General features: G+C 38.8%; 46 protein-coding genes, 1 tRNA gene and 1 rRNA gene (2 of these 48 cut by a window edge). 8 read left to right on the forward strand and 40 right to left on the reverse strand.

The annotated features are described in order from the left end of the window. Positions 1–690, reverse strand: a 16S ribosomal RNA gene (locus ACTVIM_RS14200); it reaches 869 nt to the left of the window's first position. A gap of 643 nt (positions 691–1333) precedes the next feature. On the opposite strand from ACTVIM_RS14200, the gene ACTVIM_RS14205 reads away from it, so the two are divergent. After that, positions 1334–2152, forward strand: coding sequence for a protein-glutamine gamma-glutamyltransferase (locus tag ACTVIM_RS14205; protein ID WP_033020382.1), 819 nt, complete (start codon positions 1334–1336; stop codon positions 2150–2152). On the opposite strand, the gene ACTVIM_RS14210 is transcribed toward ACTVIM_RS14205, so the two are convergent. Next, positions 2123–3031 (reverse strand): DMT family transporter, encoded by a 909-nt coding sequence (locus ACTVIM_RS14210; RefSeq protein WP_033020381.1) that lies wholly within the window; start codon positions 3029–3031, stop codon positions 2123–2125. The two genes, ACTVIM_RS14205 and ACTVIM_RS14210, sit on opposite strands and share 30 nt — an antisense overlap. Positions 3032–3089: 58 nt before the next feature. Between ACTVIM_RS14210 and ACTVIM_RS14215 the strand changes: the two genes are divergently transcribed. Then, positions 3090–3767 (forward strand): MgtC/SapB family protein, encoded by a 678-nt coding sequence (locus ACTVIM_RS14215; protein WP_445612962.1) that lies wholly within the window; start codon positions 3090–3092, stop codon positions 3765–3767. Here the strand turns inward: ACTVIM_RS14215 and ACTVIM_RS14220 are convergent. From ACTVIM_RS14220 to ACTVIM_RS14240, 5 genes are all read right to left on the reverse strand, one after another. Next, a complete protein-coding gene (locus tag ACTVIM_RS14220; RefSeq protein ID WP_445612963.1) occupies positions 3679–5490 on the reverse strand; it encodes a recombinase family protein in 1812 nt (603 codons plus the stop codon). The genes ACTVIM_RS14215 and ACTVIM_RS14220 overlap by 89 nt on opposite strands. A gap of 82 nt (positions 5491–5572) precedes the next feature. Next, positions 5573–5782: a hypothetical protein gene (locus ACTVIM_RS14225; RefSeq protein WP_033020377.1), complete on the reverse strand. Its 210-nt coding sequence runs from the start codon at positions 5780–5782 to the stop codon at positions 5573–5575. A 338-nt stretch (positions 5783–6120) separates the two neighbouring features. Beyond that, on the reverse strand, positions 6121–6708 hold the full coding sequence (locus tag ACTVIM_RS14230; RefSeq protein WP_445612964.1) for a hypothetical protein: 588 nt from the start codon (positions 6706–6708) through the stop codon (positions 6121–6123). A 207-nt stretch (positions 6709–6915) separates the two neighbouring features. Further along, entirely contained in the window at positions 6916–7650 is a 735-nt protein-coding gene (locus ACTVIM_RS14235) for a hypothetical protein (RefSeq protein ID WP_445612965.1), read from the reverse strand. Positions 7651–7768: 118 nt separating this feature from the next. After that, positions 7769–8455, reverse strand: coding sequence for a hypothetical protein (locus tag ACTVIM_RS14240; protein WP_445612966.1), 687 nt, complete (start codon positions 8453–8455; stop codon positions 7769–7771). A 383-nt stretch (positions 8456–8838) separates the two neighbouring features. On the opposite strand from ACTVIM_RS14240, the gene ACTVIM_RS14245 reads away from it, so the two are divergent. Further along, a complete protein-coding gene (locus ACTVIM_RS14245; protein ID WP_445612967.1) occupies positions 8839–9465 on the forward strand; it encodes a hypothetical protein in 627 nt (208 codons plus the stop codon). Positions 9466–10043: 578 nt separating this feature from the next. On the opposite strand, the gene ACTVIM_RS14250 is transcribed toward ACTVIM_RS14245, so the two are convergent. The 10 genes from ACTVIM_RS14250 to ACTVIM_RS14295 form a co-directional block, all read right to left on the reverse strand. Next, complete coding sequence (locus tag ACTVIM_RS14250; RefSeq protein ID WP_033026119.1) at positions 10044–10340, reverse strand: hypothetical protein; 297 nt, start codon at positions 10338–10340, stop codon at positions 10044–10046. A gap of 145 nt (positions 10341–10485) precedes the next feature. After that, positions 10486–10971 (reverse strand): hypothetical protein, encoded by a 486-nt coding sequence (locus tag ACTVIM_RS14255; protein WP_445612968.1) that lies wholly within the window; start codon positions 10969–10971, stop codon positions 10486–10488. Between the two features lie 11 nt (positions 10972–10982). Further along, positions 10983–11312 (reverse strand): hypothetical protein, encoded by a 330-nt coding sequence (locus tag ACTVIM_RS14260; protein ID WP_445612969.1) that lies wholly within the window; start codon positions 11310–11312, stop codon positions 10983–10985. A 292-nt stretch (positions 11313–11604) separates the two neighbouring features. Continuing rightward, a complete protein-coding gene (locus tag ACTVIM_RS14265; RefSeq protein WP_033026122.1) occupies positions 11605–12210 on the reverse strand; it encodes a recombinase family protein in 606 nt (201 codons plus the stop codon). 273 nt (positions 12211–12483) lie between these two features. Continuing rightward, positions 12484–13284, reverse strand: a complete 801-nt coding sequence (locus ACTVIM_RS14270) for a hypothetical protein (protein WP_089113851.1) — start codon at positions 13282–13284, stop codon at positions 12484–12486. 146 nt (positions 13285–13430) lie between these two features. After that, the gene (locus tag ACTVIM_RS14275; RefSeq protein ID WP_445612970.1) at positions 13431–14426 is read right to left on the reverse strand and encodes a hypothetical protein; all 996 of its coding nucleotides are present in this window, start codon (positions 14424–14426) and stop codon (positions 13431–13433) included. A gap of 251 nt (positions 14427–14677) precedes the next feature. Further along, positions 14678–19576: a leucine-rich repeat protein gene (locus tag ACTVIM_RS14280; protein WP_445612971.1), complete on the reverse strand. Its 4899-nt coding sequence runs from the start codon at positions 19574–19576 to the stop codon at positions 14678–14680. 668 nt (positions 19577–20244) lie between these two features. Next, positions 20245–20997 carry an IS21-like element helper ATPase IstB gene (istB, locus tag ACTVIM_RS14285; protein ID WP_445612972.1) on the reverse strand — a complete coding sequence of 251 codons (753 nt, stop codon included), beginning with the start codon at positions 20995–20997 and terminating at the stop codon, positions 20245–20247. Continuing rightward, positions 20994–22499, reverse strand: a complete 1506-nt coding sequence (gene istA, locus ACTVIM_RS14290) for an IS21 family transposase (protein ID WP_445612379.1) — start codon at positions 22497–22499, stop codon at positions 20994–20996. Before istA ends, istB begins: the two co-directional genes overlap by 4 nt. Before the next feature lie 426 nt (positions 22500–22925). Next, positions 22926–23861, reverse strand: coding sequence for a hypothetical protein (locus tag ACTVIM_RS14295; RefSeq protein WP_445612973.1), 936 nt, complete (start codon positions 23859–23861; stop codon positions 22926–22928). 194 nt (positions 23862–24055) lie between these two features. Between ACTVIM_RS14295 and ACTVIM_RS14300 the strand changes: the two genes are divergently transcribed. Continuing rightward, positions 24056–25243 carry an IS701 family transposase gene (locus tag ACTVIM_RS14300; RefSeq protein WP_445612376.1) on the forward strand — a complete coding sequence of 396 codons (1188 nt, stop codon included), beginning with the start codon at positions 24056–24058 and terminating at the stop codon, positions 25241–25243. 52 nt (positions 25244–25295) lie between these two features. Here ACTVIM_RS14300 and ACTVIM_RS14305 read toward each other — a convergent pair whose 3' ends face one another. The 14 genes from ACTVIM_RS14305 to ACTVIM_RS14370 form a co-directional block, all read right to left on the reverse strand. Beyond that, positions 25296–26426, reverse strand: coding sequence for a CAP domain-containing protein (locus ACTVIM_RS14305; RefSeq protein ID WP_445612974.1), 1131 nt, complete (start codon positions 26424–26426; stop codon positions 25296–25298). Between the two features lie 265 nt (positions 26427–26691). After that, positions 26692–27171 carry a gamma-glutamylcyclotransferase family protein gene (locus ACTVIM_RS14310; RefSeq protein WP_064213516.1) on the reverse strand — a complete coding sequence of 160 codons (480 nt, stop codon included), beginning with the start codon at positions 27169–27171 and terminating at the stop codon, positions 26692–26694. A gap of 108 nt (positions 27172–27279) precedes the next feature. Continuing rightward, positions 27280–28236 carry an amidoligase family protein gene (locus tag ACTVIM_RS14315; RefSeq protein ID WP_445612975.1) on the reverse strand — a complete coding sequence of 319 codons (957 nt, stop codon included), beginning with the start codon at positions 28234–28236 and terminating at the stop codon, positions 27280–27282. A gap of 816 nt (positions 28237–29052) precedes the next feature. Further along, positions 29053–29904 (reverse strand): hypothetical protein, encoded by an 852-nt coding sequence (locus ACTVIM_RS14320; RefSeq protein ID WP_445612976.1) that lies wholly within the window; start codon positions 29902–29904, stop codon positions 29053–29055. A 38-nt stretch (positions 29905–29942) separates the two neighbouring features. Beyond that, the gene (locus ACTVIM_RS14325) at positions 29943–30548 is read right to left on the reverse strand and encodes a hypothetical protein (RefSeq protein WP_445612977.1); all 606 of its coding nucleotides are present in this window, start codon (positions 30546–30548) and stop codon (positions 29943–29945) included. 644 nt (positions 30549–31192) lie between these two features. Next, a complete protein-coding gene (locus ACTVIM_RS14330; RefSeq protein ID WP_445612978.1) occupies positions 31193–31807 on the reverse strand; it encodes a hypothetical protein in 615 nt (204 codons plus the stop codon). Positions 31808–31813: 6 nt separating this feature from the next. After that, on the reverse strand, positions 31814–32224 hold the full coding sequence (locus ACTVIM_RS14335; RefSeq protein ID WP_445612979.1) for a hypothetical protein: 411 nt from the start codon (positions 32222–32224) through the stop codon (positions 31814–31816). 846 nt (positions 32225–33070) lie between these two features. Beyond that, the gene (locus ACTVIM_RS14340; RefSeq protein WP_445612980.1) at positions 33071–33739 is read right to left on the reverse strand and encodes a hypothetical protein; all 669 of its coding nucleotides are present in this window, start codon (positions 33737–33739) and stop codon (positions 33071–33073) included. Between the two features lie 16 nt (positions 33740–33755). Further along, the gene (locus ACTVIM_RS14345) at positions 33756–34478 is read right to left on the reverse strand and encodes a hypothetical protein (RefSeq protein WP_445612981.1); all 723 of its coding nucleotides are present in this window, start codon (positions 34476–34478) and stop codon (positions 33756–33758) included. Continuing rightward, on the reverse strand, positions 34478–35239 hold the full coding sequence (locus ACTVIM_RS14350) for a hypothetical protein (RefSeq protein ID WP_445612982.1): 762 nt from the start codon (positions 35237–35239) through the stop codon (positions 34478–34480). Before ACTVIM_RS14350 ends, ACTVIM_RS14345 begins: the two co-directional genes overlap by 1 nt. Positions 35240–36430: 1191 nt before the next feature. Further along, positions 36431–36700, reverse strand: coding sequence for a hypothetical protein (locus ACTVIM_RS14355; protein ID WP_033026138.1), 270 nt, complete (start codon positions 36698–36700; stop codon positions 36431–36433). Positions 36701–37023: 323 nt separating this feature from the next. Next, complete coding sequence (locus ACTVIM_RS14360; RefSeq protein WP_445612983.1) at positions 37024–37776, reverse strand: hypothetical protein; 753 nt, start codon at positions 37774–37776, stop codon at positions 37024–37026. Between the two features lie 29 nt (positions 37777–37805). After that, positions 37806–38465 (reverse strand): hypothetical protein, encoded by a 660-nt coding sequence (locus ACTVIM_RS14365; protein ID WP_445612984.1) that lies wholly within the window; start codon positions 38463–38465, stop codon positions 37806–37808. Positions 38466–38484: 19 nt separating this feature from the next. Next, the gene (locus ACTVIM_RS14370; RefSeq protein ID WP_042382392.1) at positions 38485–39015 is read right to left on the reverse strand and encodes a recombinase family protein; all 531 of its coding nucleotides are present in this window, start codon (positions 39013–39015) and stop codon (positions 38485–38487) included. 694 nt (positions 39016–39709) lie between these two features. Between ACTVIM_RS14370 and ACTVIM_RS14375 the strand changes: the two genes are divergently transcribed. Further along, positions 39710–39964 (forward strand): helix-turn-helix domain-containing protein, encoded by a 255-nt coding sequence (locus tag ACTVIM_RS14375; RefSeq protein ID WP_108430427.1) that lies wholly within the window; start codon positions 39710–39712, stop codon positions 39962–39964. Beyond that, the gene (locus ACTVIM_RS14380; protein ID WP_011231374.1) at positions 39961–40833 is read left to right on the forward strand and encodes an IS3 family transposase; all 873 of its coding nucleotides are present in this window, start codon (positions 39961–39963) and stop codon (positions 40831–40833) included. Before ACTVIM_RS14375 ends, ACTVIM_RS14380 begins: the two co-directional genes overlap by 4 nt. 409 nt (positions 40834–41242) lie before the next feature. Here the strand turns inward: ACTVIM_RS14380 and ACTVIM_RS14385 are convergent, their stop codons facing one another. The 3 genes from ACTVIM_RS14385 to ACTVIM_RS14395 form a co-directional block, all read right to left on the reverse strand. Next, complete coding sequence (locus ACTVIM_RS14385) at positions 41243–41524, reverse strand: AbrB/MazE/SpoVT family DNA-binding domain-containing protein (RefSeq protein WP_445612985.1); 282 nt, start codon at positions 41522–41524, stop codon at positions 41243–41245. A gap of 335 nt (positions 41525–41859) precedes the next feature. After that, positions 41860–42795, reverse strand: a complete 936-nt coding sequence (locus ACTVIM_RS14390; protein WP_445612986.1) for a DNA adenine methylase — start codon at positions 42793–42795, stop codon at positions 41860–41862. A 4-nt stretch (positions 42796–42799) separates the two neighbouring features. Next, a complete protein-coding gene (locus ACTVIM_RS14395; RefSeq protein ID WP_089113834.1) occupies positions 42800–43576 on the reverse strand; it encodes a hypothetical protein in 777 nt (258 codons plus the stop codon). 1322 nt (positions 43577–44898) lie between these two features. On the opposite strand from ACTVIM_RS14395, the gene ACTVIM_RS14400 reads away from it, so the two are divergent. Next, complete coding sequence (locus ACTVIM_RS14400) at positions 44899–46335, forward strand: DDE-type integrase/transposase/recombinase (protein ID WP_445612449.1); 1437 nt, start codon at positions 44899–44901, stop codon at positions 46333–46335. A gap of 569 nt (positions 46336–46904) precedes the next feature. Here ACTVIM_RS14400 and ACTVIM_RS14405 read toward each other — a convergent pair. From ACTVIM_RS14405 to ACTVIM_RS14420, 4 genes are all read right to left on the reverse strand, one after another. Then, positions 46905–52097 carry a hypothetical protein gene (locus tag ACTVIM_RS14405; protein ID WP_445612987.1) on the reverse strand — a complete coding sequence of 1731 codons (5193 nt, stop codon included), beginning with the start codon at positions 52095–52097 and terminating at the stop codon, positions 46905–46907. A gap of 196 nt (positions 52098–52293) precedes the next feature. After that, positions 52294–53757, reverse strand: coding sequence for a copper amine oxidase N-terminal domain-containing protein (locus tag ACTVIM_RS14410; protein WP_445612988.1), 1464 nt, complete (start codon positions 53755–53757; stop codon positions 52294–52296). A 513-nt stretch (positions 53758–54270) separates the two neighbouring features. Next, complete coding sequence (locus ACTVIM_RS14415; protein ID WP_445612989.1) at positions 54271–54873, reverse strand: lecithin retinol acyltransferase family protein; 603 nt, start codon at positions 54871–54873, stop codon at positions 54271–54273. 162 nt (positions 54874–55035) lie between these two features. Continuing rightward, positions 55036–55107: transfer RNA gene (locus ACTVIM_RS14420), tRNA-Ala, on the reverse strand. Between the two features lie 907 nt (positions 55108–56014). Between ACTVIM_RS14420 and ACTVIM_RS14425 the strand changes: the two genes are divergently transcribed. Beyond that, complete coding sequence (locus tag ACTVIM_RS14425) at positions 56015–56926, forward strand: thermonuclease family protein (RefSeq protein WP_445612990.1); 912 nt, start codon at positions 56015–56017, stop codon at positions 56924–56926. 261 nt (positions 56927–57187) lie between these two features. On the opposite strand, the gene ACTVIM_RS14430 is transcribed toward ACTVIM_RS14425, so the two are convergent. Together ACTVIM_RS14430 and ACTVIM_RS14435 are read right to left on the reverse strand one after the other, a co-directional pair. Further along, on the reverse strand, positions 57188–57442 hold the full coding sequence (locus tag ACTVIM_RS14430; RefSeq protein WP_033019311.1) for a hypothetical protein: 255 nt from the start codon (positions 57440–57442) through the stop codon (positions 57188–57190). 84 nt (positions 57443–57526) lie between these two features. Further along, on the reverse strand, positions 57527–57671 hold the end of the coding sequence (locus tag ACTVIM_RS14435) for a GNAT family N-acetyltransferase (protein WP_081897253.1). It continues 356 nt past the right edge of the window; 145 of the gene's 501 nt are visible here — the last part of the coding sequence; its start codon lies beyond the right edge, outside the window; it ends in the stop codon at positions 57527–57529.

Here is a 57671-nt window from a genome sequence, read left to right on the forward strand (position 1 = left end):
GGAATTCCGCTCCCCTCTCCTGCACTCAAGCTCCCCAGTTTCCAATGACCCTCCACGGTTGAGCCGTGGGCTTTCACATCAGACTTAAGGAGCCGCCTGCGCGCGCTTTACGCCCAATAATTCCGGACAACGCTCGCCCCCTACGTATTACCGCGGCTGCTGGCACGTAGTTAGCCGGGGCTTTCTCGTGAGGTACCGTCACCGCGCCGCCTTGTTCAAACGGCGCTCCTTCGTCCCTCACAACAGAGCTTTACGACCCGAAGGCCTTCTTCGCTCACGCGGCGTCGCTCCGTCAGGCTTTCGCCCATTGCGGAAGATTCCCTACTGCTGCCTCCCGTAGGAGTCTGGGCCGTGTCTCAGTCCCAGTGTGGCCGGTCACCCTCTCAGGCCGGCTACGCATCGTCGCCTTGGTGAGCCGTTACCTCACCAACTAGCTAATGCGCCGCGGGCCCATCCGCAAGTGACAGCCAAAGGCCGCCTTTCAACCAAAGACCATGCGGTCTTCGGTGTTATCCGGTATTAGCTCCGGTTTCCCGGAGTTATCCCGGTCTTGCGGGCAGGTTGCCCACGTGTTACTCACCCGTCCGCCGCTGACCCAACCAGAGCAAGCTCCGATTCGGTCCGCTCGACTTGCATGTATTAGGCACGCCGCCAGCGTTCGTCCTGAGCCAGGATCAAACTCTCCAAAAGAAAGTGGATTGGCTTTGTGAGCTTCAGCGCCGACACCAAACGTGCCAAGCAGCCTCCGCTTTTCGTATTGTCTAGCTTCGGCCGCTATCGGCTCGCGACGCTCCGGTCCTGCTGCGGCGGCGATAGCCTCCTCGCAGGCCCTCCAGCGCGTTTCGCCGATAGGCAAGCGGCCTCTGCTTTTCGTTGCGCTTCGTTTCGTTCAGTTTTCAAGGAACGAGATGAACAGCTGCAACCACAAATTTGTTGCGATAATCAACGTTGTGTAAGCAGCCTCTTTATATTAGCATCACATCTTTTTGTTGTCAACTGCTTTTCGCTGTTTTACCATTTCGAAATTACACAGTTGATCAGCGACGCTATTTAATATATCATCTTCACCCACAAAATGCAATACCTTTTTTTCTTTTTTGAAATACTTTTTTCTCCGCCAAGTTCCCCATGCAAAAACATAGTTGCTCATTCTTGTTTAAAGAATGATCTGTTTACCGCCGTGAATTGACACTCCCCAAAGTTCAAATTTTGACATAAACGCCTTTCTTGTTTCAATACACTGACATATCGCGTCATGATCACAGTGTCCTATGCATATATTTTTCCGATAGGGTTGAGGTACCACCATATTACCAAAGGAGGTCTTTTCCTTATGATCCGCATTTTGTCGTCACCGGCTAGCATCGGTGTTACCGATTCCTTGTCCCTTCCGCCCGCTGAACAGCGAATCGCTGATGCGCTTGTTTCTTCCCCCGTCCTCTATACGTACCCGAATGAACAGCAGCTTCGCTTTGAAATTGCATTGCGCGCCCGCATTGTTCAAGCAGCCGTGGATTTAGCAAAAAGCCGAGCGCGGTTTGCGATCTTCCGCTTTTCCCGCTGCAACAGCCAATTTTGGGAACGAGATGAGCGGGGTGGGTTTCAGCTGCGGCCGGGCGTTCCTCCTTCAAAAGCGATTGGCGACATTTTCATCAACAGCGAACTGTACGCTTTTGAATGCGCGACAGCCATCGTGATCGTCTTTTACAAAGCGGTGCTCGACACCATTGACACATCCGCGTTTGATCGCCTGTTTGACCGCTTGCTTCTGTATGATTGGCATACGGATCGAGACCTTGGTATTCAAACGAAAAAGAGCAAACATTTTCTTCCCGGAGACTGCCTTTACTTCAAAAATCCAGAATTCGATCCAGCGACACCGCAATGGCAGGGAGAGAACACGATTTACTTAGGAGACGGTTTGTTTTACGGACACGGCATCGGCATTCAAACAGAAGACGGTATCATTGCCGCTCTAAATCGAAAACGAAAACGAGGGGCAACCAAATCGGCTTATCTTCTTTCTGAAATTACGCAGGTCAACTTCGCTTATTTATCCCAGTTTTCCCGACCGCTGGACGGATTCCGCTTTCCGCTCCGCTCGTCGTTTATCGCTGGGACGCTAGGGTCGGCCGCCTTCTTGCGCCGTTAGCGTCCCTTTTTCGTTTTTCTCCCACAAATACAGCCCGATTCCTGTTAAAATAAAAATACCGCCGATCCACTGCAAAGGGCGGATGGATTCACCAAACAGCCAGTAAGCCAAAACGGAAGCTCCGACAGGCTCAAACAAGATGGCCATTGATACCGTTGAAGCGCTCACCCACTTGACCGCCCAGTTCATCACCGAATGGCCAAACAATGTCGGGATAATGGCCAAACCGAGGAAACAAAACCAATCTCTCGGTGGGTATGCCGTTAAGGAAAAACCGGATAGGACGGCATACGCATACAATGTGGCAGCACTGATGCCGTAGACAAGATAAGTATATGTCATCAACGACAGCCGTTGGCGCAGCTCTTGACCAAACAGCCAATAAGCCGTCACCATTGCGCAGGCCGACAGCGCCAACACATCTCCATAAAGCGCCGCACCGCTGATGCGAAAATCGCCCCAGCTGATGAGAAGGCTTCCGACAATGGCCAAAACAGCGCTCCCGACCGCGCCGCTGGTCAGCCGTTCGCGAAAAAAGAGCGCACCTCCGGCGAAGGCAAACAGCGGCTGCAACGTCACGAGCACGACTGAGCTGGCAACAGATGTATAGTCAAGCGATTCAAACCAAAGAATAAAATGAAATGCCAACAGCACGCCCGAACAAACCGAAAACAGCCCATCACGCCGGGAGATGTGCTTGAGTTCGGTAATGCGGCGAAAAAAGAACGGTGTCATGATGATGACAGCGAAAAACAGCCGATAAAAGGCGATGACCGCGGACGGCGCCTGCGACCACTTGACAAACACAGCGGACGTTGAGACGGCGAGCGCTCCAACCAACAAGGCCGCATAGGCTTGGGTATGGCTTGGCGGTTTCACGATTCCATCTCCTTGCCAACCATTTTCCTACATTATATCATGAACGGGGGGAGAACGAATGATGTTTGATCCATTCCTTAAATTAGGGATTTCGGCCATTCTTGGCATGATCATCGGACTGGAACGGGAGTTGAAGCGAAAACCAGTCGGTTTGAAAACGTGTTTGGTCATTTCGATTTCAAGCTGCCTATTGACGATCGTTTCGATCGAATCGGCGTATGTCTTCCCGCTTAAAGAGCATATCACAATGGATCCGCTTCGCTTGGCCGCACAAATCGTATCAGGCGTCGGTTTTTTAGGAGCGGGCGTTATTTTACGCCGTGGCAACGACAGCATTACTGGATTGACAACAGCCGCCATTATCTGGGGGGCGGCAGGAATTGGCGTGGCAGTCGGCGCCGGTTTCTATTGGGAATCGGCCTTTGGTGTCGCTCTGCTCATTGTTAGCGTTGAACTGATTCCATTTTTAATCAACTTTTTCGGACCGAAGCAGCTGCGTGAAAAAGAAGTAATGCTGCAAATCACCGTTGCCGATGAAAAAAACATTGCCAAAGTGATCGAGCATTTAAAGCAACAAGAAATCAATATTAAAACGATGCGCATCAAAGACGTCGAGGAGAATGAACATTTGTTGAAGCTGCGTGCTGTCATCGATCAAAAGCGGTCAACTGCCGAACTGTATTACGCCATTCGCTCCATCGAAGACATTGTCCACGTCGATATCGAAAGCGGTTGATAAAAAAAGATTGCAAACCACCCGTCATCTGGATATAATAGAGCATGGACAATTCATCCATGTTCGTTTGGGGCATTAGCTCAGTTGGGAGGGCATCATTGTTAGAATGACTGCCCTCATTTACTAAAAATCGGTTCAAAGAGATTTTAAAAGTGATTTCTACCCGGTCTCTAAAAACAACGATTTTGTCAATTACTGTACTTAACATCATTTTCTTTTTTTCCACCGATGCCTTTTCAAATACTTCTCTCCATACAGGAATGTATCTCTGCAATTCCTCCATTTCAGACAGTTCTACCTTCTTGGATTCTAAATCTAATTTTGCTTTATTGATTGATTCTTCCAACTCCCTTAACTCATTTTCTTTCTGATTAATAAGGTCATTAACAACTTTTGCATCAAAGAAACTTTCCCCCATGATTATTTTGAGTGCTTCATCTCTTAATTTCACTAACGCAGAATTCACTTTGTCAAATTCGCTTTGGAGCTTTTTTAACGTTTTAACCTCTTTATCAGTATTGTGTTGCTTAAACTCTTGAATCTTACTAGTAAGGTCGATTGTTTCAAGTTGGTCTAAATAATCGTAAAGTTCATCAAGAACCACACCTTCAATCTTTTTCGGAGAATACAATGTCTGTCCATCGCAATCTACTTTTTTCTGTGCTTTACCCGAACATCTGTATTTAGCCTCACGCTTTACATATTCTGTTCCATCTTTACGAACATATTTCTTTTTATTATATGTTGTACAAAGTGGACTTCCACAATGTCCACATCTTACTAACCCCACAAGTAACAAAGAGCTTTTCGTAGTCGTAATAATACTTTCTTCTCCCCTATTTTTTACATTTTCAGGATTTCTCTTCTCACGTATACTCTGCACTTTATTCCACTTTTCCTCATCAATAATTACTAGTTCCTCTAATTTCTCTTTAGATACCACTTCTTTTTCAGTACCCCTTGCATAAACCATGTAGCCTTTATACATTGGGTTCCTTAATACATTATTAACCGCTCCGGAAGTCCATTTTTTCCCTGTTTTTGATGGGATACCTTTTTCGTTTAGATATTGAGCTATCCTGCTTTGACCATATCCCTCCTCAAGAACAAGATCGTACATTTTTTTAACAATCTCAGCTTCTTCCTCATCAATTACAACCTTAAGTAATTCTTTTCCTTTTTTATTGAAAACCCCCGAATTAACCGTCTTGTAGCCGTAAGGCACTAGACCCCCTCTATAAATACCATCTTCCACCATTTGCGAATGCTTCTCGTTTACTCGTATTGACGTTTTTCTACTCTCTCCACTTGATTGCCAGAATCGAATATAATTAATAAGCCTATCAGCATGATCTTCTAGCTTTTGTTGTCCTTCTTTGACTGACCACACCTCTATTCCATTATTAATAAACCATTCAACTATGAAAGGAGTCTCATCATCTCTCCTACCCAGACGGTCAAACATAAATACTAAAAGAACATCAAACAAACCTTTTTCGGCATCTTCTTTTGCACGTTGAATAGCATCCCTTTTACTTGCGGATACCTTAAATCCAGAAACCCCTTTTTCGATATATTCTTCTACCAATTCCCAATTACCCTGCTTCTCGATGAAAGACCTGCAAGCATTTCGCTGCATAGGAATATCATCACCATCGAGCTGTCCTTTTGTCGATACCCTGTAAAGCGTAGCAACTCTTTTCTTCACACCATCCATTACCATTCAAATACCACCCTTAACTTTATATTTCATTTTATAGTTGTTAGTTACACTACCTTTGTGTTAACTCGCTACCTAGACCATGTCAATTGTTTGATTCTGTTTTCTGCCTTATATATTCTTGGGTTAACATTTCCAATAACTCTCTTTCCGCATTGACATTACTTTCTATGAACTTTACCACAACCCACATTCCATGCTTCTCATTAAATCTTTTAACACCGATGACTTCATCGTTTTCGATGATTGGTAAATACTTTTGACCATCAATAACAACAGCTTCTAAAGTGGACATGTGACCTTCACCCCATACCGAGAATTAGGGATTGACCCCATGCCCGTATAAAAAATCTCTTGAAACAGATCCTGAAATTTAGGCTAAAAGCAGACGTTTTTAAAATATTTGTACCTTTTGTTTTCAGATGTCCTTAAAAGGTATTAATTACCCCTAACTAGAGTCAATATGTTCCAGAAAGTACTTAATGTTTCTTAGTTACTCAGTAAAAAGGCAAAAAAAAATAGCACCTAATCCTCCAGCTAACCTGTATAAGGTCAGTCTACCAATGCTTAGATGCTGATTTTTTAATTAGTATGAACCCACGATTTTTTTAAGTACCCCTTCATAAATCTAAGCTATTCTACTCTTATCAAATCTCCCTGAACCCTACTAACAGAGATTTCATCGAACATAGCAACATTTGTTTCCTCGTTTAACGTATATGCAGAGAGATAACCCTGCTTTGCCATGAAGATTGTATGCTCTACATATTCCTTTATCACTACCTCGCGAGGATTATCCATTAAATCTGGATCGATGTAAATCGCTTCTTCAAAGATATTCTTTGGAACATACAAATAACTCTTAATTGGCACTACCTGCTCGAATGTGTTTACTTCAAATTCGCTCTGAATATCCGGCTTTTTCCCTAACATGATGCATGAAAACAATACATGGTAAACCATCAACCCGTTTTGATCTAATTCATCTATTATTTCTTTGTCTCTGTCTGTTACCCCTTCTTGGATTATCATTGTCGGTCTTAAACTGTTGGTGACCAGTATCTCCCCATTCTTAAAAGCATCTATAATACTTTCCTTGACACCTAGTGTCTTCATTATCTGCTCTGCTAACCTCAAACTCCTTGATGTGTAAGGTACTATTTTCGATACATCCCCCTTATTCCATAACCTCGAATCTCTCTTTCCAATCCTTTTTGGCATCCCTAAAACCTCCCTTAATTCGGTTCCTAACTAATAAAAACCTGCTTTATGCAGGTTTTTAATCGGTCAACTAGTTATAAGCTAGCTCGCGAGTTTACTCTTAAAATTCGCTTATCTCTAGCGTTTTGAAAAATTTTTCGGGTATTTTTTGATGAAATGCCTTTTTAAGAGCAAATACCCCCTTTTATAAGCGATGAACCACCGCTGCTAACGACCATAACTCCTTACAAATTCCTCTATTTTCTGCCGGTTTACTTTACCTTTATCAAAATCATATACTTTCCATACATCTATCGAAACCGCACCACTGTCGACTACCTCTAATCGAGAAAAATACCTTTTTAAACCTTTTTCATACTCTGTGCGAGATAGCGATTGAGTTCCTAACTTGTACTTTTCAGGCTCTGCCTCGCATCCATCGCATACATTAAATGGATTTGGTCCAGATGCGTAACTGATCTGATTCGTGTAAATCGTGTCGCCTTCTAACTTTATTTCAAACAATCCACTGCTCCAACTATCTAGACCACTTGTGCCGTCTTCTCCGATAAATATGTAATGACCATTACCCCGATATAACGCTATGTTCGAATCCTGTACCGAAAACGCCCACATTCCAATATGAAAACGAGTCTTGCTCTCAATAGGTGCGCCCGATATACCTGCACCTTTATGCTTTAAATGTACTACCCTGCCGTCTCTTACCGTTATCGCTACATTGATCGGAGATGTTAAACGACCTACCGAACCGCCTAAAAGCTCTGGAATCCCATTCATATCTAAATCGATTAATACTAACTCGTCATTCGGATCGAGAAATGTATCTCTGGATTCGAAGGTACGCTCCAAATATTTCACATAAATACTCTGCCAACTTTCTTGAAGGTGAAGAAACAACACCAGTGGCATTATCAAAAGCAATATAAGAAAAGACTTTTTCATTTTTACCCCCCCCTCCCTTTAAGACGTGTCTATGTTACCATTTTAAGGGTACGGACAAATAAAAAGAAAACCGTTCTGAAATAGAACAGTTTTCTTTTGAACATAACTACTATGAGTCTTACTTTAAACCCTCCACAAAATCCTCTAGAAAATTCCTTAGAACACAATCGATATAAAAATCTACATCATGATCCTTACTAACAGCAACATCGAGTGCCATTGCCATACTTTGATGATTGTATAAAATAGGTGAGAATTTTACAGATAATTTATAATCGAAAAAGCTACTAATCGAATTATATACCCGTGAAAAAAATTCTACATCTGCAAATTCCCACATAGGAATCTTCACAATAGGAGCCGATTCCTGATGAAATAATATAAGCATTTTTATTCTATGTTCTGCTACACCGATTACACCGTTATTTTCAAACATTTCGATTAAAGATTTTTCGTAACCCATACAAATATCATGAATCTTACCCCTTATATAAGAATCTTTTAAAGAATCGGTTTTAACTGATAAACCAATAAATATATGTTTTACTGAAGAATTTTCACTTTTTAATAATACTGGGTCTACTATTATTTTTACTCCTTCCAATTCTTTTGAGTCTTTAAGTTTAAAACCCTTTATGGGTTGATTGAAGTAACTCCTAATTAATTTAGCATAATTGTCAATCTTAAATTCGGAATTAATTACTTTTTCATACTCAGCACCACTTAAAACACTCTTGTTAGGATTAAAAAAAATATAATATACATTTGTATGAAGTTCCGATTTAATTTTTCTAGTTTTCGCCATTTTAATTACCCCTTTACTTTTTATTTATTAACCTTACACACTTATTTCTCATCTCTTGATTTATGTCTTGGATTTTTCCTATTTTCTTTAAAAAATTAAAATTGTCTTGAAAAATTTTTTATGTGCCCCCTATCCAGCACCTATATTGACCATTAAATGCTGCACATCCCCTGTAATGTCATAGAAAAAATCTCGAAGAACCCCCTTAACGATTTACACTCTTCCTGTTCGGAAGGTTACACTCTACGAACAAACTGTTACCTATCTCCCCTAAACAGTTCAATATACACCCTCTCAAAGTAGAAAAGTACCAAATTTTCAGGAATACCTCATACCCGATTGTCATATCTATTATCGAAGTTATGAATTATGGGGGTGATATCATGAGTGAAAAGGAATTATTTGAAGTTGAGATTGAAACGATTAATAAGTGCTTTGAACAACTGGTCGACACTTTTAATAACTTCTTTCAAGGTGTCGAGATTGATGAAACCCACACTGAAAGTTTCAAAGAAGTTCAAGACCAAATGAAGCAATTTGCTGATGACATTAGTACTGTCCAAAAACAATGGGTAGATTATCAACTCTATCTCATCGATACTGCTAATTCAATGATTCTAGATGTACCTATCGTCAATCGAACTCATTTAATGGTTGATCATCAAGAAGGTATAGTGCGTATCCTTACAGAGTATAAAATCGATGCTACTATTACAGACATTTTACCTATCCATCTGTTCCGTGATATCATTCTTTGTACCGTTGAACAATTTGCAAGTGGTAGACGAAACATCAAAGTTTCTGATATCACAAAATTAATGGAAGATGAAATTAAAAGCAGAAGTGGATATGATGAGGCTCCTCGTGTGTTGGTTTATCGGGTATTTAATGTGTTGAAACATCATGATATACTAATCCCTTCTAGCACAGTTAGGTTTGGACATAATCTCAATAAATCCGTAGCTGAAGTCAAAGAATGGTTGGATCATGTATTAAGTCAAAATCGTTAAATGCATAAAAACCGTTAGGTGCTGCATCTAACGGTTCTTTTTCATGCGTACTTGTGAGGGTGCGCGGTTTGCTCGTTTTTATAATGAGGGATAAGGTGAGATGAAGTGTTGTGAAGTGTGTGGGCGAAACCATTTCTAATGTAAGTGAAATGCTCATAAAATGCCTCATTGCTCGAATTGAGGTGATCTAACCGAAATTTGTATATCATGTCTGTCTTTGCTCTGTTTTTTCTTCTATGCCTTTGCTTCTTCCTCTCCTGTTTATTATGAATAAACTCAATTTTTAGATGCTGAAATTGTTTTTTATTGCCCATTTTTTAAAAATTTCTTTTGTTATCTAAAGCTGTTTTCATATATTGTATGAAAGTATCCTGCAAGGAAAAAAATTTATCTTAAACGGAAAAAAATTTTCTTTCAAAATAATTACCCCACAGCTTGGTCGCTAGACGAACTCTGACTGCTTACCAAAAGCTAAAAATATACCTAATCTGATATACAACGAACATTATTTAAAAAGGTAACCTACCTTTTCTTTTTCAGGTTACCTTTTAACTCTTACCCATCACCGCATTATAGAGTTATCTTTCAATTTGGTTACTTAATTGAACTTTTCTTACTTCTAGTTCCCTCTTGCGTTCCTGTAAGACCTGTTCTACTGTTAAGTCTCTAATCTGGAGAGAGAAACCTTTTTGCCTTTTAGGTCTTCGAGTTGCTTGAATGTCGTAAAGCTTGTACTCTCGACCTTGCTCTGGGTAAACAACGAAGGCAACGTGCTCCTCGGTTGGTACAAGACCCATTCGCTTTAATTTGTTTTGGGTAAATAAGTGGTCGGGTACTTCCTCTGGCAGGTAACGCTTTAAATTGTCTTTAGTCATATTAACCTCCGTTAACTTATCAAAAAATTACACCTGTTATTTACAGCAGACCTATGAATAACTACATATAAAAAGTTAACTCTTAAAAAAATTAAAAGGTAACCTGCTTGCCTTTCAGGTTACCTTTATAACCCCTCCTTTTCTCTCACCGTACTACTACCCTTAAATAACTGCCCAGCTCAACAGGAGGTACATCACACTTCATATAATCATGATACAAGCCTATGTCATTTAAACGAGCACTCATATAATGCTTTATCATTATGGCATCCCGTTTTACACTACTCGGTCCTTTATAAACCGGCTGATTAAAAACATCTGTTTTTGTGTAAAACTCTAATGCATAATGAGCATCCTTTAGCACCTGATAAATATTCATATTATAGCCACGTATCCTTATTGAATCCAACACTTTGTGTAAATCCGATTTCCGCTTTACACAATTATTTAAACAAATTATCAAATGACCATCTGTATCTATAAAAACACGTTCCTTTTGTGACCTATTTGACAAGTCTACTCCCGGTAAAAATTCTCCATACGTACCTATTAACGTCTTGATGTGCAACTTGCTGTACTTATCAAATACAACTGCCACTAGTAAATGATCAGGTCTCTGAATATAAACCATATCTAATCACCTCATTCATTTTGATAAAGCCGCTCCTCAAACCTAAATATTGGACATTGGTGACAAAAGTATATCTGCAATAACGAATCAGGAGGGATTAAAAAGCGACAACATACCGAACCGCATAACACCAACAAATCACATAATTCTTGGTAGTATTCGCTATTCTTGAAATTTATGATATCCTGTTCATTTCTTAATTTTTTTATTTGATACTTTAACTCATTGAGGTTATAAGGCTCATAAAGACCTCTCTTTACCCCAATTCTTAGAAGGCATTCTAACCTGTCTAAAACTTTCAGATATTCTTCTCTTAAATACGCAACCTGCTCTTTACTCAACATCATCACTCCTCGAAATTACCTTTTTCACGCTAAGGCTCACCACCTTTCTTGATGAAACCTAAAACTTTATTTCCCTGCTCTAAAAACCCTTTCTTTTAAAACTAACTATTTCTACTGATTATTACTTTTTTCTAATCTCATCTCTTAAAATCAACAGCTTGTCTACCCAATTAACTGTTTTATTTTTACAACTTAACAAAAAAGACAGCATAAGACACTCGATCCACGAATGCTATACTGTCGTTTTTATTATTTTTTGCATAAAAAAAATAAGACCCCAAACAGAGCCTTATAATGATGCCTCGTATTCCTTTACCTTTTTATAAAAAGTCGGCTTCTTCATGTTTACTAAATTCATGAACTCAACTGCTTTGATTTCACCTTTTTTCCATTTTTTATATAACTCATCCCATTCTTTAGGAAGTTCTAACTTTGGTCTTCCCATATGTTTACCCCTAGCTTTAGCCGCTGCTATACCTTCGGCTTGACGCTGTAAAAGAGTTTCACGTTCTTGTTGAGCTAAAGTCGTATATACCTCGATTAATATAGAATTGACCATATCTAAAACCCATTCTTGACCTTCTGGATAATCCTGCATTGTTGTAGGCATATCTAAAATTTTTACCCGAATCCCGTTACGTTTAAAATACTCTAGATACTCTTTGATTTGCGCTTTATTGCGACCTAGCCGATCAATCGATTTAATATACAACGTATCGCCAGACCGCATTGCTTTTAACATATTTTGAAACCCTTCACGTTCCATGTCTTTCCCACTAGCCTTATCGCTATAGATATACTTTTCATCGGTAACATACTTTTTTAACGCATCATATTGTCGATCTAAATTTTGCTCTTTAGAAGAAACCCGAATATAACCGAACGAGATATTCATTAGACGATACCACCTTTATTTGGAAAGTTATTTTTGGTTGTCTAATGATACCGTGATTGTTTATAAAGGTCAATTGGTTTTCATACGTTTATAAAGTTTAATTTTCTTAATAAATAGACGCGAAATAGATGCGAAATAGTACAGTAAGAAAAGGGGTACCTTTATAGACTATTACGATAACAAATTCCTATACTTCTTAACCATTTGTTACCATTTGAGACAAAAAAGAAAAGGCTTTTAAAAGCCTCCAAATAAAACCTAATTTTTACATTTTTACTCTTCCTCTTTTTTAGCCACATTTAAGTTTAACTTTTCTTTAAGTGCTAACGCTACCAGTGTCGGTGCAGGAGGTAATTTCCCACCAGATATTTTTCGATACTTTTCAGTGTTCTTTAGCAATGCTCCAAATTTATCTGCATACTGTGGCTTGATTACCCAACTACCATCTGGCATATATACATCGATATCTACCATCCCTGCTTTTATCGACCTCCTACCGTATTTCTTATTGTAGTTAATTGTCGGAGTCGGAAGCTTCGCATCGCCTCTATAAAATGCAGGAGATTTTACAGAAAGATGTACCCCATCAGAATTCCCATATTCATCACAACAGAATCCTCCATACTCATCCCTTATGATTAAAAACATAAATTCATAAAGTGTAAGATAAAATAGCTCACCTGCTTTGACTTCCCGATATGTAATATCCTTTTCAGGATCAATACCCGTGTCTTTGTTCTTTAAAACGTCTATAACAGGTACCATGATATCTTCATCCGATATTAGTGCTACTCCCACAGGTGTCGAGGAATCCTTTATCTCATCCCCCACCTTGCGAGAAGATTTTTTCGATGATAACCCAAGTAAATACTGAAAATGCAAAGTGTGAGATTTACTACTTATTAACGCCCGTTCTTCTTCACTCATTTGATTGATGATTTCTAACCCTTTATTTAATAACGCTTCATTTGCTTTCGTTTTCTTACCAACTGGTTTTTTAGAACCCTTGTCCACACTATTATACATAGTCGTATTACTACGAAAATTATTACTTGAATTTTTCAACAATGACATAAAGTAATAACCTCCATACCATTATTTATCTATAAAATAGACTATTTTTCTTATTTAAACAACACCACATTGGTTATGTTTATCCATTTTTGATGAGTTTTTTTCTATAAATAAAAAAGGCTTAAAAAAGCCCCCAATTACCGCCATTATTTACTTTTTACAAAGATTGGCTTTAACGCCTCCCATATACTGCTGCCTATTTTTCTAACGACCTCTACAATTATATTCAAACTCTCCAATACCATCTCTTTTGCTGATAAATCTGGATTTACCGAGTATGTGTAAAACACCGCAACTAGAGTGGTTAATACTAAAGAAACAATGATAAATTTTAAAATCCCTCCAAAGAAACCAAATATGTTGAATAAAAACGCATATACCGCCTTAAAGATTGCCCTTATTGGCAATAAGATAAATGTCTGCGTTACCCAATTTACTGCTTTCCCTGCCCGATCTGCTGCCGTTACTTTATCTACCTCTACTATCTTCTCTTTTACTGGTAACGTCTGCTCTTTATACGCTTCCTCTAAACTATCTATATCACTCAATAACAAATTCTGATCACTTACTTGCTCTGCCTCCACTTTAGGTAATTCTAAACTATCCGTTTCTATAATATTTGACTTTATGATGTTCTTATCCGATATCCTTATCTCTTTTAACTTTTTAGCATAATCCTCTAAAGTTAAATTAAAATTAATGTCATCTGCAACCTCTAATGGTTCATTATCTACCGATTCCTCCTCTGCTTCTACAAAAGATAAACCCGGTGTAAATGAGGAATCATTTTCTTCTTTGATTTCTCCTTTTTTGTCTCCCTCGATCTCCTCTGGCAATATCGGCTCTACACTTTCAGACTCCGAAAAATCTTTCTCTGCTGCACCATTATTTGTGTTAACTTCGACTTTCTCTGATTCGACATTATTCGCGCTTCCCTCTTTACCCCTCTCAGCACTAAATATCTTGTTAGGGTCAATATTTATACCAAGCCCCAAGTTTAACAAACCTTCGTTCCCTATATTGAAAAAATCAAAGTTTAAATTATCATCTTCACTCGAATCAACTGTACCTGCAAGTTGCTCCTTCTGCTGAACTCGCTCGTCCTCTGTACGATTATCCAATGTTAGTGTTTCTCCTACCATTGCTTTATCCTCCTTTCCTGTAACTTATATAAAATCTCTTGTTTACACTCCAAAAATTCATCTAATTATAGTGCATTTTGAAAATTTTTCTTACCCGATTGTTCAACTCATATAACCGCTTAAAATTTAAACCCTTTTATTTCAGAAACCATTATTTTATAAGCCCTTAACAAATTAACTCCTGATTTTTGCAAATGACTCCCACACAAAAAGAAAATACCTCACTTATTGAGGTATTTTCCTTATTACCATTATTCCTCTGTTGGTTTAAATACAAGATAGTTCTTACCTTCTTCTAATTCTACTCTAACCTTCATATCGTTATACTTGACCATTAACTCCAACTTTCTAAATCTCTCTGGATTTCTAAATACTACCTTTAATGTTTCAGCTTTCATTCCAGATAGGTCTATTACTGTTTCTGGTCTAGCTTTTACTCTTAACTTCGCTACAACCATACCATCTTCATTATATACCTTGACATTTTTACGTCTTAAATAACCTAATAATATGATGAAAGGAATCGCTGAAACTATCGGGATGATCGGTAAATCTTTTGATGGCTTACCTTTAGGTTTATCTTGTGATTTATCTTTTGGTTCATCCTTTGGTTTTTCTTTCGGTTCATTTTGTGGCTTATCTTTTGGTCCGTCCTTTGGCTCTTCTTTAGGTTTAATCGGTTCGATTACAAAGTCAATTCGTTGTGTATTCACTGTTTCGTTTAACTCAATTGACTTCCGCACCTCATTAGATACTTGAACTACTTCTTTTATCCCTGAATTAACATCGTTTACATCTTTATAAGCTATAACCTCTATTTTTGCTATTTCTTCTAATGTGTACGGATTTTTTAGGATTACTGTGTGCTTACCTAATTCCACATTTTCAAATCTATACTCACCTTTTTCATTTGTATAGGTGACTCTTGGTTTAGAGTGTAATTCAACCATTACCCCTTCAATCGGATTACCTTCACTATCGATAACTACGCCAAATACTGTTCCATATGCTTTTTTCACTTCATACCTGAATTTTACTACTATTTCCTTACCACTATCCGTCACTCTTACTAACGTTAATGAAGGTCCTGTTACCTCATAACCTTCAATTTTAGGTGCTCTCACCTCGTTATAACCATAACTTAAATTCGTTAATTCTTTTTGCATTAATACCTTGCCTGTTTTATTATCTACTGCGATTACTGTTACCTTATCACGCTTTTGTATCTTTACCACTGGCTTCGGATCTATCTTCAATTCTGGCTGTGGTACTGGTTTTGGTTCTGGTTGTGGCGTTGGTGTTGGCTCTGGCTTTGGTTCTGGCTGTGGTTCTGGCTTTGGTTCTGGCTGTGGTTCTGGCTGTGGTTCTGGCTTCGGTTCTGGTTGTGGTTCTGGCTTCGGTTCTGGTTGTGGTTCTGGCTTCGGTTCTGGTTGTGGTTCTGGCTTCGGTTCTGGTTGTGGTTCTGGCTTCGGTTCTGGTTGTGGTTCTGGCTTCGGTTCTGGTTGTGGTTGTGGTGTTGGCTCCGGTTGTGATGCCTCTTTCTCATATAAGAAAATAATTTCCTTAAAGAAATCCGTCATTGTAATAATAACTGTTTTAACTGCTTCACCAACTATTTTATAATCTCCTATCTTTTCTTCTGCCGTATACGTGTACTCACCTACAGGTACGTTCTTAATTTCTTCATCTTCTTTAATCTTTTCCATCGTCAACATGTCTAAAAACTTTACAATGATATGACCTATTAATGGTTTTACTAAAGGTACACTTTCAAAATGAGCCTCTACCGTTTTATTGCTGTCCATATATAATGGTAAGTAATCACCATTTACTTCAACTCCATCCACTACCCACTTTACAAACCGATAACCTAATTTTGGTGCAGGTGTTAAAGATAAACTCGTACCCCCTTCATATGTTCCTTCATCACCTGAACCATACGTCTGCCTTGACATTGTAAACTCGTTTAATACATTTACTTCGCCTTCACCCACTATATTTACTGATAACTTGTATTGCTCTAGCGGTACAAAATGAGCTACTGCCGTTTTATTACTATCCATTGTTATAGTAATGCTAGGTGAGAAAAACTCTGTTCCGTTTACTACCCATTTATCAAATCGATAACCAAAATTCGGTGATGCGTACAAATTTACTTTGCTTCCATTATCGTAATTATATATTCCCACATAAGGTGATACATACCCCTGACCTTCCATATTAACTGTTAAAGTCCATTTAGCAACAGGTTTATAGTAAAATACCACTGCTGCATCTGGACTGCCATGACCTAACACTGGAACTGAATACGTTCCTAGATAAATATTACCTTCATACACATCTACATCGGTATAAACATAGAAAGGATCATTACTTTCTCTGACTACAACTAAATCTCCACTTGCTGAATCATAAGATAATACAGCACCATCCGTTTTATATGGACTATTAGGAAGATTTGAATAACTGTCATGCGTTACAAAAGAAAATTTTCGGCTACTATTCTGTATACCTGTAAAACCATCCCTACTTTTTATACCTAGAACTGGTTTGATCACTGAAGTAAATGCTTTACCTATACCACTAAATTCCTTTTCCAAATCATCATCTAAAATGTAACCTGCAAGATTCTTCGCTTTATATTTCCTAGTCTCGAAATTCCCTACATCATTAACGATATCGTAACTGATTAACTCATTAGTACCCCGAACTCTGTACTCTACTTTAACTGATGACGATTGAATAAAATTAAATGAATACTGTGGTCTGTAATCATTACCATAAAGTCTTTGCACGTACTTAGAAGGTATTACTGACGTGATATTTTGAATAAAATTATGGTCTACCTTAATTGCATACACTTTGTCTGGGTCGAAAACTGAAGTATTTAAGCTAGTTAGATAATTGTTCGATACATCTAAAAACCCTATAAATTCTGCGTTTAAACCATCAACATTTTGCAACTTATTATTAGAAAGGTCTATTTTTGATTCCACTCTCTTTAAATTACTTAAAGGAGAAATATCCGTTAATAAGTTGTTTTGAAGATTTAATGCCGCATCTGAATACAAGCTTGCCGCTCCATGAGCTGTTTCCCTAGTCACATATTTTAAATTCCTTAAACCCTTTATATCCTTTAGCTTGTTATCGTTTAAAAATAATGTTCGAACAGAAGTTATTTTATATAAAGGATCTACATCTTCGAGTAAATTACCCGAAAAATCAAAGTTAACTGGCTTACCACTATACTTAACTGCTACATCACCAAATATCTCCATACCTTTTAAGCTTCTGATACCTCGATTACTAGCATTGAAATTTAAAGCACCATTCAGTTTAATTCTTGCGTCAAGCTCTGCCATACTAAATGTGGAATCTGATTTACCTTGCCAACTTGGTAAAGCACTCATCCACTCCGCAAAGTACTTTGCTAAATTCTCATCAGGAAATACTTCATTTATTTTAAGTCGTTGGTCTGGCTCAGGAACAGGTGTTATATCTATAAACGTGTATCCACGGTAATTAGCTACCTCCTCCACCATTGTTCCTGCATACCCATATACTTTTAAATCACGAGGGTTCGTTTGATTTCCCTCTACTGCCCAATAATCAAAATAGACACCAATTAAACCATTCGATGTTTTTTCCCATGAACCATTCACTGTTATTGATGTTAATTTGTTAGAACCAAATGCATAAGAACCAATTGAATTTACCCCTTTTGGAAGATTTACTGATGTTAAGTTATTACCGTAAAACGCAAAATCCTTAATTTGCTTTAAAGATTGACCAAATGTCACTGAAGTCAACTCGTTCCCTACAAAAGCAGACTCTCCAATTACAACAATCCCATCAGGAATAACGAATTCTGTAAAATCGTTATTCATAAATGCACCAGTTGGAATTTCTGTGATTGCATTCGATAATGTTACTTTTGTTAATTTGTTATCCGCAAAAACATACTGACCAATTGATTTAACTGAATCAGGTATTACTACTTCTGTTAAATTGTTATACCCAAACGCCCTCTCTCCAATTGTTTCTACTTTTTCTCCGATTATTACTGAAGTTAATAGGTTAGAACTAAAAACATACTCTCCAATGAACGTAACATTGTCTGGTATTCTAACATTAACAAGATTATTTGCCCGAAAAGCATGAGCCTCAATAGTAACTACACTCTCAGGTATGTCTATACTCGTTAAATTGTTATGAGAAAATAAACCTTCACTAATAGTTGTAAGACCAACTGGTAGTTTCGCAACTTCAACGTGATTATCAGCAAACGCATATTTTCCAATATCCGTTACACTGTCAGGTATATCAATACTCGTAAGATTGTTAACAGAAAAAGCATGATCACCTATCACTTTTACTGAACTAGGTAAATTTATAGAATCTATATTATTCTGAGAAAACGCCCTTAAACCTATATACTCTACACTACTCCCAATAGTTACAGAAGTTAAATCATTATCAAAAAACGCCCAATCACCTATCCGAGTTACACTCCCCGGTATGACTACCGAGGTCAACTCATTACCCATAAACGCTTGATCACCTATCAGTTTTACACTCTCTGGTATAACTACCGATCTTATCCCACGGTTTAGAAAAGCATTTTCAGCAATCTCTACTACCGAATAACCATCTATCGTACTCGGAATAACTACATCTTTATCCGTTCCTATATACCTGAAAATAGTTACCTCGTTATTTTCCACAAAATACTCGTAATCATTATTGCTATTGTATGACATTTCTGATGCATTCTCATTTGGTGCAGATTGCTCTGCATTGGTATCTGATTCTGTTATCGCTCCTCCTGTGGCTCCGTCTGTTACTTCTCCTGCTATTGCTTCTTCTGTGGTTCCTCCTGTTGATTCTCCTGTTGGTCCTGCTGTTCCTCCTGTTCCTTCTGTGCTTCCTTTATTCGGCGTTTCCGTATTTGTTACCCCCGACGCTTCTCCTGTTCCTGTAGTAGTTTCCTCATTCTGATTTTCTGGATTTTCCTCTCCTTCATTAATTTCTTGATTCGCTTGGCTTTCTTCATTATTTACTATCCCCTCGCTTTCTGTTATTTCAATATTTGATTCATCTACACCCTCTGCAAATACCCCTATTGGCAATGAGTTAACTAATAAACCCATTACCAACATGCACGATATGAACTGTCTGCTGCTCTTCCTCAACTTTACCATCTCTTTCAACTCCCTTCTTTTTAAAAAGGTGAAATTTTTATTTCCTGGTACTTATAAACTTTCTCTCTCTGCTTGTCTTGAATTTCTACAATCTCTGGACATCTTTTAAATTTTTTCTTACTCCAAGAACTGTCCGTTTTTCTTAAATACTTTTGAAAATAAAAATAATAAAAGCAGTACCCTTTATGGCACTGCCGTGACATGATTATCACACTTACCTAGAAACCTTATTATCTTCCTACACATGTAAAATTTCTACCTTGAAAATTCTTACACCACAAAATAATCATGAACGAACTTTTAACTCCTAGAAAAAATAACCGATCAGAAACCCGATGATGAAAGATACTGCGAAAATGACTAAACTTACTTGAATGATCAACCTGTAATCCAAATCTCGAAACATAGTTTAGAACCCACCTTTCGATAATCCTACAGGTTAATCTAATTCTTTTTATTGCCGTTTTTAATCGTTCTCTATTTTTATTATTTTTCCCAGTAAAAAACCGCCTTTCTCTTAAAAGAAAGACGGTCTGTTTTTAATTATTATGTTTTTTGCAAGCAAAAAGTGCAGAGAATTGCAAGAAAAAATACATAGGCTTGCCGGCTCAATGAATTTACCTTTCAACCGAGTGAGAAGGGAGCGACTGAACGGCAGAAAGCGCATGCCGCAAGCGGTAGCTCTCACCCGTAAACGCGAGAATGTGGGCGTGATGGACCAAACGATCCACCAGCGCTGCCGTCAGGCGGTTGTCCCCAAACACTCGATTCCACTGTCCAAACTCTAAATTCGATGTCACGATGACACTTTTTCGTTCATAACAATCGGCAATGATGTGAAACAGCAGTTCCGACCCCTGCTTTTGGAAAGGTACATAGCCGAGTTCGTCCAAAATCAACAGCTCGCATGTGTCGATTTGCCGTTTGAGCCGTCCGAGGGTGCCGTCTTTTAACGCCTCTTCGAGCTGGGCGACAAGATCGGCGACACGGAAAAACCGAACTTCATGGCCCCGTTCACACGCTTTTAATCCTAATGCGGTGGCGAGATGGGTTTTTCCTGTTCCCGGCGAACCTAAAAGCAGGACGTTCTGTTTTTGCTCCAAAAAGCGAAGGTCGCAAAGTTCTTCCTTCGAGGTCGTGGTCGGCCAATGAATCTGATCCGACCATTCGTAATCTTTGAGCCATTTCAACTCCCGGAACTTCGCCTTCTTGATCAATCGAGCCTGTTTTGCTTTCTGACGGAACGACAGCTCCAACGCCAACACATCACGCAAAAACTGTTCCTTGGTCTCGTAGGCCACCTCCTCGAATCGATCCGCGATGTACGCCAAATGCAGGGCTTTACAAATCTCTTTTACATCCATCTTCATGCCCGGCTTCCCCCTTCCCTTGACGGACAAAGACGTTGATCATACACATGTAAATCGGTTTCATAGTCGACGAAAACGGAAGGGGTATAGGCTTCTTCCCATTTCGCGGGATACTCCGAACGCTTCGCCTCCATCAACACCCCGATCTCATGGGGCGCCAAATCCCACCGTTGATACTTGTCAAGCCACTGAGCGATCTCATAGACGGTGTACCGGTCCAGCAGCTTCTGCACCCCTCGAATGCGTGATGCCGTCTGTTTCGGTTGTTCCATGAAGTATTTCCTAATGGCCTCCGGTAAGTAAACTCGAAACCGCGAATACTCCACCACCCGGGGCTTTTGCGCCCATTCCGCCAAAATGTCCTTCCAAGGGAGCTCCCGTTGCTTTTTCGTGTACGGCCTTGGCGCTTCCAGGTACACCTCCCCTTCTTGGGACAAAACCATGAAACGATCCCATTCCTTTTTGACAAGGACACGGTTGGGGACCGGGATCCCATGAACCACAAACGCCTCCCCATCCACCGTTACTTCCCCGTATTTATTGACATTGGCGTGGTGGAAGGAGAAGATCGGGAGATCTCTCTCCGGCAGGACAAGCAACTCCTTTTGTTCTTCCTGCCATAATTCCTCAATGGTTCTCCCTTTTTCATAGTGGGGGCGGGCTCGATCTTCGATCATCTTGCGATGCAGCCACTCCGTCAGTTCTTCATCCCCCTCGATCAACGGAGCAGGGACAAAGCAGTGTTGCCGAGTATAGTAAACTTTCCGTTCGACATTCCCTTTTTCGTGTCCGCTATACGGATTGCATGCCTGTACGTCAAACCCATAATGAAGCCGGAATCGCTCAAATGCTTCAGTATATTGACGTTCGCCTCCTTTTCGAATCGAAACCACCGCCGCCGCCAAATTGTCGATGCGCAGTTTTCTCGGGACGCCTCCGGCCTGTCGAAAGAGCTGAGTGAGCCCGTGAAGAAAACATTCGCTGTTTTCCGCCGGCAATGGATACGCATACGCGGCGTTGCTGTACGGAAAGCTCAAAATCAGAATTGATCGGTCTTCCTCTTTTCCCTCCTTCGTCACAACGGACATGGTGCCGAAATCCACCTGCGCTTCCCCCGGAGGGTGTTCCAGCCTCTCGTAACGTTGTTCCTTCTCCAGCTTAAGCTGAGGTCTTCGTTTTTGAACGTAGGCGCAAACCGTTCGATAAGACCCTTTAAAGCCATGTTCCTGCTTTAATTGTTCGTACATCTTCTTGCTTGTCCGCCGTTGTTTTCTTGGCAGTTTGGCGTCCTCCTCCAGCCAGTCATCAATGATTTGACCGTATCCTTCTTCCTCCATCATTCCCCGTTTTCTCTTTATTTTTTGTCTGACCGAAATGTCTCCATCCGCATATTTCTTGACTGTTCTCCAGTTAAATCCCGTCCTGCGGACAATTTCGGAAAGCGATAACCCTTTCTTTTCACGCAAATGTTTGATATGATGAATTTCAGGCATTGCTAGCATCCTTTCTTTACCTCCACTGTTTTGTTCTTCACAACCTTAACAGTAGAGGGAATTTTAGGAGCTGGCAAGCCTTTTTTTTATGCCATGAAGCTCTGCACTTTTTTGTTGCAGAACTCTGTACTTTCATTTTGCACTAAACATTATTATTCCGATTTTACAAACATCCCTAACTCTAACCCACCAAAGAAAAATAAACAGGCTATTAAAACTATTAACGTTAATATAACTGCGAAAGTAATCCTGTTATACAACCTTACTTTTGGAGTCCTAAAATCATTCGCGCGCATGTTATTACACCTCCTTTTATTTTATATTTGATGTCTACTATGATTTAGCTCACGAATACACTCTTAAAATCGTCTGTTATGTATCGACATAAAAAAGATGATGCTATTTAATAACATCATCTCAAAACTAAAAATATATTTATTTTTTAGCCTTTATAAATGTACCATCTTTATTATAAATATCCCCATTTGTAGGTTGAACTAATACATACCCATCTTTAGATAAAGGTTTCGTCATATCTACCAATCTCAATGATTTAATTTCATACCAATTATCCTTAATTTGTATAAATGCATCTGCGTGATGATTGCCTGCAAGTATCATTGTATTGTAACCTAATGCATCAAAAAATGCAGAATATACTTGGGCATCTGAATCACAATCAGATACTTTATTAACTAAAGCATCATATGCTGATTCAGGTTTACCAGTTCTAGGATCACTAGTATTACCTATCCAACCAGCCGCTACCATGCGAACTTTATATATTTTCTTTATTTCTTCTTTACTTACCTTTTTATCAACTAAATCTTTTAACGCTTGTTCAGCTTGAAACATACCCCTATAATCTAATGAACCTACTTTATAGTTTTCTTTTCTATCACCATTTAAATACATATCATAATACTTCGCAAATCTACCACCAACCCAAGGCTCTTTATCTACTCTCTTTAACTCATTTCTTACAATCTCCATTACTTTGTTATATTCAGCTTGATTCTTTACCCCATATGTGTGTCTTCCATAATCTACTGTGATACCGTTTACGACCTGCTTTTTATTGTTTTGAAGGTACGTGTCATAATTTTTCAAGAACACTACAATGTGTGCTCTTAATAGATTTTCTTTTACTTCAAAGGATTCATACGTTTTAGGGTATTTACCATTTTTGTCTGGATAACCATTTGTTATCTTTGCATCATACATGAATTTTACTGCATCTTTTTCCGTTACCACTTTCTTATAATGTGCTGACGCTAAAATTCGAGCCATTGTCCCGCGTGAAATCGGTTTGTACGCATCTGCACGATTTTTAAAATTCGCTTTTGTAGGCAACTTATATTTTTCCGCCATTTGATACACAACCGATAAATCAAATTTCGGGTCTTTTGGTTTTGTATTTTTCAACTCATCAGGATATAAATAACGGACTGTAGATGAGCAAATTTGCTAACATAAATTGACAGCTAAACAAAAAAGGAGACATGAACCCAGCTCCTTGAGTAAAATAGATGTGCTCAAACTACCCACAAGGAGGTTCATGTCTCATGAATAGATTAGCACATCATCAAGGAATCCACAAGTTTTTCATGACGCTGGGATTGGCGCTTTATTTCTCGAAACCGGTCATCAAGCATCTCGTTCATATTGTGGATGCCTTGACTACCAAGGGATTTTCGGGAACATTGACCGATGTCCATCACTGGAGTTTTCATCCCAATCATCGAACCACGCTCAGCCATTTTTTCACGAAAAGCCCTTGGGATGAAGAGACGTTGCTTCGCAAACTCCAGCAATGGATCCTTCATCGCATCCAGCGAATCGCCAAACAGGAGAATCAACCCCTTTTTGTTTCGATTGATGATACGATTTGCCAAAAAACGAAGCCTTCGTCACGGGCTGCCCGCGCCATTCAAGGGTGTGATTGGCACTACTCGCACAAAGATCATCAATCCGTTTGGGGGCATTCGCTCGTTTGGCTGATGGTGCATACTTTCTCGCAAGCGTTCCCGTTCGCCTTTCGTCTGTATGACAAGACGGCGGGAAGAAGCAAGATCGACCTAGCGATCGAGATGCTTTCCTCGCTCAAGGGGAAACGGGCTCAGCCGGTGTATGTGCTCATGGATTCGTGGTATCCGTCCCAAGCGCTCATCGAAGCCTGCCTGAAACAAGGATTCCATGTCATCGCCATGCTCAAGACGAACCGGATTCTCTATCCGAAAGGTATCGCCATCCAAGCGAAGAAGTTCGCCCGCTATATCGAGCCCAACGACACCCACCTCGTCACGGTGGGGAAGGAGCGTTACCGCGTGTATCGCTACGAGGGAGCGATCCATGGCCTCGATGACGCGGTGGTGCTGCTGGCTTGGAAGGCGGATGAACCGATGACGCCAGATCATCTCCATGTCGTCTTGAGCACCGACCGGGAGCTAGGCGATGAAGAGATCTTGCGTTATTATGCCCAGCGCTGGACGATCGAATGCTTTTTCCGGCAGGCCAAAGACCAGCTGAAGCTCGATGGGTACCGTGTTCGTCACATTCGGGCGGTGAAACGGTATTGGGCCGTGGTGCTGTTCGCCTGCGTATACAGCATCGCCGAATCTCAGCAAGACCTCTCTTCCGGCCTGGAGCTTCTTCGGTCTCGGAAAGGGCACAGCGTCGTCGAGTTCATCTACGATGCCGCGAAGCAAGATATTCCCATTGATGTGATCAAAAAACAGCTCCATGTCGCCTAAGGGGTCCCCTGTTTGTCTCTTAGGGCATGGAAATTATTGTAATGAAAAATGCTCATCTACAGTAACGGAATAAAATCGTTAAAAACTGACCTTCTGTCAATGTGTCCATCGGTTTTAACAAGTTTTCTACTTTCCCTGTTTTCGGATTTTCCACATTCATATACCCCGTGATATACCCCTTATCTATAGCCCATAACATTGCTTCTGACCAATATTGACCGTCTTTGTAATCAGCATACACCACTTTCGGTTTCGGTGGAGTTTGTTTTGGTGGAGTTGTTGGTGTTGAAGTACCACTTCCTGTTGTGAAAGACCATGTTTTAGTTTTAACAGTATCATCCATTAAATCAGTATAAGTAAATTTTACGGTATATTTTTCATTTTTTAACAACGGGCTTTTAGGAAATAAGAAGTAAGTAAAACTTAAAGCATCTTCCTTGAAAAATACAGGAACTTCTTTTCCTTTACTATCAAACAATTTTCCAACAACATTATCAGGAACAACATTCGATGAAGATGGAGAGAAAGAAATAACATACCCCGATTTTTCTACTTTAAACTCTTCTAAAGGATTAGGTCTTTCCTTTTTACCTATAAATTCTAAACCGACATTAGTTTGTCCATCATAAGGATATATAGACTCCTCTGGATTTGTACCAAACTCTAGAAAATAATAAGTTAAAACCACAATATTATCTACAATAGCAACACCTACACTGGATAATTGAGGGTCTATTAAACATGTTCTATGCAAAGGTGCATCCATTAATAAATCTATACCTTTATTGATAGACGAAACATTATAAGCTATACCTTCCGAAGAATTAGATGCTAATGTTTGTGAACCACCTACAGATTTTATTCTATCTCCTACATTTTTACCAGTGTAACCTGTCTTTCCTACTGTTTCACTGTGACCGTCTACCCCTGATGAAAAAGAGATATTATTTGCATCTAAATACTTTGCATGATTCTCCGCCGCTTTAATCAAAAAGGGATTCAATGTTACAGGTTTTAAACCAATCTTTTTACGAATATCATTTATATAATTTAACGCCTCTTGTTGCTCTTTCGTAAACTCATACCCTGCTGCTTCTACTTTGGTAGGCTCGGATGAAAATGTCGGTAATACCCCTCCTAACGCTAACGAAAACGCTAAACCTAATGATACAACTTTTTTCATCTTTTTACCTCCCATTCGATTTGTCATCAAATATTCGGCTAAAAACTCAATCACTATATAACTGCTCCTTCAACCATTGAAAAATTAAGTGGTTTATTTGATGTCTACATCAAAATTATACTATTTTTTTCTAGGGTTAGACCATAACAATTTAGTGTATTTTACCTATAATTCTAAATAAATCTAAAATCATAAAATAACTAGTATCGTTAAATTAACTCAAGTTTTTGTACATTAAGAACCCCCTCTATACGAGGGGGTGTTCTTATATTTCAATACCAGTTTGGATCGCTGCCACTGCTAATGGGTAAGGGTCTATACCGTTTGCCCTGTACCCCTCTAATATCGTGTCATAATACTTTGCACTCGGTGCTTGCACTGACCTTACAGCTGTATTCATAATATACACTAACGCTTTTATCTCTATGTTATCGCTCTTATCCCCAACTACTATTGTATTGTCATTTATGTTTTCTAACTTTACCTTTATCTCTTCTTTTCGATATAATCCCCTCGCTACTCCCTCATAACGGTCTAAACGCTTTTCATCTTCCTCCGTAATCGCCCACACTACCACAGGAACCTCTTTACCCTTAGCTGGAACTATGTTCGCATAATACCTAAACTCAAGTTCGTAATTTTCTATCTTGCCAGTCCCCACTACTACACTATTCGGACATCTGTTTGCCATTTGAACTAGATTCATATTTGAACCGTAAGCTGCATATAATCTATACTTACTCATGTTTAAACACCTCTTTAGCAATATTTTTATTTATTTACACTCGTACTAATTCATCTTTTCATCAATAAAATCTGTATAAATTTAATTTTTAAAGCCTCCCTTATCCCATTAGAAGATATGGCTGTAATCCTCTACCATCTCATTGGTTACTTTATTCTTGTATGCCGAATTGCCTTCTATGTGCTTTAATAAGTGATACCTCATTGTCTTAAATTCATCTCCTATCCCACCCATTTTTAATAACCAGACTCGAAATGTGTATTTAGGATTGTTTGTTACCGTTACCTTATAACTTGCTTTTTTCTGATTTAATGACTGTGCTACGATTAATAACACTAATTGTATAAACGCCTTGATTTTACCTGCATGCAATGTTCCATTAAAAATACGAAATTCCACCGCATTGTATTTACCCCTCAATAAATTATGAAGATTTAATACTTGATATCTCGAATGGTGATATCTATTGTTCCTAGCATCTCTACTTGTCGATGCATCGCCATACCATATGTCAGCAAACTCTTCTAACGTTTTAGGCTTAACTTTGTTTAACTTACGAATGAAATCTTCTGTCAAATCACTGCAATACCTTTTCCTTATGTGATTTACTCTTAATGCTGCACTTAATAAATTTTGCTTCGAATATATGATGTTGCATAAGATTCTTAAACTGTTTGCCGTAAACTTGTCTGAACCAACATGAATATGTAGTCCTGTACTCTCATTTACTTTTGCTTGACCACGCTCCCTTAAATCTCTGATTAAACACTGCAACAACTCTATATCGCTGTAATTCAATATCGGACTCACTAACTCACATTTGTATTCATCTGTACCAATATCTACTTTTCTACCTATCAACATTTCTGGTGTTATTGAAGAATCCCTGACTATTTTCCATACTCGATCACAATTGTCGCGAATCTCATACACATCATAAGTACCCCCTCTATATTTGGGAATCGTATCAAAAAATTCTGCCACTAAATTTGCTGCTATCCTCCTCGTCACCCTCGTAAACTCTACCTCCACCCCAAAAGTTAACGACCTCGGATTCACTACCATCTAATCAAAACCTCCACCTAGTTTTATTGCTCAACTTATATAAACTAGGTCTCGGTTTTACTCTTAAAATTGACTCTTCTCATACCTTTTTGAAAAATTTTTGAGGAGTTTTTCAGGATTGTCGAGGTTGGAGTTTACCTGTTGATTAAAATAATCAAATTATGCAGGGTGCTCGGTTTGCTCGGTTTGTTCTGGCTGTTCTTCATGAAACCTAGTTGAACTAAATCAGGTGCTCGAAACATTCGATTAAAGAATGAAAAGTATAATGAATATCATTTGTCTTCTGTAGTTGATTACGTTTCGATTGTTTATTTCTGTCTGTGTTCGCTCAACTTTGCTTTAATCATGGTCTTTCTCTCACTTTATATGAACAATTTCAACTTCCTTCTCTTGAACTTGATTTTTCTCTTGAATTTGTTTTTATTTGTCTTGCAAAAATTTCTTACCCCATAAACGAATACATCTAAATAAAGAACTATCTGCTGTTACTTCCTGTTTCTGATCAGCTACCTCTTATTTTTGCTGATTTATAAACCACACACCTAAAATTTATCACCATTAAAAAATTAACTCCTAAATTTATTTACTGTTTTTATGAACAAAAAAAAAAAGTCCCCATAAAAGGGGATTTTTAGCTGTTCAATTATACTACCTGAATCCGTGACAGAAGTGTATCAAAAATGCTGGGAAACCCAATCGTGTCGAGACTTCGACTCCATTTCGAATGTTCACCTATTAGGTGAAGAACCCCGAGTGCAATATTTTGTTGATTGATCCAGTTTTCTTGGCAGCTTTGAACGCGTCTTTATCACGGATTCAGGATACTACTCCTTCACCTAAACTTAATAACCAAGCAATTAAGTTACCCAACTCACCCATTACTAGATATAATAAACAAATCGATAAAATAATATAAGTTAAAGCTCTTCTCTTAAAATAAGTAAGATATGCATTCTTATAACGACCTGTATTATCCGCCAAAGAACTTTCTACTTCCTTAATTACTGCTTCAGCATCAGATGAAATAAACTTCACTCTTCCACTCTTCTCTGAACGATTATCAAGTATTGCTTCTCGCGCAATAGGTAACCCAATAAACACTAAATCTATTACCGTAGAACCAATTAGTAAAATTGAAATAATTACTGCACCTATACCAAAGATTACCTGTATTACAGGTATAATAGGCTTTACCCATCTCATTGCCGTATATACATCAGCTTTCGCAGTATCCATAAGCAATGGAACTAACAATTTGGATACTTCCTCATTGGCTGTCGACATGGTGTTTATTATATTTTGTTGTGTCTGTAGAGAAACCGGAGAATTTTGTAACGCATCCACGAAAATACCTAAAGCCTTTTTACGTGACTTGTCTGTGGCATCATCAAAATTTTTGCTGTTAAACTTAATTACCCCATTTGCTTCATCATAAACCAGTATCCTTTTATCAGAACTTTCATTCCCTGATGTTAACTTAAATTCAACTTTTAAATACTCCCCATCTGTTCCCATTTTTGACCAAACTTTTTTCATACCTGCTTTATCCGAAGGAGGGATTTCTATATATTTTACTTCATCCATACCGTTCGCAAACGCACTTATCGAACCTAAACATAACGAGAACAATAAAACTAACATCATTATAAAAGGTGCTCTTTTCTTCATTATTTTCACCTCTTATAGTCTTATTTTAAAACTAATTTCTAAATTCCACTTAACCTTGTAAGTATCCAACTTCCCAATTTCATACCTAAATCTGTGAAGATTGTCGTACTTAATAACACTACACATACCCCGAACATGAATAAAAAGTACACACGCTTCTTTAGATAATTTATAATCATTACTTTAGGTTTATCAGGCTCTCGCTGGATACCTCCCATCATCCCTGCTCCATAACCCGTCATACCCATGACATCACTCTGCGGTGCTGCTATGACTTGTGGCTGAGAACTATTCTGAGCACCTACTACTGCTAATGCTTCATCCGATATCCATCTACCGATCGAAGAACTGTTGCTAGGATTTAATAAATTTCTTAACGGTGGAACCGCAATGTATAAAAGGTCAAGACCAGTAATGAAAAACATTCCTAATGATGCAACCCCTAATATTAACGCTACTATTAAATTTACTAACTCTACTATCGGTGACATGTACATCGATGCGGTGTCGGCTGCTTCCTTATCTACTCCTACACCATCAAATAATGTTTCTATAACTGCAGTTTCCTCTTGTTTAGAATCCTCTATCCCGTTAAAAGATTCTGCATGTGCACCACTAGCAAACATCACTACTAGGAAAAGCAATAACAAACCTAATACAGCAAATCTCTTTTCTCATTGCTATACATCTCCTTTTTTATTTTTTTTTGTATGAAAAACTTTGCAATACCCGTTTCGTTTTAAAAAGCCACCTCGCAGTACGGAAAGAGAGAAAGTTTACTGCGAGGTGATAAATGTGTTTAAAGGAGGTGATGAACGAATATGAAAGGATTTAACAACTTTCACTTACTATAAGTTCACTCTCCCATCAGATGTTGAAATTCATTAAATCTCTTTACTTTTTTAAAATTTTTCTGTCATCTTTATAAGTGAATAATGAGATGCACAAATGATTGTGTTAGAGGATTTATCGGGAAAAATAAAAAAGTGTAGTACCCCACACTTAACATGGGGGCTACACTCCATTTATTCGATCTGTACCAGTAAAATCGTTATTTTTAATACTTAATCCGAATTTATCAACGAAATAAAAAAGTGTTCTTTTGATAAACTCTCTTCAACCTTAGTAGGGTGTTTGGTCTGTTCGGTAAATTTAATTATGTAGTTTTAATGGAACCTAAAATTTATCACCTTTGATTTTTTAACTCGCCTTTTTATTCCGTTTTTCTAAACAAATAAAAAGAGAGGTCTTTAAAACCTCTCCTTTTTATTAACAATTAGCGATTATTTTATTTATACCGGTAAATTAAAGTGGAACCTCTTCTTTTCATATCTGCCCTAATTTTCTTTTCCCAATGTGCCTTCTTCCTTTCGGCTAAATCTCTAATAGCATAATACAAAACTTTTAAGGATTCAAACTCTGGTCTATTTTTAAACGGTCCAGCTAACATAGCCACTATACGAGCAGCAGCGAATACGTCTTCATGTGACCAACCTCTAAAATAATTATCTAAATATTTCGGACTCCTATTTGGTAACTTCTCTGCAAGTTCTAATATTCCTTCAATATCATCCACTGTTAATAAACCTGAATTACTAGCTATAAGTTTAAAATATTCTTTATCCCAATCGACTCCCTCTGATAAATCTCTACCATCATCGTAAAGAGTACGAACAGGGATCTTATTACCAGTCGCCATCGCTCTTAAAACCCTTACCTTTCTTATATCAAGGTCACCATCAGGTGTTACAAAACCGTTCTCTTTCATGAAGTTTACTATTAACTCCGCATCTTCCGGATAATTATAACGCATTGAGTCAGAACTTACACGCATTCCTAACGCATGCATGTAACTTCTAACATCTGGAAAGGCTAAACAAATTCTCTTCGTATTTATACCCATAATAAGTTACCCCCTAATAGTTTCTTTTTCCTTTACTTTGCGCTGTCTCTTAACTTCTAAACCTTTTACATACACACCGTCATGCTTTAACGTGTAAATGTATTCTACATTAATATGATAGCGTTCCCATAAACCATCTGCTCCATACAACTTTGCAACACTTACTATGTCTGCATTTAATACCTGAAAACTATTAACTACCATCTCTACAGGTATCGACAAACCCGTACGCTGTGCAAAATGACGGTTAGCTTCAATTCGATTATTTATTAACTCTTGATACACTTGCTCAATCGATTTGTTACCAGTAAAAACTTTCTTTAACTCAATACCCAAACCTGCTGGATACCCGTCACAACTTACGAAAAAACCTTTCCCCTCACAACGACCATCAATGACAATTGCTCTAGTACTCATGAATACAACCTCCACTCTTTATTTTTTTTTGATTTAATAAGATTGATGCTTATTAAATCTTACCTAATATAAAAAATGTCTGTGTTACACTCTTGAAAATAAAATTTATCTGCCACAATCTAACCTTCTAACCTACGGTAAAATTCATCTTCAAATGAATTGAATGACACCTTATAACCTAACTGTCGCTCTACCAAACGCCATTCTTCCTTCAATCTCGCTTTTCTGCTCGCAATCTGTCTCTTGCTTAACTCTCCATCACAAGAGAGATTCTCTGGTTGCATCGCATAGTAAATCCTGCTGAACGCTTCGAAAAAATACGGTGGTAACAATGCGTAATCCTTCTTCGGTAATGGTTTTAGTTTCTTCTCGAATTGCACCTCCTCTCCTTTTAGTGTTTTGCTGTTGGTCTGGACTTGACAATGAACTTTCATCGTCTTTCTAATGTCCTATCTACTATGTTTAAAATCCATCAAATTATCTTGAAATTGACTCTTCTCAAAGCATATTTTGAAATTTTTCATACACAAAATGAAAAATGTCTCCGCCAATCCTCTCTAAAAGCGAACTTTATTTGAGGTGAAAAATAAAAAGATGTCATACCCCATAGTCAGAGAGAGATACGACACCTTTAATTGATTGTTTAATACCTAATCATGCTGCATCCTAAAAGCAAATCACACATTTTAAACAAAATAACCTAATTACTAACTTCTTTACGATCCTTTATAAGTTGATTTATTACGAAGTAACTAACGAATTTTTTATACTTTATTGTCTTCAACACCATTAAATACTCTAGAACCGTATCCTAAACTCCTGTTTTCTTTTACTTGTCCATATCCATTAATAAGCTAATCTGATTTGTATTGTAGTACATTTATGATCTACAATTTCTACTGATCCACCACGAAGAATCGTGTCAAAAAATTTATCTGGCTCCTCAAAGAAATACATGTTTAGGTTGGCTGATTTCATGTATCTCGATGGTAACTTTATGTTCATGTTTACTTCTACATATACTAAACTCCAAGAATCATCTGGTTTTATTAACGCTATTAACGCTCGATTACTTATCCCATCACTCAAAAACTTCATCTGTATTAAACTACCAATCACCCTTAATAATGAAACCTCATCTACCTCTCTCATTAGCTTTACTGCAAAGATGCCAAAACCACCAAGTACCCCTACATTAGTAAAATACCTTATCTCTCTTGTCCACTCGCAACATAAACGATTGCCAACTTGCGTCTTAAAGTACAAGGCTCCGACCGTTACAGATGATAACTCTTCCATCGATAGTTTAGACTTAATCATTCTGCCTAAATGCTCATCTGGATACGGTCGAAGTATCGAACTAACAACAGAATAAGCAATAGATGCCCAATTTTCTTCTCTATACGGTGACTTCGATTTGCTTATCAATTCTTCAAAGCTCAAAGGTTTTAAATTACCCCTGATAACATGAATATCTTGAGGCGGTCTATACGTCTCTATCGTATTTAAGAACATACGGTATCACCACCCGTTAAATGAATAGATTCTGCTGATCTAATTCTTTGAACACTCTTGCTACCTGTGATTCGATAGATAGCTTATAACCATCTACCTCTGCAAACTCACCATTCAAAAATCTAGTTATTAATTCTTTTTCCGCCTCATACTTCTTATCTTCACTATTTAAAATGTAAAGCAAGTGCGCTAATTTCGTTTTGTCTGCCTTTTCAAACATGCTGCTGACCATAAAATGAGATAAATTACCCAAAAGGATTAACTCCTCCTCACACTCTGTTAGTAACATGAACTTATGTTTTTCAGGATGTGGCAGAAACTTGGCAATCCCTGGTATAAAGAAATCTAAATTCTGATGATCATGTCCCGTGTTTACCCTAAACTGAACCATCGCAGAATCTACTTCCCCGCGCAAAATAAGATCAACCGTATCCTTTCCAATTTTCTCTAATAATTTCTTGTTTGCGTAACTTACAAAAACCTCTACTGCATTAATCGAACTTATATTAAATTCTTTTTTTGTCCTCTCATAATTAAATTTTGTTTTAATTAAGAAACGCATTTTCTCCTTTGCTTGACTTTGCTTTAACCAAGCAAGAGATTTTACATAACTTACAATCTCCATTAACGCATTCAATTTCCGCAATTCTAACTCCCTTGTCTCTTCATCAATGTCGTTTTTATTTAAGTTAGATTGCGTTACCTTAACAGCTTCTTCAATCATCTTTAAAGTCTTCATTACCCCTCTCTCCTTTCACTACTTTTATCCAAAGTTTCTAAATCAGATTCAATAGCAAGAAGAACTATATCGAACTCAATCTGACTGCTGTTATATAAACGAAATGCCTCTTTTGTAGTCGAAAATGCCTCGTCATCATGCTCTAAAATCCCACGTAGTATTACCCTCTTTACCTCGTCTTCTTGCCCATATTTAGCACTCGTTCTATCATGGTTCGCTTGAAAGATTAAAAACTTCTCCTCTGGAGATAAATCTACTTTTGCTGTCAAATCTGATAAGATGTCTATTAGATACATTGGGTTCCTTAAACCGAAAGCACCCCCTCCATGCTTTTGAGTACAAAATGCTAACAAATCCACTAAATATGACCTTTTAATGTTCCTAAGACCAGAACTGATACGGAACTGCTCCATTGCCCCTTTCAATTCCTCATGAGAACTACTATTTACAATCGAATCAATAGTGCTCTCTCCTACTTTCCTTTCTATTTCAGCATTAAACCTGTTATTAGAAGCCCTTACTGCATCTTTAGACATGTTTAAAGGTTCCTTTAACCTACCTGCCCATAAATTGTATTTCTTCGTTAAATCATCGCTAGGCTCATGCCAGAGCAAATAATTTTCGATGTAATAAAATACTTCTGTTAACGCTTTTAGCTTGCTCAATTCTAGTTCTCTTACCTCTTCACTTAATTCACTCGAATTAAGCCTGCCTTGCACCTTTTTTAACGCTGCACCTAATTTCTTCCATAACATCATCATCTGCACCAACTCCTTTCTTAGCAAATTACAAAACTCTAAATAGCTAAATAATTTAATCCCATTAAAACAACTAAAATAATACTTCTTTTCACCTCTTTTATAGGAATTGATGGAATTTAGGAAAAATAAGTGACTTATTCTTCGGATTTGATTTGTTTTTACTCCTGCAAAAATTCCGTAAACCTAGTGATAAGCAAATTTAAGAAAAAATGAAAGATAGACCAAACCTTTTCCTCAACAAAATCCTCAGAATTAAATCCTAAGTACTGTATTTTATCTGCACCGCATACTCTTGAAATTCGAACCTTCTCCATTCAAAATTCAAATTATTTCTTAATCGAATATTTAAGACTGCTGCTAATAATTAAGCGCAGTCTTATACAAGCCTAAATATCGAAAGAAATTATGTATTTGTGCTTATAAAATGAATTAAGTAAAGCTAAATCAACGTTTTTAAACGTTTACGTTCCATCTCAACTCCATACGGTTATGAAAAGTTAGAATAGATGAGAAAATCCACTAAAATCAAAAGACTGTTCAAGCATTTTCTATTAAAAGGGGATAATTTAGCATAATAGAGGTTTTTTTATATTTTTAGGGGAACTCTCGCTTTTTGAAGGATTATCGGTGACATAGACGCACTCTCGTTTTATAAAAATGTCTGGAGTTTTATAAAATTCGTCTCCTCCCTGTTCAGTTTTTTATAAAAATGTCGCATCTTATATAAAACTTGTTCCCTCCTTGTTCGGTTTTTTATAAAAATCTCTCCACTTTTATAAAATTTGTCACTCGACTGTTCAGTTTTTTATAAAAATGTCTTCCCTTTTATAAAACTTACTCTCTCCCAGTTCGGTTTTTTATAAAAATCTCTTCCTTTTTATAAAACCTACTCTCCCACAGTTCGATTTTTTATAAAAATGTCTGAACCGTTATAAAACATTCTGCTCGGCTGTTCGATTTTTTATAAAAATATCCGGCTTTTTATAATTCGTTTGACTGCCTCACGGTCCCTGAAACAAAAATAACTCTGCCAGTAAAAAGTCGTACCCCCATAGCGAGGGGGAATCGCTTACTATTTACCAGTAGAGCTATCACGTACTTTTATATACACTTTGTGGAGTTTTTACTGAAAGTCGATTTTTATTAACCAAATTTATACTTTTTATCATACAAAATCTGTACTTTTAAACATCAATATTCACTCGGCAACATGAACGTATAGTATTTCATACCATCTTGTTCTTCATACACCGCCCAAACAACTTCATCAAACAAAACCTTTTCTATCACCATTAGCAACCTTCCGTTCCCATCTTCTACTATTGTCAAATCACCTTCTGTTCTTTTAAACACTAAAAAATCTTCCCTGCCCATGAAGTTTCGAATTACAAGCGATATTACTAAATCCCAATCGTAACATCCTAACTCTTTTATACCAACCGTTTGAAAGATTTTTACCAAGACGACCCCTCCTCCCTTAAAGTGTTTGATATGTTACCTCGTTAATGACACCAAAGCAACTTTTATTACGAAAAAATGACTTTTTACTTTCTAAACGAGATAAAATATACGACTGCCGATCCTTAACTGTCAAAATTTTTAATCCATACCCCAAACAATAAAGCGAGGTTCCAGATTTACCAATCTGCACCTCGCTTTGCGTTCACCGCTACTCGATTTACCCAATTACTAAATTTACCCATAATATACTCCCTTAACTAATTACTTTTTACACTTAACCATCAGAATACCTTTTACACAACCACTTCTTGTCTACTTAACCTTTAACTAGCTTTTACCTTTTTAGCTTTATTTGCTAAATGACCTACACCAAGCGATGATAAAGTCTCCTGAATCTTTTGCTTAATTAGCTTACGAAAGATAGTTGCATGTTCTTTATTTTCATCCTTGTGTACTATTTCTAAGTTCTCAGGTCGATTATCATCATTGTCTAGATTTCTATGATTAATTTCATAATCAGAATACTCACCCAAAGCTAACTCTATCGCATATTGCCCGAAATATAACGCTGCTATAATTTGATGGTTTTTATAAGCAATTTTTCTATATCTTAAATTGTTTTTAGGATATAAAATCCCTTTAAAGGACTTGTCACTTAAAGTCTGCTTATTTTCCATTAACCACTTTCCAGAAGATGTTAAAAATCTCTTACCGTCATAAACCATCTTCTCTTCACCAGTGAGATATTTTGTTAAAAAGATTCTATCGCCCTTTACCCCATATTTGTAAACTTTATTGTTATAATGATACACTTCACCCGTTTTCCGATTCACAAAGATGCTATACTCATCTAATGTAGTATGATGGATGCCATCAAATACCTTTACCTTGTTTTTACGCATCACACCTGCTCCTATTTGCTTGTCATCCCAATAAGGCTTTATCTCTACATCATTACTATCCTCATCAACAATAGGAACCCACTTTTTCCAATGTTTTTCTACTTCTTCATCAGTAAACGAAACATCTACGACATACAATTCACCTGTTTTGGCACAAATAACCTGATATTTCATTTCTATGCACTCCTCTCTAATTTTTTGTGCTACGCCCAACAACGATTTTCGTAATGAGCCATTAAAACTTCTAACTGTGACTCGGATAACTTACGGTCTTGTTCCCACATTACCATTACAATCTCTTTGATTTTATCTTTTAGACCTAATGCCTTTACTAAAGTTTCATTTTCTAGAATTGCCTTTAATAAATCACCAAAATTAAACTCATCTTTCAGTTTTGCTAAACGGTTTATAGCTGCTTTGTTATTCATTAACGCTTGTCTGATTACATTGCGAATATTTACACCTTTTTCTATTGCAATTAATTCCTCTAACTCTTCAAACTCTCTTACAGCTCTATCCATATCAAGGTCTATATCGTCTATTAAACTATCAACATCTAACCCCAATTTTTCATCAGCTATATACTCTAGACTAATTCCTTTATAACCACTTTCAAGTTCCTCTTCACCAATCAGTAAACAGATTTCTTTTTTCCTAGATAACATCATTTTTGTATTACGCTCACAACTGTAAGCAAAGGCTCCTAAACTGTTTTCCTCAGGTAAATTACCCCTACGAGTATTTAATTGACGAAGATAAAATACACCTGCCCATTCACGCTCTCTACTAGTTGTCGGTGTTCCTACTTCTAACATCACCTCAAACATCTCTTGGCTCGTAGGGTTTATCGAAAATGTTAACATTTCTCTCTACCTCCAATCTTTAATCAAATATTTTCACATAGTTATAAAACGTATGTTGCTGAATTCTTAACTCCTCAGCTATCTCTCTAACCGTCTTTTCCCCTGCTTTATACTTTAAGAAAGCTTCGTAAAACCCCTCTGGATAACCACTGCTAGGTCTGCCTGTTCTTTTCGACTTGCGGAAACGTTCCTCTTCTACCAACTTATCATTGAATTTCATTGCCTTTTCTAAAATCTCCAACCCCTCTTTAGAAGTAAATGACTCTTCATCATACGTCTTATTTAAAATCTCCAACTCAACGCCTTTCTTTCTTAAAGACTTTACAAACTCGCAAACCTCATATAACGAATTGCAAATATTACCTAAACTACTGATGACTAATGTGTCGCCACTTCTTAATTGACCCATCATCTTTTCATACTGCTTTAAATCCGTGAATCCATTCGGTGCTACCAAGTCGACATACAATTTATCTGGTAACGCTACACCTTCAAAGTTTAATAACTCTTGATACTTTTTAGCCCTGATATAACCTACTCGCTTGCCCATTGTTATGAACCCCCTCACTTTTAAAATCCAACTGCTGCTCCTAACCCAATTAGCATACTGCACATCGCCATTAAGCTGATACACGATGCGATCCTCGATACTCGCGAAGAATCTGAATCAAAAAAAGTATGCAATAACGGTATTGCTACGAATATTGACACCGCTGTTATGAAATAGAACATTGCCGATAGGAAATTTGCCATTGCTAACAGCCTCCTATTCTTTTTTTAATTTTTTACTCTTTTAGTATTTATTACCTATACGTTGTTTGAAGTATAGCATGACGTTACAAACGTAGGCAATACTTTTGTAAAAGTTTTTATTAATTTTATAGAAATTTTTTTATCCCCTTAAAACCCTTGATAATACTGACTTTTAAAGGCGACCCCCTAAACCAAACGAGAGCCATTTTTTGACCGATTTTGAGCGAGAAAATTTCATTCGAAGGGTTGAATAGCCCCCAAACACTAAAAAACGATTTTGGGCGATTTTTGAACCAGAGGTTTTATTTTTTAAAAGAGTTGAAATAAAAATACCCCTACAAGCGATGATATTATCCCTCTAGTGTAGACAGTTGGGAAAATGCCCATACTGTCAGTAAAAACACTGGAGGGATTTGTTTATGTTCGAGACCAAGCAAACACCGAAAGGGAAGACCACTTATTCCGTGGAGTTTAAATGGAGGGCTGTCCAGATGTACATCGAAGAAGGATGGGGATATAAGCGGATATGCCAAGAGTTAGGGATTCCCTGCACGAAAACGATCAGACTTTGGGTAAAACGTTACCATGAACATGGTCTAAAAGGGCTCGAAGAACGGCGCGGGACATCCAAGTCTCCATTCAAGGGAAGGCCTCGAAAAAAAGAGTGCAGTTTAGAGGAAGAGAATCGAAGACTGAAAGCAGAGAATGATTATTTAAAAAAGTTACGAGAGCTGGCAAGGAGGTGAAACCGAAAGAGCGGTTCTCGATCATTCAGGAGTTATCCAACACCTATCCGATTGCCTGGCTATGCCAACTGGCCGGTGTGTCAAGAAGTGGATACTATCGATGGATGAACCAGCAGGGAATCGTCACAGAGAAGCAAAAGGAAAATGAACAAATCAAACAAATGATCCTCGAATGCCATCAAAAGGTCAATGGGATCTATGGATACTACCGCGTGAAAGCATGGATAAAACGAAATTATGGGAAGACCGTGAATCATAAGCGAGTGTACCGACTGATGAAAGAGTTGGGGGTTCAGGCCAAAATCCGTCGAAAAAAGCCGAAGTATAAAGCGGGAAAGGAGAATATCGTAGCGTCGAACGTGTTAAACCGTGATTTTGTGGCCACTGCAGCCAACCAAAAATGGGTGACGGATATTACCTATGTGCCATTTCAAGGAACCTATTTGTATCTGTCTGCTATTAAAGATCTGTACAACAATGAAATCATTGCGTATCGCATCAGTCGTTCGAATGACTTAAAATTGGTGATCGAAACTGTCAAGGATGCCATCAAAAAACGGGATGCGCGAGGAGTCCTTCTCCATAGCGATCAAGGCTCCCAGTACACATCCCGCCAGTACCATCAACTGCTGAAGGCTCATCATATCATTCCTAGTATGTCCAGAAGAGGAAACTGTTTAGACAATGCCTGCATGGAAAATTTTTTCGGGCATTTGAAATCGGAAATGGTGGACCTTCCCACCTTTGAAACGGAAGAGGAAATGATCGAGGCGATCGATCAGTACATGTATTTTTATAATTATGAACGGTGCCAGAAAAAACTAGACTACCTCAGCCCAGTGGAATACCGAATTGCCCAAGCAGCCTAGCAGACGAACGGCTGAGAATGTCTCCTTCTTCAGCTTGCCAACGATGAAGTGGAATGAAGGAGACGTTGTCAAGTGCTTTCCTTGACAACGTTTCCTCATTCCACTATCCTAACAAGCAGCTGAAGAAGGTGGGTATTTTTCACACTGTCTACTTGACAGGGATATGTTCACGATTGTAAGGGGGCTTTTGAACGAGATTTTTTCATTTTAAGGGGTTGATACCGGAATACGACTAAAAACGATTGTAGGCGATTTTTGAAAGAAATAATGATAAAAAACTTGGACTTAAAACTGATTAAAAAGCCAAAAGATGCATCTATCTTTCTTTTACTCTCAAATTTCTCTCATTGTCGCTACTAGAATACAGAAATAATAATAATAAAAAAAGTCCCTTCCGAACGGTAGGGATTTAATTCAATGCTAATAATTGCTCCATCTCTTTTAACAATTTCTCTGCACCCTCACGACTTAAAATGATTTTACCGTCTGCCAACTTGAAATTGTCATTAGATACTTCTCCCGTTACCATGCAAGCCATGTCTGGTTTGTATTTTTGTAGAACGATACAATCTTCGTCTAAAAAGATTTCCAACGAATCTTTGATGTTAATATCAAGTGTACGACGTAATTCCATAGGTATTACAATACGACCAAGCTGATCTAATTTACGAACAATACCTGTTGCTTTCATTTACACACCTCCAATTTATCTTATTTTTGAAATAAATTTTACAATTTTCTTGATAAACAAACAATATTTATATTTTGATAAACAAACAATATTTATATTTTATGGAAAATAGTTATCAGATGTTTCGCCCTAGTTTGTGGTGCGTAGGTTTTTAAATTCCGCCCTTGGGCATAGTTGTTCCAGAACCCCCACAACAAAAACACGATGCTTTACTTGTTTTTACTAGTTTGAACGTCTCTACTCTTCCCTTTTTATCATAAGTCGACTATTATCTGCATATTTCGACAAACAAAAGAAGGGACACTGTTCTTCTACACAGTACCCCCACACTACACCTATTCAACGAACTCCTCCTCTACCAAATATGAAGATACCTCGAAATTGCACCAGATGTACTCCTTCTCCTTTTTACCTTTGCCAGAACTCGGTACAAGTACCTCACCCATGAAATACCGATGGAACCCATTCGCTTCAAGTCGCTCATAGATAGCATTTTTATAACCGCTTATAATAACCTTGTTCTTAGTGGTAAGTACCATATCAACTAACTTCTCATGGTCAGCGACCGTGAATTTATCGATGTAGCCTGTCGTTTCTTTTGTCTCTTTTGGCTCTTCTGGCTCTTTCATCTTTTTTCTCCTTCTTGTCTTTTTTCCTTCACCTTTTTCATCTGTCGTGATATATGGAGGATCTAGATACACTAACACATCTGATCGATCCTTATACATGTTGAAGGGTACCTGATAATCTCCACAAATCAACTGTACTTCACTGTAGACCTCGTCTAAAAAATAGAACTTCTCCAAAGACTTGATCGGAATACCCCTATCTGCTTTTTCTTTACAAAACGTCTGCCTGTCTGCCGCCCTACTGTACTGCGCTACAATATATGTCAATGCTCCTGAACGAATAAAATCCGTGTTCTTATCTCTCCTCTCGTCATTCGCCTTGTTAAACGAATCCTCATCATTATACTCATCTGCCAATATCACTATGTGATTGATTAACTCGTCAATGGTGTACGCATTCTGCAAACAACGAAAGAAGTTTACTACACCTAAATCTATCTCATTCGCAATCTTGAACTCTAGCTCTTTCACAATGTCAAGGTGCAAAAATAATCTGTTTCCACCTGCAAAAAGGTCACTGATGCCGACTATCCCAAACTCTTCATGTGCAAATTCAATAATTCTGCAAATACGATCAATGATTTGAGATTTCCCTCCCAATGTTGGGAGGGGATCTACTATTTTTCTACCGTAAAGAACCATGTCATTACCCCCTAGGCAAGAAATTGAACTGATATGCCGAAATCTCTACCTTCTCTGCTACTGTGATGTTCTTACTCAATCTCGGTCTGTCTTTACCACCAATGTCGTCTAGATCTCCCTCGATTACACCTCTCTTTATAAGCTCCTCAATGATTTCTCTATACAACTTGTCATCTTTAACACCAATCCAATTTCTCAATATCCCTGCTCGAATCGCTACTGGATGGCGATAACCTTTATAATTCTTTTTGTGGTCTAATATCGCACCATAACTGTCCTCACTGTCAAATTCATCACTCGTCTTAGTAGGGAATCGCCAAGCATTGTTTTCTATCTCCCTCTCAATCTTTGATATAATCTCGTCTATATTAACCCAATATGGTAAAGGACTTGCTGCTTTCTTAAATTCGTACATGTCTTCCACTTCTTCGATAGGTACCCCATCTTCATCGATTACATCGGATATGAATAAACTTACCGCAACTAAATAACTCTGTTCGATTTTACCTATACGCCCAAGCTTCCGCAAATTGTCTTGCATTAAACGCTTGTCCTCCAAATCTTCTTTCATGATCACTACCGATTGCACGATGTTCTTCGGGTTCTTTGCCTTGCTTGTGAATCTTACAGCATAATAATAGTTACCATCTTCTGAACTCTGTCCCCATAACAAGTCTATCTCCCAATTTTTGTTAAATTCTTCCGATACACGTTTTGACACATAAGTCGATGGTAAGATTAAACCTTTACCTTGATTTGCGTTAATTACACATTTTACCATATTTTTTTACCCCCAACGTATAGATTTTTTAAGTTTTAACACTTACATTGGGCATCTCTTGAAAAAAGTCTTGATTTTCATCTCTATACCTGAAGAAAATAAAAATATCTTAAAAAATTTTTTCTATTTGTTACGAATATTTTCTATGTCTTGCACCATTTTTGCTATGTACTGCATTCTGCTTTCTTTGTCTTGCATTTCAAATTTCTATGTCCTGCTCTTCATGTTATAGTCCTGTGACCGACTTTTAAAATGACTTCATCTCAATGCCATTGATTAATCATCTAACAATCTGCATGGGTAGGGTGCGCGGTTTGCTCGGTTTGCTCGGTTTGAACCTATTGTCTGGGATTGATCGAATTGATGTGTTATTTGGGATTTAATGAAGTTGCTCGATGCGGAAATGTGCTCAAAATGGTCGTTGTCGAGTAATCGCTCGAAATGACTTGGGTTGAAAAATGTGCGAATAAAACACACATGAGAGTTTCGCACTCATGTGTGAACGAAATTTATCATCAACACAAACACAAAATGCTCAAATTGACCTTAGTTCAAGATTGCTCGAATTGATTTGAGTTTGTGTTTTTGATTGATTGTTCTGTTGTTTGGTTTGGTCTCGTTTTTGAGCAGACTTTCTCTACTTATTATGTTTTCGCTCGAAGTACAACTGTTAAATTTATTTTTTCTCTGGTCTTATGTAGAGATTTTTAAAATGACTTATGAGGGTTCATATGAACTTGTGATGAAAATTTTAAAATTTGTTTTAAACCTTTAAAAATTTATCAGAAGCAGGATTTTTTATGTCCCAAACCCCCTTTCATTAAAATTAAGAAACTCAAAATTACTAGTTTTATTTCCTAGAGCCGGTAAAATATCTACCAAACAAAAAGAAGGTGACGTTTTTATCGTCACCTCCTCCCTAAAAACTTATTCTATTAAATCCCGTGAAAACTGCTTGTACTTCTTTACTATTGTATGAACTTCTGATACGTTAGAAAACAACTCAACATGAATACTGTCAAGTACATTCGCTACTCTATACACTACCACGTCTACAGGCAAATCACGCTGTTTGAACCAATTATCAATTTCTTCAAACATTTGTTCCAGTAACTTAAATTGTTCTTGACTAAAATCCCAAGGGTCTAAATCATAGAAATACCCCTCACTCTCATTCAGGTATTGTCAAAAGTTTATCCTCCACACTCACGGTTTTCCCTTGAGTTTCAACGGTTGAACGAAAAAAAGCTTGCCACCCCCATTGTTTTCGGCCATCATTGAGGTAACGACACCCAACAGCCAAAACAAAGGAGTGACAAGCTTTGTTACCTCAATTATTAGCCTATTTGCTCGAAATTATCAAGACCCAATATCAAATCATTGTGTATTTAATGGGTGTGATATTGGGGAAATCCTTGCATCTCGAGGACTGGGACGAACCCATCCAAAAGCCGTACCGGAAACTTCAGGTCGATGACCTTCCGATCATCGATGTGCCGGAAACCCTTGATTACCGGAAGCTGTTGGCAGACTATGAAGCCCAGCACAGACGTCCTTTACGGCCCATCCAGCGCCGCGCGAATGCGAAACACCGTGTGCCGGATTCGTTGACCTGCCCTCGCTGCCAGGCTCCCTCTTCTTACCTGTACGCCAATAACGGCGGAAAAGGGCAATACCAATGCAAAGTGTGCCAATGCCGGTTCAACCACCGAAATCGGTTCACCAAGCAAGCGGTCTTTCGTTGTCCGCACTGCAAAAAGACGTTGGAAAAAATCAAGGAGCGCAAGGAATACAACATCTATAAGTGCAAGAACAACGATTGCCCGTTTTACCAGGCCAACCTTCGCCGGATGACGAAGAAAGAGCGCCAACAGTTTCAACAGAATCCTCAAGCCTTCAAGGTGCGGTATTTGTTTCGGGAGTTCTTGTTTGACTTTCTCCCGTTGGCTTCCTCGTCGCTCATCAAGCCGAAGGTCGATTTGTCCCGGCTGGCTGCGTCGCCGCACGTGTTGGGGCTCGTGTTGACGTACTACGTCAACTTTGGGATGTCCTCGAGGGAAACCGCCGCCGCCCTGAAGGACATCCATGGCGTCTCGATCTCTCATCAGACGGTGCTCAACTACGCCAACAGCGTCGCGCTTTGGATCAAGCCCTTTGTCGACCGATTTCCGTATGAGCTGTCCGGTTCGTTCTGTGGGGACGAGACATATATTCGTGTGAAGGGCCGTTGGCATTACCTATTCTTTATGTTCGACGCGGTGAAAAAGATCGTGCTGTCCTATCGCGTCTCGCCCAACCGGGACACGCTCTCGGCCATCAAGGCGATCAATGATGTCCTCAGGAAGCTGCCGTCCCTTCCAGACGACTTGTCGTTCGTCGTGGATGGCAACCCGATTTACCTGTTGGCGCAACACTTCTTTGCCCAGCACGGGATTTCGTTTGACGTCCGCCAGGTAATCGGCCTGACCAACGAAGATCCGGTCTCGGAAGAATTTCGCCCTCTCAAGCAGATCATCGAGCGATTCAACCGGACCTTTAAAGGCAACTACCGCCCGACCCATGGGTTTGGCGCCGAGGAAGGCTCGGTGTCCTTTGTGACGCTGTTTGTGGCGTATTTTAACTTTCTGCGCCCGCATAGCGCGCTCGAAGGCCGGGTGCCGGTCGTCATCCCGGAGCTCGCCGAGCTGCCGCATATGCCGGCCCGGTGGACGAAGCTGATCGCCATGGCTCAGGACTTCCTTCAAAACGAGGCAGCCTAACTTTTTTGTCCTCCAGAGCCCGTTGAACAGAACTCCTGCCGGATTCGGCGAAGCGAACCCTTGACCAACCGAACACCGCCAAAGGTAAAATTCGGTAAAGGCAAGGGCGGCTTTCCTATTGCCTTCTTTTTTGTCCCCGTCGCCCTTGACGACTCTTCCGCACCTTTGGCGGGTGTTGGTCAAGGGCGAATCCGGCTCTCTGCATGCCCCACGATGCTCAATGGGATGGTCTGTGTGGAGTTTTCATAGAACTTTTGACGCTACCCTCATTCACTTCAGGAACTACCTCCGCTACCCAAGGGAATCGCTTTATTAATACTTCCCTCGATAATTCAGCCATTTTACCACCTCGCTCCATTAGATATTAAATTTATTCCGTTCTACTTTAACTCTGAATAATTAGTTAATAAAGAAAAAAGATGCCGTTTTTCGGCATCTTTTCATAACTTTAATTATGGTACTTTTAACAAGCTAGTGCATTGCATGACTTATAGCATCAACAATGAAATTCGCTATATACACTATATTCTTGAGCTATCAAAGGTAATTTTTTCAACTATTAAAACTGATTACTGAAATGTGTCAAGAACACTCACGTTACCTACTACGAAAGACTTCTCATGCTTTCCGCCAAAAGGTTTAACTTGAGATGAATCGTATTCCATGAACGAATCTATTAATCTAAATGTTAATTTCGTGTAACCAATGTATCCTTTGCTAAAGAACTCGTTTTTATTGATCGGTGTTTCTAAATTAGGAACCTGCATAGGAACTTTATCAGTGTATAAATATGAAGGCAACTCGAACGAGTTAGTGTATTCTCTTACTACGAGAATTATAGTGTCCTCCGCATACCATCCCTTACCTGTTGCAAGATCCTTCGTACCACGAACCGCGTTTATCAAATCTGCCACTTTTTGCTCCGTTAATTTGGCACCTGTACCATTTTCAAATGTGTTGAAAATGTTTTGACCTACTGGTGTTGAAATATGCATTTTCGCTAGTGCCTCTTTTAAACCTTGTGGCAAACTGTTTAAATCATAATTGCCGTCAACTGCTACCAATTTACCCCCTCGAACAAGCAATGTGTGCTCTACAACATTACGGGATTTCTGTTTCAACTTAATCGCTTTTTTCTTACCACCATACTCAACACCGTTGATTTTTAACTTACCTTCTGCATTGAGTGTTACTTCCCAAGTTCCATCCGATTTCTTCGTTGCATAACGACTCAAGAACTCTTCGTTTATCTTATCAGTCGAATAAGTTGTTGACGGATTCCATGCGTTTTTGAGCGATGTTGCCCCGATGTCTAATGCAAATGTTTTTAACTCTAACTGACCTTTTGTTTGGAAGTTTGTAGTGATTGCTGAACCTTTATAAAGAACACCCTTGCCATTAGCTCCTAATCTACTTGCAAGAGCTTTTGCATTCGCATCTGTTGCTACCGACATACCGGTTACAGAAGGTTTGATGTCTACATTCACGAATTGTGCTACATTGTAGTGAACTGGTTGTACTTGTCTCATTTTATCTCCTGCTACAAATGTTACTGATGTGTTCCCGTTAACATCATCATATACCATCGGAATCTCTGGATTGATGTTTAGTACTTGCTTATCTTGTTTCACTTCCGTATATTTACCATTCACTGAAGTTACAACATCTTTAAACTTTTTAGGTGCTTGATTAGCTTTCGGAATGTGTCTTTTGAAATTAACTGTCACATCATAATCAGCTGTCTTTGCACTACTTGTTGCTTGTCCACTCCACGTATAAGGAACATAATAACCTGATGAAATTAATTTGCCATCCTTATCGTAAGTAGATGGCACCCATCTATAACGTGTCTCGCTATAACCATAAGATGCATAAGGGCTTCTTACCCCATATTTAAACATATAATTCTTCACTACCAATGGTTTGTTTTCTACTACACCTTTATCTGTTACACCAATCCGACCATCAAATAAACTATACGGATTTACCCAAGATGCTAATTTTACATTGCCAACAGAACTGTTATCTTTTACTGCTAATAAATCACCTGCTAAATTAAATGCTGCCACCGTGTCATAAGCCGATAAATATTTAATTGTTGTGTCATTAAATAATTTTGCCTTGCTGTAAGCCCATTTCACATTGCTTAAATCTGGATCAATTAAACTAAAGTTTACATCACCAGTAGGAGATAAAACGGGATTTATAAACGTCTCAGAAGGTAACGTTAATGAGAAAATCGCTTTTGCTACACTATTTTTCGAAATATCCTCGAAATACTTCGATAATCTCCACTCTGGTACATCATGACTCGATGCCGATACGTTTGTATCTTCAACTGCTTTTACATATAGCGTTAATCGCGCATTTGAAAATACATCTTTACCTTTCTCTTTAACACCTTCGTATTTGTTCTCTACTGATGAGATATTATCACCATCTCCACCAAGATATGCGTGTAGATAAACTGGTTCTGGTGTGTCCCAACCAAGCATGATTTCCCAAGTGTTTGGATTATTCAATGAGATGTATCCATCTTCACCTTTAGATGCCTTTGTTAAAGTAGATTTATTGATATTTTCATTGTCACGTTTATCTACTAACGTGAATTTTGCTTTTTCTTCTTGAAGAATTTGATATGTCTTACCGTTATAAACAAATGTCATACTACCTTTAATTATTTTGGAATAATCAGAAGTTAAATCACCTAGAAACTTATTATCACTCTCTGACCAACCTTTTACTGGTGTCCGGAAACCACCTTTTCTTGCGCCTGTTTTATCTACTATCGATACATCTAACATCACGTCTATTTTCGGTGCTTTAGTGTGGTCTTCAAGATAAATATAACCCCAAGGTTGGTACCCCCAACCACCAAATGGGTTCTTCGATACATCTGCTGTTAACGGTACGTTTTTACTCATTGGTTTTAACGTTCTCGCATAATTATCTCTAGCATACGTTCTGAACGTAAACGGTATATTACCATTCTCTTTATAAGGTGACCTTAGTCCATCTGCCTCCGTACTGGCTCCACCTTTTGTTACAGCTTCTGCTTCTCTATTTGCTGATAACTTCTTTAATTTGCTATCGGTAGGTCTAGCCTTTTTTCTAACCCATAAATACCAATCTGTCGCATCATGAATCGACATAAATGCATAATCCCTTGATAACGGACTCTCATTATCTTTTACACTGATCCCTACTAATGTTTGAGCAAAGAATACTACCTCTTTATTTCTGTATGCTTCGCGCATCATACGCTCAAACTTATCATACTGCTCACCTTTTAAGATTCCTCTGGCTTTAATTAACTCTAAATAACCATTAAACATATCTGACGCTGCTTTAGCATATGCGTCATTATCGTACCCCTCCATAGATAAAACATACCATTCTAACATATCCCTGAAAGACTCTCCTACAATTCCTGGTCCTGCTAACGTTCTGTTCGGATTTTTAGGGTCGATATTGTATAAAGCATTACCTACAATACTTACAAATGCGTTGTCGCTGTTTTTTGATACATCTGCATAAGATAAAGTCCTTTTCATTAACTCTTCACGACTTTGACCACCTGTACTGCCTTTATATAAAGGGTTTTTACCATATAATGTCTTAACTCTGCTACTTGAACCTTTATTCTCAAATGTTATTACACCTGAGCCCGTCTTTCTGAATAATCCATCTGATACCTTGTTTGGTGCCATGTAGAATAACAAATGATCATAGTTGAATTTGAATGGATCTTGAAGGTCTTGCTTACTCGATTCAGAATTCAATATCCCTACACCATTAGCCTTTAACTTATTTGGAATAAAACCTACTTGTACTACTGCTACTCGATCCGATGTCTGGAATGTTCCAGCAGGTGTACCACTTGTCGCTCCACCCTTCGCAGGTGGTGTCCCTCCGATATTAGTGTCCGATGCTACTACACTCAATGGTGCAAAAGATGAAAAAATCGATGTTAATAATGCACCAACTAATAAAATACTCATCAACTTTGTTTTAGGTGCGGAAATTTTGCCATTTTTCCTGTAAAACACATAACTGCCAATAGCCCCGATTAGCGATAGCATGAATAACACTAGCATGATATAAATATCATCTCCTGTATGAGGTGTTGATACAGTACCCCCAAACACAACTCCTACACCTAATACAACCTTTGTCTTAAAAGACTTTAGATCAATCGCTACTGTCGTTATTTTCCCAGTGTCATTATCCTTTAACATATACGATTCACCGGGTGCTACCGCAAAAACTTGACTGCTTTTACCCTTGTATGCTTTTTTCGAGATTTTATCTACATTGATTACACTAAAGTTGTAGTCTTTACCGTCTTTATCAACCTCTAAGACATATTTAGGTGAAAATACTATACCTAAAGATGCCGTACCGCCCTTTACTGTAACTGTTGAAGTCCTTAATTTCACATTTGCATATTTGGATTTAACAACTTCTACTTTATATGTCCCATCTGGAATACCATAAATCTTTTGCGTGTTCAAATTTACCGTTTGTGTGATCACTGTTTTCCCATTTGTTAATTTAATATCTGCTTCTGCCCACGATTTGCTTAAATCCGTGTTGCCTGACACTTCTGGTTTAAGATCAATTACCCCAAGCTCTTTTTTATGCTCAAATACTACCGAATACGTTAATACTCCAGTCTGCCCACCAGTCACTGCCGATACAGGCAACTCGATTAACGCTTTACCATTTATACCGCCCCTTACTACTCTGTCTTCCGATGACACCAAAAATTTCGGTGTTAATTTATCTCTGTCAACCCACACCATTCCTTTATCATCAGATACTAAAGACAAACTCCCTTTCTTATCAGATAACTTAATCTCAATATGAAACTTCTTAAGTGGTGCGCCTGACTCATCCACTAACGCTAAACCTACTTTATTATTGTCGGTGTAAAGAGCTCCTCCAATTGGACTTAATTTTGTACCAGTTAAATCTCTTATTGCTACCTCTTTACCTTCCTCCCCTTCATAATAATCAAAAGTCTTAATGCCGAATTTATAATACGTGTTTGGTTTCACATTGTATGCTTTTTCATCAACAAACTCGATGTACTTAAATACCTTATCTGCCTTGCGAGGAATCAAAGCGAACTCATCGCCTAATTTGTAACCCCTATGATTAAACATTAAGTGATATACACCTGACTCACGATCATAATTCTTACTGTTGGCTATCGCTGTACCAATTAATTTATTCTCCTTTACAGACCAAAGCTCTAATGTGAACTCTGGAATATATGTGCTCTCGGATTGCTCTGGTGTGTAGTAAATGTCTACATACAGCCCATCTTTTACAACTCTTCCTGACTTGTCCGTTACTACTTGATCTTTAACTTGTTCATCCTTTGGTTGAGAAGTAACTTGCTGATTTTCTGGTTGAGATTGTTGATTCTCTTGTTGAGGTGTAACTTGTTGATCCTCTGGTTGAGGCTGCTGATTTTCTTTCTGAGGTGTGACTTGCTGATTTCCTTCTTGAGAATTAACTGCATCCTGTCCCCCTTCTAAACCATTAGATGCTGACTGATCCGATATAATCTGATTATTTACTTCCGATGTTGTCGATACTCCTGAAGATTCAACTGTCACTGACTCTGTTCGCTGTTGCTCAGTTGCTTGGTTTTCTTGCACCGTAACAACCGAATCGCTATTCGCTAAAGCCACTGTCGAAACCGATGAAAATATTAATGATAATGCTAAAACTGAACTCGATACTTTTAACATTTTTATCCCTCCTAACTTTTTTGTATTGCTTGTAAAACTGATAATTGTTCTTCACTCCCTTTTATTCATTAGTGTGTACTCGTATATAAATAAACTAGATGCCCAAACTAGTCTTAAAATCGAACCCATGTCTTGAAAAATATAAAAAATATGAGGTTCGATGTTTTGATGCATCGAACCTCATGCTTGGATTACTTTACTTTATTTGACCATATGTGGGTTGAAAAATTATCTTAGCACCTTTCTTTAAAGAACCATTGAGGTCTACACGCAGGAAAGAACCTGCGCCCGGTTTGAACCAATGTCCCTCAATCTGTACTAACATATCTGCATGACCTGAACCTGCAATAATTAATGTGTTATATCCCATCGCATCCCATACTGCCGAATATACTTGCGCATGTGCATCACAATCACTTACTCTGCGAACTAAATTGTCATAGGCTGAACGAGGTTTCCCATCGCCTGGGTCAACTGTACCGCTTGCTAATGTACCTGCTAAAAATCCAGTCTTCCATGCCCTGATTACCCCTTCTTTACTTACACCTGCACTAACTAATTCTCCTATACTGCCTTGTGCTAAATACAATCCTACATTTCGCTCTGAACGGTCTCTCTTGTCACCATTAAATCTAGCTCCATCTAAATACTCTAAATAATACTTGTTCCTCGATTCGCCAAAAACAAGCTTGTCGTATTCCTTTGATATATGCTCTCTTACTATTTTCATCACTGTATCATACTCTTTTTGATTCCTACTAGCATATGTGTGACCACCGTACAATACCTTTATCCCGTCCACCGTCTGCGCTTTACTCGTGATCACCACTACCTTCGGTACAGATAACCACTCTACCGAAGAACCTAACGACACCTTCAAGAAATCAACTGGTATCATTGTTACCCCGTTCTTTATAAACATCTTTGCCGATAACTTTACCGACTTTCCATTTACATACGCAAAATCTTTCCCTCTCGGTAATTTAATCACTGTATTCCCTTTAGTTATGATTACCGTGTTCGTCTTTGTGTCAGATGTTACTTTCGCTCCTAACTTTTCATAAATATCTCTGAGTGGAACGAATACTATACCATTTTGCTCTATCGGCTGTTGCTTATAAAACTGCGGTATCCCGTCTATATACACCGATATCGGTGTTAACCTCTTTACAACCGTAAGCGATTCTACAAATTCATTCCCAACATCCAACGTAATATTATACGAAAGTCCAGATAATGTTGATTCTGCTAATACAAGTGTTTTATATAAATTATTGGTTGAAGTAAACTGATTTGCATTTACCTTATTCTCTATATCCTTCAAACTAGAATGTAACAATGATAATGTTGCCAAAGTCAAACCATTTTTCTTTAAAACATCTAACGCTAAGTTTACATTTGCTAAAAGTGTTGCATCATCTTGATATTTTTGAGTCACCTGCACTACTTGCGTTGGTGTTTGAGTAGACGAAGCCGCCTCAACCGTACCCCCTGAGATGCCTAACGCTCCCATTAATACAGTGCTGATTAATAAATTACTTATCACAAAACTAAACGATCGTTTTACACTCTTATTTGTACCCTTATTCCTCGTATAAACTGATGTCATGTGAACCTGAGTGTTTGTAGAAACAACTGAGTCTTTTTGATTTGGCTTCAAGGTGAACCGCCTCCTCTCTTATTAAAAATCAACTACGCATAATCGGTTGTAATTATTATGAATTAGGTTTCCATTCAACTCTTAAAATTCAGTTGTTTCTAGACGTTTATTAAATTTATGACTACTTAACTATCCGAGATAATCTCTCTTATTTCGTTCAAATCCCTCCCTTAAAAGTTAGTTAAGTGCATGATCAACCGCATCATCCATATAACTTTCTAATTTCTCTAAAACACCATACTCTTCAGCAACGGAATCACTCATTTGCTTTATAATAGCTTCGTTTAGCAATAAATATGAAGTAGGTTAATAAATATTTCTTAAATGTGATATTTTTCTAGTATTTTTAAAATTTATGACGAATAAATTACCTTCTAAAAATACTTAACTCCTTTTTTCTTTTTTATCTCACACTCCCCTAAAACATAAAATAAAATCCATCCCCGAAAGAATGGCTTTCACCTAATCTTATTATGCAGTATCATCCAAGCTCTATTTTGAACAAAAAATTCCCTATATACTGTCCGTCGTCTTACCACCACTTCTGCACCAGTTTACAAAATGTTCGCAATTATTAAAAACCAAATTATATCTTTTTTCACCCAACCTAGAAAATGCTCTACTGATAATCTCTTCTTTAGAGTAGGTAGCCACGCTATCAATAACTCTGATTTCACAATCTTTTTTAAAATCTTCTAAGCTATCTATCCTTACTTCACCTTCTGAATAATGAATTACCTGATTGTTACCAATATACAGACCATGATGAGTATAGCCTATTCCATACTCTATTCGTTTAGCTATTAAGTGGTCAGCCAACTCTAACTCAGAATCTCTTTTTAATTCTTTATATTCTTTTATATCTCGAAATATAAGCTTTGTATCGGGCACTGTTGTACTTTCGGGGATAGGATTGGACTTTATAAAGTTACCAATAGCTTGAGCAAGTCTGTCTGCTCCTTCAATCGCTTTACCCACAGTAGGATTATGTTCTTTTACAATATCTTTCATGTCTGTTCTAAATTTCTTCATATCTTGCCTTACACCAGACACAAATTCTTTATTTGCCTCATGCATTTCTTCAAAAAACCACTTAATATTTTTAAAAAACTCCATGTATTGTACCCCCTCCCAAACTTACTAATAAATTCCACTATATTTATACAATGTCCTTCTTCCACATTCCTGCCCGTTAATTAAAAATCAACATTATACGTTAACAACGAAGTGAAAAAATAAAAAAAAGCGACATCACTGTCGCTTTTGCTAGTATGTATATGGAGCATATCGGATTCGAACCGATGACCTCTTCGCTGCCAGCGAAGCGTTCTCCCACTGAACTAATGCCCCATTCTTATGACACTTTTCATTACGGACACTATTTATGTTATCATAAAAAACAGAAAAATATCAACTACAAAATGCACACCCATCCGTCATTTTACCCCACCCTTTTATAAAAATCATTTCTTGGATTGCCCGTCATGTTCACATAATAAATGCTATTTGCTATACTTTTGCTTGAATAAAACACGAAGCTGTTTTTCAAGGATTTTGGGCAGTGTAACTGACAAGCGTGGGAGAGCGTCGTGCTGGCAGCGCGAAGGTCACCGGTTCGAGCCCGGTATGCTCCATCGAAAAACCCTTGCGTAGCAAGGGTTTTTTCCGTTCTGAGGCGGTTGTTGACGAATGGTCGACGAACTCCATCAACAATTGCCCTATCAATTGCCCTATATCGTCCTATTTTATCGGAAAGCAATATGGTAAAATCCTTGTAACAATGGGTTTTTTCATGAACCCCCCGTCGGCCAGCGGTCATTTTTCCCCCGGGTGGAGGGCAAAATGTTGTCCATGGAGCTTTCTAAGGCTGGTGAAAAACGGCTGAGCGCCTTCATCAATGGGAGAATGCGCGGAAAGAAGGACCGATACAACAAGGTTTTTCTCATTGTAAAGGCATATCCACGATGACATCACCAGCCTCTTCTACAAAAATGCCGAACGGACGCCGATTTTCATCCTCAGGTGGAGGGCGGATCGCGCTGCCTATGGAGCTTTTCCGTATTTGACGATTTTGCCTTCCACCGCGCACGCTGAACCGTCGCGAAGGTCACAGCTCCATTCAGAGAAACCCTTGTTTGGCAAGGTAGATTTCACGCTGAACATCACAGAAACGGCTGGAGACTACGTTCAAAGCGCAAGATCGTCATGCGCTTTCATGGCGACCGAGCTGGAATGTTGCCGAAACGGAGGGAGAGCGTTGAAGCAAATCGCCATTCTGTTGCTTTGCCTGATGATAGTATGGCCCGACTCCGTGTCTGCCCATCCGGGCTCATTGGACGAACTAGGTGGGCATTTCCGCAACAGCGATTGCACATACGTGTTGCATGAACCAACAGCATTAGCCAAACAGGCGAAAACAAAAGCGGAGTTGGTCAAGCTCATTCAAACCTATAACAGCAACGAGCGATGCAAACGGAAGCTCACCCCGGAACGCATCGACTTAGACGGACACGCGCTCGGCGGGAAGGATAACGCTGTTTCGCTGCGGCTCGGCCGCACATACGAAGCAACATTAACTCAATGCATCGACGGGGACACCGCCAAGTTTCGTGTCAATGGCCGCGTATACACGACACGCTTTTTGTTCATCGACACACCGGAAAGCACGATTGAAATCGAGCCGTATGGCAAAGAGGCGAGCCGGTTTACGTGTTCCCGCCTGCAAAAAGGGAAGGTGGTGCTTGAAACGGACGGAAATACGCTGTTTGACCGATATCATCGTCTGCTCGCCTGGGTATGGGTCAACGGCCGCCTGCTGCAAGAAGACCTCGCCAAGGCCGGACTCGTTGAAGATTTTTACGACTATGGCCGCTACAAATATGAATCGCGCGTCCGCAAGGCGCTTGAAGAAGCCAAACGGAACGGCATCGGCATGTACGGTGAACGGTCTGTCGCGAAACATGAACAGGCTCGTTCGAAAACAAAACAGGAAGGGGCGGCGAACACAGCTCCGCAAACCGAAAGCGAGACGGAGCCAACCGATCGTGCGCCTAGCCGCGAACAAGACACGGCCGCTTTCGAGCGATCCGGCCTTCCGCTTCTTTATCCATTGCTTGGCGCGGCAGCAGCCGTAGCGGTGTATTGGCTCGTCCGCCAGCTGAGGAGATGACAAAGAGAGGGTGTCCCAAAAGGATCGGGATCCCCTCTTTTACGTGCTGACTGCTTCTGCCGCTCGATCGGTTGTGCCGATCTTGAAGGCAGACAACCTTTTGGGTCGGCCTTTTTGGCTGGAAAACGAATCTCCCTGATGTTCGTGAAAACCCGGCGCTGGAGGGCGATGATATTCATCCCCCAATGAGTTTCCGCCGCTTTACAAAAACGCACCTTTCACCCAAATGCCCTTTCTTCCGTCGCCACAAAGCCAAGTCAATCATTGCCTCGGAAGCAACGCTTCAATGCCGGCAGCATCTTCATGCACCGCCCGCCCTTGTGTCCCTTCGAGCCGGCGAAAGCCGTATGGCTCCAAGCGCGCAATCTGTTCATCGGTCAGTTCGCTGTAGGCAATGACCGACGGTGTGCCGGATGACTTGTAAATCAAATTGCCGGTCACCGGACATTGAAACGCGTCGGCGACAAATCCTTCTCCGTCTTGAATCGTAAACAGTCGAATGGGCATCACATTCATGTCATTCCCTCTTTCTTTGCATCTTCATGTCATTCCCTCTTTCTTTGCATCGTCATGTATATCACTGCCCTGTCTATATTGATTCTATACAAGCCGCTTGCCGACGATGACCAAATCGCGTTCGATGCCGTCAAGCTCAGCAACGCGCGGAAAATAGCCCCATCGTTCAAACCCGAAGCGGGCAAACAACCGCAAGCTTGGCTCATTATGGGCAAAAATAAAGCCGAGC

It is taken from the genome of Geobacillus sp. YF-1, assembly GCF_052692335.1.

Bases quoted from the DNA above. Each gene is read 5' to 3' on its own strand.
- ACTVIM_RS14205 (WP_033020382.1), top strand. From the start codon at position 1,334: ATGATCCGCATTTTGTCGTCACCGGCTAGCATCGGTGTTACCGATTCC.
- ACTVIM_RS14215 (WP_445612962.1), top strand. From the start codon at position 3,090: ATGATGTTTGATCCATTCCTTAAATTAGGGATTTCGGCCATTCTTGGC.
- ACTVIM_RS14220 (WP_445612963.1), bottom strand. From the start codon at position 5,490: ATGGTAATGGATGGTGTGAAGAAAAGAGTTGCTACGCTTTACAGGGTA.
- ACTVIM_RS14225 (WP_033020377.1), bottom strand. From the start codon at position 5,782: ATGTCCACTTTAGAAGCTGTTGTTATTGATGGTCAAAAGTATTTACCA.
- ACTVIM_RS14230 (WP_445612964.1), bottom strand. From the start codon at position 6,708: ATGCCAAAAAGGATTGGAAAGAGAGATTCGAGGTTATGGAATAAGGGG.
- ACTVIM_RS14235 (WP_445612965.1), bottom strand. From the start codon at position 7,650: ATGAAAAAGTCTTTTCTTATATTGCTTTTGATAATGCCACTGGTGTTG.
- ACTVIM_RS14240 (WP_445612966.1), bottom strand. From the start codon at position 8,455: ATGGCGAAAACTAGAAAAATTAAATCGGAACTTCATACAAATGTATAT.
- ACTVIM_RS14245 (WP_445612967.1), top strand. From the start codon at position 8,839: ATGAGTGAAAAGGAATTATTTGAAGTTGAGATTGAAACGATTAATAAG.
- ACTVIM_RS14250 (WP_033026119.1), bottom strand. From the start codon at position 10,340: ATGACTAAAGACAATTTAAAGCGTTACCTGCCAGAGGAAGTACCCGAC.
- ACTVIM_RS14255 (WP_445612968.1), bottom strand. From the start codon at position 10,971: ATGGTTTATATTCAGAGACCTGATCATTTACTAGTGGCAGTTGTATTT.
- ACTVIM_RS14265 (WP_033026122.1), bottom strand. From the start codon at position 12,210: ATGAATATCTCGTTCGGTTATATTCGGGTTTCTTCTAAAGAGCAAAAT.
- ACTVIM_RS14270 (WP_089113851.1), bottom strand. From the start codon at position 13,284: ATGTCATTGTTGAAAAATTCAAGTAATAATTTTCGTAGTAATACGACT.
- ACTVIM_RS14275 (WP_445612970.1), bottom strand. From the start codon at position 14,426: ATGGTAGGAGAAACACTAACATTGGATAATCGTACAGAGGACGAGCGA.
- ACTVIM_RS14280 (WP_445612971.1), bottom strand. From the start codon at position 19,576: ATGGGTTTATTAGTTAACTCATTGCCAATAGGGGTATTTGCAGAGGGT.
- istB (WP_445612972.1), bottom strand. From the start codon at position 20,997: ATGAAGATGGATGTAAAAGAGATTTGTAAAGCCCTGCATTTGGCGTAC.
- istA (WP_445612379.1), bottom strand. From the start codon at position 22,499: ATGCTAGCAATGCCTGAAATTCATCATATCAAACATTTGCGTGAAAAG.
- ACTVIM_RS14295 (WP_445612973.1), bottom strand. From the start codon at position 23,861: ATGGCGGAAAAATATAAGTTGCCTACAAAAGCGAATTTTAAAAATCGT.
- ACTVIM_RS14300 (WP_445612376.1), top strand. From the start codon at position 24,056: ATGAATAGATTAGCACATCATCAAGGAATCCACAAGTTTTTCATGACG.
- ACTVIM_RS14305 (WP_445612974.1), bottom strand. From the start codon at position 26,426: ATGAAAAAAGTTGTATCATTAGGTTTAGCGTTTTCGTTAGCGTTAGGA.
- ACTVIM_RS14310 (WP_064213516.1), bottom strand. From the start codon at position 27,171: ATGAGTAAGTATAGATTATATGCAGCTTACGGTTCAAATATGAATCTA.
- ACTVIM_RS14315 (WP_445612975.1), bottom strand. From the start codon at position 28,236: ATGGTAGTGAATCCGAGGTCGTTAACTTTTGGGGTGGAGGTAGAGTTT.
- ACTVIM_RS14320 (WP_445612976.1), bottom strand. From the start codon at position 29,904: ATGAAGAAAAGAGCACCTTTTATAATGATGTTAGTTTTATTGTTCTCG.
- ACTVIM_RS14330 (WP_445612978.1), bottom strand. From the start codon at position 31,807: ATGGGTATAAATACGAAGAGAATTTGTTTAGCCTTTCCAGATGTTAGA.
- ACTVIM_RS14335 (WP_445612979.1), bottom strand. From the start codon at position 32,224: ATGAGTACTAGAGCAATTGTCATTGATGGTCGTTGTGAGGGGAAAGGT.
- ACTVIM_RS14340 (WP_445612980.1), bottom strand. From the start codon at position 33,739: ATGTTCTTAAATACGATAGAGACGTATAGACCGCCTCAAGATATTCAT.
- ACTVIM_RS14345 (WP_445612981.1), bottom strand. From the start codon at position 34,478: ATGAAGACTTTAAAGATGATTGAAGAAGCTGTTAAGGTAACGCAATCT.
- ACTVIM_RS14350 (WP_445612982.1), bottom strand. From the start codon at position 35,239: ATGATGATGTTATGGAAGAAATTAGGTGCAGCGTTAAAAAAGGTGCAA.
- ACTVIM_RS14360 (WP_445612983.1), bottom strand. From the start codon at position 37,776: ATGAAATATCAGGTTATTTGTGCCAAAACAGGTGAATTGTATGTCGTA.
- ACTVIM_RS14365 (WP_445612984.1), bottom strand. From the start codon at position 38,465: ATGTTAACATTTTCGATAAACCCTACGAGCCAAGAGATGTTTGAGGTG.
- ACTVIM_RS14370 (WP_042382392.1), bottom strand. From the start codon at position 39,015: ATGGGCAAGCGAGTAGGTTATATCAGGGCTAAAAAGTATCAAGAGTTA.
- ACTVIM_RS14375 (WP_108430427.1), top strand. From the start codon at position 39,710: ATGTACATCGAAGAAGGATGGGGATATAAGCGGATATGCCAAGAGTTA.
- ACTVIM_RS14385 (WP_445612985.1), bottom strand. From the start codon at position 41,524: ATGAAAGCAACAGGTATTGTTCGTAAATTAGATCAGCTTGGTCGTATT.
- ACTVIM_RS14390 (WP_445612986.1), bottom strand. From the start codon at position 42,795: ATGGTTCTTTACGGTAGAAAAATAGTAGATCCCCTCCCAACATTGGGA.
- ACTVIM_RS14395 (WP_089113834.1), bottom strand. From the start codon at position 43,576: ATGGTAAAATGTGTAATTAACGCAAATCAAGGTAAAGGTTTAATCTTA.
- ACTVIM_RS14405 (WP_445612987.1), bottom strand. From the start codon at position 52,097: ATGTTAAAAGTATCGAGTTCAGTTTTAGCATTATCATTAATATTTTCA.
- ACTVIM_RS14415 (WP_445612989.1), bottom strand. From the start codon at position 54,873: ATGGAGTTTTTTAAAAATATTAAGTGGTTTTTTGAAGAAATGCATGAG.
- ACTVIM_RS14430 (WP_033019311.1), bottom strand. From the start codon at position 57,442: ATGAATGTGATGCCCATTCGACTGTTTACGATTCAAGACGGAGAAGGA.